This window comes from Candidatus Binataceae bacterium, assembly GCA_036495685.1.
GTDB lineage: Bacteria > Desulfobacterota > Binatia > Binatales > Binataceae > JAFAHS01.
The window spans coordinates 1-57671 of record DASXMJ010000163.1 but is presented as its reverse complement, the minus strand read 5'-3'; the positions used below and the strand labels follow the sequence as shown (position 1 = coordinate 57671).

Sequence of the window (57671 nt, the reverse complement as noted above, 5' to 3'; positions counted from 1 at the left end):
GCTTCCAACCAGAGTGAGCCCGAGTTTGCGCCGGAGCCCTTCTCCGCCTTCTTTCAACGGTCAACCTACCAGTCGATGCGTAATCTGCTGACGCAGGCGATTCGGGTAGTGAACCGTCGGCGCGCGTTCATCCCAAAGGAGCTGGCGCGGCAAACTCAGATAGTCATCAATCGAGAGGCCGAAATCGTATCGCGCTTCGACGCCTTCCTGCGCTGCCGAACTTCGGTGGTCCGCATGCGATGCCACGGCGATCTGCATCTCGGCCAGGTTCTGTACACCGGCAAGGACTTCGTAATCATCGATTTCGAAGGCGAGCCGGCACGCGAGTTGAGCGAACGGCGTCGCAAACGTTCCGCGCTGCAGGACGTGGCGGGGGTGTTGCGCTCGTTCGACTACGCGGCCATGAGCGCGACGATTCAGCAACTCAACGCGGGGTCATTGGGCGAGATGAACCTGCAGACCGCGGAGCCCTGGGCAAAGTTTTGGCAGGCGTGGGCTTCGTGGGCCTTCCTACGCGGCTATCTGGAAACGACAGCGAAAGCACCCTTTGTTCCCCAAAATCCCGCTGAGCTCAAAACCATGCTGGAAGCATTCACCATGGAAAAAGCCATTTACGAGCTTAACTACGAGCTGAACAATCGCCCCGAGTGGCTGGTGATCCCTCTGAGCGGAATCGCCTCGATACTCGGTCCGGCACCGGGAGAAGCGCACGCGTAAAGTGACGGGATGGAGCGGCGGCGAGGGTAGCTCCCCTGGAAGGACTGCTTCATGAATGAGAGGACGGACCGACCGACATCGACACCATCGCGCGGCCAGGCAGACCGGAAGGGTGGGGGCCGCGTCTCGTCTATTCCGCGCGATGACTTAAGACGCCTCCTCGAGCTTCGGCATCGCGATCCCCATTCGATCCTGGGAGCCCATCTGACCGATGGGGGCGCGATCATCCGCGCTTATCGCCCCGAGGCCGTGCAAATTTCGCTGCTGCTGGATGATCAGCCACCGCGCGCAATGATTGCGCGGCCGGAACCCGGGTTGTTTGAAGTAGCGGTCCCGGAAACAGGTCCCGAGATTTTTCGTCATCGCTTGGAGGTAGAATATCCTGGCCAGCATCGGGTCACCGTGAGGCAACCATATTCCTTTCCGCCAACCCTCGGTGACATGGACATATATTTATGGGCGGAACAGAAACACGAACAGATCTGGAAGAAGATGGGCAGTCATGTCTGCGAAGTCGCGGGCGTCGCCGGGACCTCGTTTGCGGTATGGGCGCCCACCGCCGCCGGGATCAGCGTAGTCGGTGACTTCAACAACTGGGACGGAAGGCTCCACATGATGCGGATGCTGGGCAGCTCCGGGGTTTGGGAGCTGTTCATTCCAGACTTGGGCGCGGGCACCTTTTACAAATACGAGATACGCACCCCGGAGGGCGGCTTCCTGCTCAAGAGCGATCCATTCGCCTCGGCCACCGAATGTCCGCCCGCGACCGCGTCGCGGATCTATCAATCAACCTACTCGTTTAATGACGGTGCCTGGATGTCCGCACGCGCAAGTCGCGACACGCTGCGCAGTCCGATGGCGATATATGAACTCCATCTTGGCTCATGGCGCCGAGTGCCAGAGGAGGGCAATCGTCCGCTCTCCTACCGGGAACTGGCGAATCAGCTATGTGACTACCTTACCAACCTAGGATTCACGCACGTCGAATTTTTGCCGGTGATGGAGCATCCGTTCGCCGGCTCCTGGGGGTACGAGACGACCGGTTATTACGCACCGACGGCACGCTATGGATCGCCTGATGACTTTCGCTACCTGATCGATCGGCTCCATCAGAGCGGCATCGGGGTGATTCTGGATTGGGTGCCGGCGCATTTTCCTAACGACGAATTCTCACTCGGCCGCTTTGACGGCACCGCGCTATACGAACACGCCGACCCGCGCCAGGGTTACCATCCGCAATGGAATACCTACATCTTCAATTTCGGGCGCGATGAGGTTCGCAGCTTTCTGCTCGGCAGTGCGCACTATTGGCTGGAGGAGTTTCACGCCGATGGGCTTCGCGTCGATGCGGTCTCATCGATGCTCTACCTCGATTACGGACGACGTCGCGGTGAGTGGATTCCCAACGTCCACGGCGGCAACGAGAACCTCCAGGCAGTCGCGTTTCTGCGCGAACTGAACCAACAGGTTTATGCACGGCATCCGGGCGTCGCGATGATCGCCGAAGAATCAACCGCCTGGATGGGGGTCAGTCGCCCTCTGTACGTGGGTGGCCTCGGCTTTGGTTTCAAGTGGGACATGGGCTGGATGCACGACACGCTCGATTATTTCAGCAAGGATCCGGTGTATCGGCGCTACTCTCATCGCGATCTGACGTTCGGGTTCGTCTACGCGTGGTTCGAAAATTTCGTCCTGCCCCTCTCTCACGACGAAGTCGTGTACGGTAAGCGCTCGCTGCTGGACAAAATGCCTGGCGACCGATGGCAGAAGTTCGCAAACTTGCGCGCCTTGTTCGGCTACATGTGGGCTCGCTCCGGCAAGAAAATTCTCTTCATGGGGGGTGAATTCGGCCAATGGCGCGAATGGAACCATGACCAGAGCCTCGACTGGAATCTGCTGGCCGAAGCGGACCATCGTGGACTGCAGGCGCTGGTGCGCGATCTCAATCGCATTTATCGCGGCGAGCGGGCTCTATGGGAAGCCGACCATGACCCAGCGGGCTTTTGCTGGATCGACGCGAACAATGCCGATGAGAATGCGATCGCCTTCATGCGTACCGCGCCCTCTTCGGGGAGCAGATTGGTTTGCGTCTGCAATTTTTCACCGGTGGTGCGGAGAGGCTACCGGGTTGGGGTTCCGGTTGCCGGTTTGTACCGCGAAGTGCTGAACACCGACTCGACTGTCTATGGCGGCAGCAACCAGGGCAACGCCGGCGGCGCCTATGCCGCCCACACGCCCTGGCACGCCCTGCCCTGCTCGATGTCGATCACTCTTCCGCCACTGGCGACCCTGTGGTTCGAAGTACCCGAGCAGCGCTGAGCGACGGCAGTTTGGTTCAGGCCGGACCGTCACTCGTGACTGCATGGAGGATTGCCCTTCAAGTGATAGACGATCCCGGTCTTGGTGGTTCCAGTCGAAACCCAATCCCGGGCAACGTTTTGCAATGCGATTAAGAAGCTCTGGCATCGTTCGAGAGCTTTTTCATGAAGCTCGCTTCTGCGCTTGAACTTGCATTCATAAGAAAATTCGCCGACTAGCAGCTTGTGCTCGCCCCGTTCGCGCCACAATGAGGCGTTGGACTTGGCGGTGACTCCCTTGCCGAAGTCCAAAACCCCCAGATCCTGCAACACTTCCTCGACGATCGTGTGATTGACCAGGGAGAGTTTTTCCGTCGACTTCCCGATATTTCTCAGGGCCGGAAAGAAGTCGGCCAGTGCCGCCATCGACACCGACTGCATTTCGCGCTGCAATGGAAACTCGACGTTGTGCGAATACAACATGCGAAGACCGCCGAGCTTCTCTTTCAGGGGAAGAGCCTCGGCCTTGAATTTGACCCGGTAGGGGGTCGCGATGTTGGGTCGCACATCCATTTCGGCGGCAGTCTGGAAGTCCGGATGCCGGAATTTGAATACGATTTCCGGATCTTCTACCGGAAAGCCGTCTTCGTACGCGATACGGCGGCGCAGGATGAATGCATGGTTGTAGAGCGCGAAATCCCTGGTATCGAGAAACACGACCTCCCGGATTCGCGGTCTTAAACCTTTGAAGGCGCCGGTTGAAAACCCTATGCCCAGATCCTTCGCGACGCCGCGCGCCAGCTTGCCGAACTCGTGAAAAGATGGAGACGAAGTAAAGCGATCAGGCTTAAGGATCAGCTTGCACTCAAAATAGTGAACGGTGTCCAGCGGATGCCCATCGCTGTAGGCGCCAGACCCGAGCATTGGAACCCGTTTCACGTCAAGCGACTCCTATTGAGCCGTGTCTTCCTATGCGGCTTGTCACCGTGAGCATCTACTCCTGACGCTTAGCTATATATCACAGCGGGGCTCGCCAGATTTCTACCTAGTTCCCCGCCGCTGCGCAGGTGGCGGGCTCTGTGCGTCCCTGGCGATGCTTGCGCGGCCGGCAGTTGGTTGCCCCGTGCGTGGGAAAATGTAAAAAAGGATGGTTCGGGCGGGGTCGTAGTTCAGCCCGGTTAGAACGCCGGCCTGTCACGTCGGAAGTCGTGGGTTCAAATCCCATCGGCCCCGCCAAATCGTATTGCGCGGCTCGGAGATCTGCGTGGGCTCGTCCCGAGTACGCGGCAGGTGAAGAAGTGAAATTGACCGAGCAGACCGAAAGCGTGTCGCACGAGGCAGCGCTCCGTGACCGGCGGTGGCTATTGATTGACGCGGCCGACCGTTCGCTGGGACGGGTGGCAACACGCGCCGCGAGCCTGTTGCGCGGAAAACATCGGCCCGAATTTACCCCCAACCAAGACACCGGAGACTTCGTGGTCGTAATCAACGCGGCCAAGGTCAAACTGACCGGTGCCAAGGCGACCGACAAAATCTATCATCGGCATACCGAGTACCCTGGCGGTATCAAGATGATCACCGCAGGCAAGCTGCGCGAGTCGAAGCCCGAGCGGCTGGTCGAAACCGCCGTTCGAGGGATGCTACCCAAGAGCCGCCTGGGTCGGCGGCTCTTCACGAAGCTCAAGGTGTACGGCGGCGCGGAACATCCTCATAGTGCCCAGAAGCCACACCCGGTCAAGCTCTAAGCTCGGACGTTAAATCACTCACATGGCAGAGAAAAAGAACATTATCTGGACTACTGGACGCCGCAAGACCGCAGTCGCGCGAGTGCGCTTGTTCCCCGGCGCTGGTACCATCCTGATTAACCAGCGCTCGCTGGAAGACTACTTCCCCCGCGATACCTCGCGCATGTTGATTCTGGAGCCCTTCGAAATCACGGAAACCAAAGGGCAATTCGACATCGTGGTCAGCGTCGAAGGCGGCGGCAACGCCGCGCAGGCCGACGCGGTGCGCCACGGCATCTCGCGCGCCTTGGTCGCCTCTTCCGAGACGCTCCGCCCGGCGCTGCGCAAGGCCGGTATGCTCACGCGCGACCCGCGCGAGGTCGAGCGCAAGAAGTATGGCCGTCATAAGGCACGCAAGCGTCCGCAATATTCAAAGCGCTAGTCCTTAATCCCACAAAAACAACGGGCCGGAATTCAGTGAGTTCCGGCCCAAAACTGCTACTGGGCGCCCTATAGTGGGCAGACGCTGAAGTTCGCTCGGCCGAACCAGCCCTCGGTTTGGATTGACAGTCTTCACCGCGCCGAATAGAACGATGCGTTGAGCAGCGAAGGAACAACAACATGCGCTCATTTCGTGTACACCAGCCTACGCGTGAGTCGCTCGGGCTGATTTTCGCTTTCATTGTCTTGCTCGTGCTGCAGCCGGCAGCTGTGTTTGCCCAGGTAGCAAACGCGGGCACCTTGAGCGAGGTCTCGGGGACCGTGCAGCTCCACCGCGGGGTGGCGACCATACCGGTGACCCGTGTGATGCCGGTAGAAGTCGGTGACCGACTCATTACCGGTGATGATGGCCACGTCGTGGTCCTGCTCACCGACCAAAGCACGCTGGAACTGAGCGACTCCAGCAACATGGTCATTACGCAGCACGCCGGCGCTGCTAGCCAGGTAAACCTCGCCAGCGGCGTCGTGCGATCGTTCGTTAACCGGACCGTAGGCGGCGCGGCACCTAATTTCGAGGTGCACACGCCCAACGCGGTCGCGGCGGCGAGAGGCACCCTGTTCGATACCGCATACACCTCGAATGTTTCACGTCCGACCTTCGGCGACGCTCACGATTTTACGGACATCTCCGTTTATGAAGGCTCAGTGGATGTTGCCAATGCCGCAAATCCGACCGCCTTCACCAACGTCCCCGCCGGTTACGAATCCACCGTTGCAGGCACGAATAACGCTACATCGCCCGGACCACTCGGAATGACCGGGGCCGTTTCTTTCAGCGCCCCCGGCAGCCACGGCAGTCCGGGCAGCAATGGGGCCATAACGCCGGTGTCGACGGTGCCTCCACCCTCGTGCCCGGTATGCATGGGAGCGTCGATGGGTCCGAGCACCACGACTCCGCCTGCGAGCGGGAAATAGGGACGGTTGTGAGGACTGCGATGCACAAGCTGACGGTCAGACTCACCTGTTCGCTGGCGGGTTTCGTCGCCGTGATTGCCTTTGCAACAGCGGCGTCGGCACAAGGTTTCTTTGACGACATCTACCCGGGGTTCTTCACGCTTCAGGAGCCACCCACTTTGAATCTGAATTTCTTTGGCGGGGGTTTCATCAGCAACAAATACGGCGACCTGCAGGAAGGCATACAAGTCGAGCAGAGCGTTACCCCCTACATCGGAGCGGTGGGACGCATTACCGGCTACCAGCTGTGGGAGGGTGAGGGGTTCGACAATCCGCTAAACCCCGGTACCGGCCATGAGGCGCGGCTTAATTTCGTGCGCTTTCAGGGCGGGGCTGACTTTACCCTTTATCCGGGTACGCATCTTTTTATTCTCGGCGGTCGCGATGCCGGCGACAGCCATGCGAGCACCGTGGAAGGCGACTTCTCGAGCTGGCTGTTCCTGCACAGTCTGCATCCGTTCAACTTTTCATTTTCGGCCGTCCACAATTTCGAAAACGGCGTCACCTCCAGCTCGATCGATCTGCAGGCCATCGTCCGGTCGACCCGGAAATGGATCTTCATGGCAGGCGGTGGGGGCGCCATCTATGGTGGCGGCTTTATTAGCGGGGTCGAAGGCCAGGGCGGACCCGACCTGGGCGTCTACTATCGGCCTTGGAACGTCGGAATCAGTGCGCAGGCCGGCTACGGCTCGGCGAATGGATACGGCCAGATAAGCATCTATAAACAGCTCACCATCTTGGAATAAGCCCCTGCAAAGGCGCAATGGTGGCATGCCTGCAGCCATCTGCGGCGGGCATGGCGCGTCTGCCACCGGCAGGTTAGTCTTTCCAATCAGCGGCTGGAGATAGATGCCTGAAGTGCCGAAAAAGCGGCGACCAGGCCGCAGGTTCCACTGGATCACCTTTGTCCTCGGCCTCGCGGTCACTGCGGGGTTTCTGTTGTTCTTTGCCGCATACCCCCGGCTGCTGGTCAGTCTTGAACTCAAAGTCTCTGACGCGCGGCTTCGTGCGAGGTCTCATCGTCCGTTCTCGAACAAAGTCGTAATCGTCGCGATTGACAACAAAAGTCTCGAACAGATTGGCCGCTGGCCCTGGGATCGGTGGACCCTTGCAAATCTCGAGCAGGCCTTTATCGACTATAAAGTCAAAGTAGTCGGTTACGATGTCCTGTTTGACGAGCGCGATCCGGTGGACGTCGAACGCGATGCCTTGACCGTCAAGCTGAAGACCTTGCACGTCACCAACCAGGATATCCACGGGATCCTGGGACCGAGAAACGATCAGATGTTTGCAGATGCTATCCGGGCCCACGGCAGGACCATCCTCGCCTACAACTTCTCTGACCATATGGTAGGTGCGGCCCCACCCACCACCCAGGCGGACTACTTAACCAAGGTGATCGATCCGAAACCGATGTCATGGAATGTAAGAACGGACCCTGGGGCGGCACCTGAATTGATATCGGCGGGAGGTTACCGTCCCCCGCTTCAGATTTTGAACAGCGCGGCGAAAAAAGCCGGCTTCGTGGACGCTGATAGTGATGATGACGGTCTTTTTCGTCGGGAGATGACGGCGATCAGTTTCGACGGCCGGCAATGGGCGTCACTTTTCATCACGGCAGTGTGGGCATACCAAGATCAGCCGCCACGCGAATTGATGATCGGCGCCGCGGGAATCACGCAGGCAGTACTTGGCGACACAATTATTCCGGTGGATGAAGTAGGGCGGATGCTGGTGACCTACCAAGGTCCTGCCGGCACTATCCCCCACTACTCCGCTGCCGATGTGATCAATCATCTCGTCAACGACCACGATCTGGCCGGCAAGATTGTACTAGTGGGAGTCACCGGTACTGGACTCGGAGATCGCGCAGTCACGCCGGTCGGCAACGAATTTCCGCGAGTCGAAATCCACGCTAACGCGATCGAGACTATTCTGAGCCGCGATTTCGTTCATGACTCGAAGACCGAAACCTTGGTGATGGAACGAGTGTGGGCCGTGCTTCTAGGCATCGGGGTGTCGATTGCTACGGCTTGGCTGAGCGCGGCCTGGTCGGTCGCGGCAATGCTGGTGCTGGCGGGAAGCTACTTCGGGTTTGCGCAATTCATGCTGTTAAAGCGCGGCGTCATGCTCGGCATGGTCCTGCCATTTGTTATAACCGGCGGCGCCGTAGTCATTCTGCTTGGCTATCGCTACATCACCGAAGGCCGTGAGAAAGGCCATCTGCGCCACATCTTCGAGCACTATCTCCATCCCGATGTGATCGCGAGCGTGGTCGATAACCCCGAGGGACTCAGGTTAGGCGGCGAGCGGCGTCACGTGGCAATCCTGTTCGCTGACATCGTCGGGTTTACCTCGCTGGCTGAACGCTCCGATCCGGTCCAGCTAGTCGCGATGCTTCACGTGTACATGACCCGGATGACTAACATCATCCTGGAGAGCGGTGGCGTGGTGGACAAGCTGATGGGCGATGGAATCATGGCCTTCTGGGGTGCGCCCTACGAATTAGAAAATCCGGCCCGTCGCGCGATCGATGCGGCACTGCAAATGGTCGCGGCGCTGGAGAGCCTGCGCAAGGAGGACCCGCGCTTTCTGCATCTCGAGGTCGGTATCGGCATCGCCACCGGAGATCCGATAGCCGGCAACTTTGGCGGAGAACGCCGCTTCGACTATTCTGTTATCGGCGACAGCGTTAATTTCGCCTCGCGGCTCGAAGGTCTTACGCGAAAATTCGGGGTACGGTTCCTGGTAAGCAAAGATGCCTTCACCGAGGCGAGCGCGCCCTACATCGCACGCGACATCGGTCTGGTGAAGGTTAAAGGAAAGGCCAGCTTGGTGGCGATAATGGAAGTCGTGGGACGCCGCGATGACGGGGTCGATCCAACCTTTTACGATCAGTTCGAGCGCACCGTCGAGCTGCTGAAGGACGGGGACGCCGACCAGGCCAGAGCGCAACTGGAAGAAATGCTCGCAGCTCGCCCCACCGACGAGGTGGTCAGCCTCTACCTGGCGAAACTCAATGAATCGCACGACGAGCCCCCGCGCGAGATGGTTTTCGAATTCGAAACCAAGTGAACTGGTTAAGGTTTCAGATTCGTGATAGTTGGGTTAAACCGATCCCGCCGACAGCACGAGGAAGCTTTGATGGCACATGACAGGATCCGCGTCGCAGTAGTAGGCGCTTCCGGGTACTCGGGGATCGAAGCCGTTCGCATCCTGGCTGCACATCCGTTCGTCGAAATCTCCGCTCTCACCTCCGAGCATTATGCGGGACGCGAGGTGGCAGACGTCTATCACCACATGGACGGCACCGATCTGCCGCCGTTCGAGGAACTACGTCCGGGCTTCCTGGCGGGGCGCGCCGACGCGGTCATATCCTGCCTGCCGGAAAAAGTGGGCTTTCAGATGATTGCGGATCTGGTCCAGTCCGGCGTCAAGGTGGTTGACGTTTCGGCCGACTTCCGCCTGAAAGACCCGGCAGTCCATCGCGCTACTTATGGGTTCGATCATGCCGGTCCCGCCCTAGTCAAAGAGGCGGTCTACGGATTGACCGAATTCCACCGCGGCGAACTACGCGAAGCACGCCTGGTCGCTAACCCGGGATGCTACCCGACCGGTGCGCTGCTTGGGTTAATACCGCTCATTCGCCGCGATCTGATCGAACCCGGGTCGATCGTCATCGATGCAAAATCGGGAACCACCGGCGCCCGTCGGGCGGCTTCGGTTGAATACCTGTTCGCGGAAGTTAATGAGAATTTCCGCGCGTACAAGGTGGGAACCCATCGCCATACTCCAGAAATCGAGCAGGAAATCGGCTCCGTCCTGGGCCGCGAGGTCGCCGTGGTGTTCGTGCCGCATCTGCTTCCGGTAACCCGCGGAATCCTGACTACGATGTTCATGCGGCCTCGTGCCGGCACGACCCAGGAGGATGTGCGGACGGCATTCGAAGCGAGCTTTGCGAAGGCGCGCTTCGTCAGGCTGCTCAAGCCCGGAGAACTGCCCGAGCTGCGCAACGTGCGCGCTACCAATTTCTGCGAGATAGCCTTCGTGCTCGACCGGCGAACCCAGACCCTCATCATCAACACCGCGATCGACAACCTCGGCAAGGGTGCAGCTGGCCAAGCGATTCAGAATCTCAACGTGATGTTCGGGTTCGACGAGGCCGCCGGCCTGCTGAACGCGGCCCCGGTACCCTAACCTTAACCTCGAATTGCGTCGCGGATGCGATTCGAGCCCCTTTTGCCGAAAGCGTTGGTTGTCGGTCTGGGCCCGCCGGATCTACACCGCTCTGATCGGTTGCTGGCAGCACCATCCTATCCGTAGGCGAGCGTCGTTCTTCGATCGCTCATTTCAATCGCTAAGGTTTGGTCGCCGTACGGATCCAAACTTGGCGAAGACGAGACCAGGAAAGGAAGCTTCGGAAACCCGGCTTGAGCGCTCGGTCTGTGGAACCGTGTGTCCGAAATGCTACGACTTCAACCGATGCGGTTTGGAAAGTTCAGGGTAGGTCGAACAGGACCACTTCGGAATCGGACTGAGCCTTGAGATCGAGGCGAGTCTCGTTCTCGATGGCGGCGCCATCGCCCGCGCCTAGCGAGACTCCGTTCGCTTGCACATTCCCGCGCGCTATCTGCAAATAGGCGCGGCGCAGCGGCGCAAGGCTGTGGACGGTCCCCTCGCCCGCTTCGAGCATGCCATCGTACATCCGCGCGTCCTGGTGAATCACTATGGAGCCCTCGGCTCCGTCGGCTGAGACAACCAGCCTTAACTGCCCGCGCCGTGTGCTCTCGGGAAAATTGCGCTGCTCGTAGCCCGGGTCGATCCCCGCCGCGGCCGGCAGCAGCCAGATCTGAAGGAAGTGGACCGGTGTGTGCTTCGAGGCATTAAACTCGCTGTGGCGGATTCCACGACCCGCGCTCATCCGCTGCGCGTCGCCGGGTCGAATGACCGATCCATTACCGATGCTGTCGCGATGCTCGAGCCCGCCTTCGAGCACCCAGGTGACGATTTCCATGTCGCTGTGAGGATGGGTTGGAAAGCCACCGCCTCCCACCACGCGATCCTCGTTGATCACGCGCAGAACGGAGAAACCCATCGCCGACGGGTCATAGTAGTCACCGAACGAAAATGTATGCCGGCTGTCAAGCCAGTCGATTTTGGTACGCCCGCGCCGATCGCTTTTTCTGACCGTGATCATAAGCTCGCTCCTCCGCGCAAGGTTTTCATCAGCCCTCGCCCTTCAGGCGCTTGGCGATCTCGGCGACGCGACGACCCTGCGCGCGCACGATTCGAAGCTCGTTGTCCGTCGGGGTCCGCGAGCCGTCTGCGCCCGCCAGCGTGCCCGCGCCGTAGGGCGAACCACCGGTAATCTCCTTCATGTTCGCGATCTCCGGCTCCGTGTATGGCACACCCACAATGATCATACCGTGATGCAGGAGGGTCCAATGGACGCTAACAATCGTGGTCTCTTGTCCGCCGTGCTGAGTCCCTGTGCTGGTGAAAACACTGCCGACTTTGCCGGCCAACGCACCCTTTGCCCATAGACCGCCGGTTTGATCGAGAAAGTTGCGCATCTGCGCGCACATGTTCCCGAAGCGGGTCGGAGTTCCGATGATAATTGCATCCGCACTCGCCAGATGGTCGACGCTGGCGACCGGTATGTGCGCGAACGCCGTCCGGGCTTTCGCCGCTCCGGTCCGCTGTAAAGCCGCCTCAGGCACCAGCTCCGGAACCTGGTAAAGCTCGGCCGTCGCTCCCGCGACTTGCCCGACCGCCTCGGCGGCCGCTTCGGCCATCCGATGGATATGCCCATACATGCTATAAAAGATGACCTGTACGGTAGTCGCCATGGCTTTCGCTCTGCTCTGCGCTGGAGAGGGCGATCGATCGACGGACGCGAACCCGGATTACGCAGAGTTCGCCCTTCAAGCAACGCGGCGCATCAGCTCCAGGATATCGTAGCCGGTGATGGCCTTGCTCTTCTGCGACCAGTCTCTGAGTTCCGCATCCGACACCAGACCCGCCTGGGCACCCTTGGCCAAGTCCATCAGTGCGATCTTGATGGTTGCCTCGTCGATCATCTCGCCGGTCTTGGGATCCGCCATCGAACCGCCGCCCTTCTCATGATAAAGGGCCACCACGCGGCGCGCTTCTTCGATTTGCTCTGCGCTTGGCGTGAAGCAGGCGTTGGCGATCTCGGCCTGCTGCGGATGGATGACCCAGGTGCCGTCCATGCCCAGGTTGGCCGAGGCGACATTTTTGGCGCGCAGTTGCCGCTTGAGCTGCTCGATGCGTTCGGGCGTGTCGGTGTTCCTCCAGATACGGATGAAAACGTTGTCCACCGCGTGCAATCCAGCGGCCTTCGCGGCTACCACTACCGCCTGCTTGGAATAGTTGAAGTTGATGTGTTGATCCTCGACGATTTCGCGGATGCCGAGATTGGCGGCAAAGTCAGCGATTCCGAATACCAGCCCGCACATGCGGTCGGAAGCCGTTGCGATGGCGTAGGCGTGTACCAGCGCGTGCGGGGTTTCGATCAGAGACTCGATCTGCACGCGATATTTCCACCCGCCGCGCTTTTCCAAATCGTCCAGCAGTTGGGAGACCTGCTTGATTTCCTCGGGGCCGCGCGTCTTGGGCAGCATGATCCCGTGAAAGCGGTTGGGCGCTCCCAGCATGATCGCCTCCATGTCGCCCTTGAAGAAGGGTGAGTGGATGTTGTTGGGACGCACGGTGACGATCTTCTTGCCAAAATCGAGCGTGGTGAGCGCCTCGACCATGGTCTTGCGGCTCTTTTCGCCCTTAAACTCGTACGGGCACGCATCTTCGAAGTCCGCCATCACATGGTCGACCGGAGCCTTCACCGGGTCGGCCGCGTTCTGATGAAGCTTCAAGCTGTGACCGGGATAGGTCATCTCGGTGCGGGGGATGACGAAACGAGTACCGTTGTCGAGAACGTACATTTGCTTTTCCTGCCTTTGGAGAAGATAGCCGCCGGCTCGCGCGTCAGGCCTTCCTCAGAAAGTGCGATTTTCGCTTGATAAGAACGGTCCGCTCGATTTCCACGACCTGGGTACCGTCAGGCTTCTTGCCGACGAGCTTGAACTTAACGAGACCCGCGTCGGGTCGATTGGAATCATGCTTTTCCAATACGGTCGACTCCGCATAGATGGTGTCGCCGTGAAAGACCGGATTGGTATGCTTCCCGTTGTCCATTTCCACTTCCGCGATCGCATTCTCGCTGGTGTCTTCGGAGGCGAGCCCGACCGTGAAGGCGAGTACCACTCCGCCATATACCACCCGTCGCCCTTCGTAATAGGTCTTGGGATCCCGTTCGACGAAGTTCTGGTTGAAATGCAGCTCGGCGGTGTTCATCACCAGCGAAGTGAAAATATGATTGTCCGCTTCGGTGATGGTCCGTCCGCGCTGATGGACCAGCGTGTCGCCGACCGTGAAGTCCTCGAAATAACTGCCGTCGCTGGTAATGCTCATGTCAGCCCTGCTGCTCCATGATTCGGCGGCCAATCACCTCATACTGAATCTCGCTGGTACCTTCGAAAATCGACAGCACCCGCGCATCTCGCCAGAATCGCTGCGCCTCGAACTCCATCGAATAGCCGTAACCGCCGTGAATCTGCATCGCCTCACGAGTCACGCGTTCGGCCATCTCGGCGCCGAACGCTTTGGCCAGGCCGGCCTCGTAGTCGCTGCGTTTGCCGGTATCTTTTTGTGACGCCGCGTAGTAACAAAGCTGGCGCCCCGCCTCAATTTCGACCGCCATGTGCGCGAGCTTGTGGCGAATGACCTGGAAGTCGCCGATCGGTTGGCCAAACTGTGTGCGCTGCTTGGCGTATTTGACCGCGCACTCAAAGGCGGCCTGCGCGACTCCCACCGCGCGGGCCGCGGTCTGCACGCGCGCGGCCTCGTACGAGGACATGAGCTGGTAAAATCCCCTGCCCTCCTGCCCGCCGATCAGGTTTTCCGCGGGCGCGTAGGCCTCGTCAAATTGCAGCGCGTAGCTGCGCATCCCGTGGTAGCCGATGGTCGGAATCGGCGACCCGGTCAGCTGCGGGGGCATAAAATCATCGCCGGGCTCCTTCTCGAACAGGATCAGCGAAAGCCCGCGGTGACGTTTGGAAACATCAGGATCGGTCCGCGTCATCACGGTCAGCATCTGTGCGCGATTCGCGAACGTGCACCACATCTTGGAACCCTGGATCAGGTATCCGTCGCCCTTTCTCACCGCCCGGGTTTTGAAAGACGCGGTGTCGGAGCCGGAATCCGGCTCGGTGAACGCCGCAGCCGTCAGGATGTCGCCCCGCGCGATCTTCGACATATACCGTTTCTTCTGCTCGGCTGTGCCGTTCGCGCTGATGAGCGTCCCGGTGATGATATTGCGGGTCATGACCGAGCCGACCGAAAGCCATCCGCGCGACAGTTCCTCGGTCACAATGGCCATGGCAATGTAGTCGAGGCCCAAACCTCCTTCTTCGGCAGGAAAAATGACGCCGAAGTAGCCAAGCTCTGCCATCTTCTTGAGGATCTGTTCGGGAATCTCCTTGTTTTCACGATCGAGGTCGTTGGCGATCGGCTTTACTTCGGCCTCGACGAAGTCGCGAACCGAGCGACGAATTTCCTCGTGTTCTGGTGTAACCAGCGCCATTTTCAGATCACCCTGCCCTGACGTTGCGCTTGCGAATAAGCACCGGGCGCTCGTACTCGAGTACCTTTTCGCCGCGTTGGTTGTAGCCGCTGGTGCGGAACCTCACTACCCCGCGGTCGGGACGCGAGGTGTCGCGCTTTTCGAGCACCAGCGACTCGCTCGTGAGCGTGTCGCCCGGATACACGGTTGCCAGGTACTTGAGCTTTTCGTAGCCGAGGTGGGCGATCGCGCGCTCGCTGAGGTCTTCCACCGAAAGCCCGAACACCACGTTCATCACCAGCAGGTGATTGACAATCACGCCCTGGTAGCCGATCGAGCGCGCGTACTCGCGATTGAAATACGCGGGGTTGAAATTCATGGTGACCGACGAGAAGAACGCGTTGTCGCCTTCAGTAATCGTACGCCCCCAGTGGTGTTGGAACAGGTGCCCAACCTCGAAATCCTCGAAGTAGTGGCCCCGCTCGATTTTGCGTACCGCCATGCCGATTTTCCGCCTCAGATATGGTTAGTGCGATTCTAGCCAACCGCGTTGTCGCACCGCGAACGATAATTTGGCCCCGGTTTTGGGAAACCTGATTGAATCGCTCGCCTTACCGATTGCCCCGACCGCCGGCCCGCCAAAGCCGATGCCCTTTTATGGAATCCGCGTAGGTGGGTCAACCTTTCATTAGGGCAGTTTGCAGGAAATGAAGTACCGGATAAGCCAGCGTGAAGGAAATCGGGCGATTGCCAGCCCTGCAAAGCAGCCTGTTGTCACACGCTGACCAAACAGGTAGCTAGTGTCTCCGCAGCCGGCGGCAAAAACGTCCAGCCGCGTCAATTTTTAACATCGCGGACCTTCAAGGTGTGCAATGCTGTGGCTAGCCAATAAACGGCTCCCGGAGTGTGGAACCAACCGAGGCCTGCCACGGCGGTAACTGAACTATATGAGCTACAAGGAAATTTACGACATCGGCGAACTTCCCCCCATCGGGCACGTGCCCAAGCGCATGTACGGTCAGCTGATTCGCGCGGATCGCTTCGGGCATCCGACCCAGGCTTTCCAAACCGAGAAGGTTGATGTGCCGAAGATCAAGCCGGACGAGGTCCTGGTTTACGTGATGGCCGCGGGGATCAACTACAACAACGTGTGGGCGGCGCTCGGCTCTCCAATCGACGTTATCGCGGCCCGCAAAAAGGCCAAGTACGACCACTCCGACTTTCATATTGGTGGCAGCGACGCGTCGGGCATCGTCTATGCGACCGGCAGCGAGGTTCACAACGTCAAGGTCGGCGACCGGGTGGTGATTCATTGCGGCGTCTGGGACAAGGACTGCCCCTCGGTACGCAATGGCGACGATCCGATGTACGACCCCTCTTTCAAAATCTGGGGCTACGAAACGAACTGGGGTAGCTTTGCGCAATTCACCAAAGTGCAGGCGCATCAGTGTATGCCCAAGGCGAAGCATCTCAGCTGGGAGCAAGCCGCCGCCCCCACGCTGGTAGGTTCGACCGCCTATCGCATGTTGATGGGATGGCCGCCCCACACCGTTCGCCAGGGCGATGTGGTCCTTATCTGGGGTGCCTCAGGGGGGCTCGGCTCGATGGCCATCCAAATTGTCAGGGCCGAGGGTGGAATTCCGGTGGGTGTGGTCGGCGACGACCGCAAGATCGAGTTCTGCAAGAAACTTGGCGCCAAAGGCTGCATCAATCGCAAGCACTTCAAACACTGGGGCATGCTGCCGCATTGGAAAGACGACGCGTCCTTCGGCAAATGGACGAGCGAGGCGCGCAACTTCGGCAAGGCGCTCTGGGACGTAGTGGGAGAGCGCAAGAGCCCCCGACTGGTGTTCGAATTCCCGGGCGAAGATACCATCCCGACCTCAGTCTTCGTATGCGACACGGGTGGGATGGTAGTAATCTGCGCGGGCCATACCGGTTACAACGCGACGATTGACCTGCGCTACCTGTGGATGCGGCAAAAGCGGCTGCAGGGATCACATTTCGCCAACGACGAACAATCCTACGCCTTCAACCAGCTCGTCATCGACGGCAAGATCGATCCGTGTCTGGGCAAGACCTTCAAGTTCGAAGAGATAGGACTCTGCCATCAGCTGATGCTTGAAAATCGCGCGCCCGAAGGAAATATGGCCGCGCTGATAGGGGCGACCAAGGCAGGACTGAAAGACCTGTAACGCTGCAGTAACAATTTCGGATCAATCTCTTAAACCAGAGTTCCGTTTACCGAGGGTCCGCCCCGTCGCTAGATTGCGCCTCGGACCCGATGCCTGGTCTCGCCACGGAGCCTAAGACTCGACCGGAGCTGAATCTTGAGCGAGTTGCGAGCACTACAACGCCTATTCGTTTTGGCAATCCTGCTGTCGGCAGCGGGATGCGTGACGTACTCTTCCGAAGAGCGACAGATTCCAGGATTGCCCGAGATAACCCGCCCCTCTCAGGAGAAACGCCTTCCCGAATGGATCGGGAAGGACCGCAAGGAGCTGGTCGCAAAGATGGGCAAACCTACTTTGGCGATACCGATGGAATCCGGCGCCGAGGAGCTTTACTTCTCCTACCAGGGCCACAAGTATTATTTCGAAACCGATTTCAAGCGCGACGTTAAAACCGCCGTACAGCTTAACTGAATTAGGTTAGTTTTTTCCGGCTTCTTCAGGCGTTAGGCCCGCGCCTCAACTGGACTAGAATCCAGGATTGAGATGAGTTCGTCCGCCTCCATTGTGAGTGAACTTAAGCGCTCAATCGAAGGGGAGGTGCGCTTCGACAAGGGCACCCTGACGGTTTATTCCACCGACGCCTCCAACTATCGGCAAATTCCGATTGGCGTAATCGCACCACGGCACGATGGCGACGTGGCGACCGCGCTTCGCATCGCCCGCGAAAACGCACTGCCGATTCTCGCACGCGGAGGCGGAACCAGCCTCGCCGGCCAGGCAACCAACGCGGCGCTGGTGCTCGATTTTTCAAAATTCATGAATCGCATCGTCACCCTCGACGTCCAGCGTCGTACCGCGCTGGTCGAGCCGGGGGTAGTGCAAAGTCATCTCAACGACGCGCTGGCCTCGTCGGACCTGTTCTTCGCGCCCGATCCGGCGACCAAGGATCGCTGCACCATCGGCGGGATGGTGGGCAACAATTCGTGCGGTTCGCATTCCGCCGCCTACGGCAAGACGGTCGACAACGTGGAGGCCATCGAGGCGATGCTGTACGACGGGACCCGCTTGACTCTGACCGGCCCGATGACCGAGGCGAAGCTTCAAGCACAGATGGCCAAGCCCGGCCGAGAGGCCGAGTTGCTCCGCGCGCTCAAGGGTCTTCGCGAACGAACCGCAGAATCGGTTCGCGCCCATTTTCCGAACATCCCCAGGCGTGTCTCCGGCTACAATCTCGATGAACTCCTGCCCGAGCGCGGATTCAATCTGGCGCGTGCCCTGGTCGGCAGCGAGGGTACCTGCGCGGTCACTCTTCGCGCCACACTGCGCCTGGTTGCGCGTCCCAGGTCCGTCACGCTGGTCGTGCTCGGGTTCGACGACGTGTACGCGGCCGCGGACCAGACCTCCTGGCTCCTGCGCCATCGACCCGAAGCACTGGAAGGGTTCGACCAAAACCTCCCCGACTTCGCACGTATCAAAGGAATGCCGGGGGTGCGATTCCTGCCCGAGGGCCGCGCGTTTCTAATTGTCGAGCTTGGGGCAGATTCCGCGGCCGAAGCCTACGAGCGGGCCGCACGGCTCGCCGACGACGCCGGGAAAATTCGGGAATGCTCGGGCACAAAAATCCTGTCCGATGGAGCCGCCCAGACCGCGGTCTGGCGGCTGCGCGAATCGGGTCTTGGGGCAGGGGCTTATATTCCCGGCCGACCGCGAACCTGGCCCGGGGCAGAGGATGCCGCCGTCCCGCCGGAGCGGCTGGGCGCGTATCTGCGGCGGTTCAACCAGCTACTAACCAGCCATTCGCTCACGGCGGCCACCTACTATGGACACTTCGGCGAAGGCTGTGTTCACGCGCGAATCAGTTTTGACCTCGGCTCCCGCGAGGGGGTGGGAGTGTTTCGTCGCACGATGGAACAAATCGCGGAGCTGGTCGTGGAGTTTGGCGGCTCGCTGTCGGGGGAGCATGGCGACGGGATTGCGCGTTCCGAGCTGCTCCGGGTGATGTATCCGAACGACCTGATCGATGCCTTCCGCGAATTCAAACGCGCTTTTGATCCCGACTTCCGGATGAATCCCGGCGTGATCGTGGATCCTCACCCCCTCGACTCTCATCTCAAGCTCGCCGCCAACTATTCACCGCTCCGGGTGCCGACCCATTTTGACTTTTCGTCGGAAGGCGGGCTGGCCGGCGCAGCGCTCAAATGCGTGGGGCTCGGCAAGTGTCGGAAAACCGATACCGGCACGATGTGCCCGTCCTACATGGCAACTCGCGATGAGAAACACTCAACCCGCGGGCGCGCCCGGCTGCTGTTCGAAGCGCTGACCGGCGACCTCCTGGAAGGCGGGTTCGTGGATCTGGCGGTCAAGGAAGCGCTGGACCTTTGCCTCTCTTGCAAGGGATGCCTGAGCGAATGCCCGGCGGCGGTCGACATGGCGGCATATCGCGCCGAATTTTTCGCGCAGTACTGGGCGCGAAATAGACGCCCCCTCAAGGCGCAGTTTTTTGGGCGCCTGCACGATTTCGCACGGGTCGCATCATTTGCGCCCGGCCTGGCGAATTTCCTCGCTCACGCCCCGCTGGTTCGGTCGGTGGCGAAGAGCGCGCTGGGAGTTCATGGCGCCCGCGAGTTGCCGCGTTTTGCTCATCAGGATTTCGGCGCATGGTTCAAGGGCCGACAGCGAATCTCAAGCTCCGCGGACCGTCAGGTGCTGTTGTTTCCCGATACCTTCAACCGTTTTTTCGAACCCGCAGTTGCGGCGGCCGCGGTCGAAGTGCTCGAACGAGCCGGTTGTGAAGTATCGATTCCCGCGCGCGACGTGTGCTGCGGCCGTCCGCTCTATGATCAGGGAATGCTCGATCGCGCCAAACGGGTTCTCGCGGGCGCGCTTGAGCTGCTCGCCCCCCTGGCACAGCGAGGGGTCGCAATCGTGGGACTTGAGCCGAGCTGCATCCTGACCTTCCGCGACGAACTGCCCAAGTTGTTCCCACACGACGCGCGGGCTGAAGCTCTGGCCGGTCGTGCGATGCTGCTCGAGGAATACCTCACGCTTGAGGCGCCTGATTTCGCTCCCGGGGCAATCCACGGACGGGCAGTCCTGCATGGCCATTGCCATCAAAAAGCCATCGCCGGTCTGGATAGCGAAGTGAAACTGCTGTCGCGGGTCGAGGGATTGCAGGTCGAGGTGCTCGACTCAGGATGTTGTGGAATGGCGGGTGCCTTCGGTTATGACCGGGAGAACTACCAGCTGTCAGCAAAGATCGGTGAGCGGGTTCTGATCCCAAAATTGCGAGCAAGCGGGCCCGACACGATAATCATTGCCGACGGGTTTTCCTGTCGCTTGCAAATTCGCCACTTCTGCCCCGATCGGAACCCGCTTCATATTGCGCAAGTGCTCGCGGGGCTTTCCGGACCGAGGAACGCGGGACCACCTGAGCCGTGACCGCAACAGAAGCCCTCGGAGTAAGCTACATCTGAATCGCCCCAGGCGACACGCGTCGCCATCGCGCCGGTAGGAAACCGCTCCGCAACTACGCTACATTTCAGCGACTAAGGAACTCCATCATGATGAAGCTTGGCGTTACCATTCCGTTCGACCCGTTTTTCTCCCACCAACACTTCCCGGAACTCGTGCGCACCGCCGACCGCTGCGGCTACACGGAGGGCTGGTCTTACGAGTCGTATACTACGGACGCCTTCTCGCCGATCAGCGCTGCGGCGATGCTGTCCTCAAAGATGCGCTTCGGCACGGCGATCGTTCCGGTTTTTAGCCGTCCGCCCGCCCTGATCGCCATGTCCGCCATTACCGCCCAGCTCATTACCGGCGGCCGTTTCGTGCTCGGCCTCGGCATCTCGACTCCCAATATCATGCAGGGATGGATGGGCGTCCCGTTTCGCAAACCCGTCACGCTGATGCGTGAAACCGTCGAGACACTGCGCGCGATTTTTCGCCGCGAAAAAGTCACGCTCCATGGCAAAATGGTCAATATCGACGGCTTCCGCCTCGACGTGCCCTTCGACACTCCGCCGCCGATCTACGTCGGGGCGCAAGGATCGCAGATGCTGCGCGTCGCGGGAGAAATCGGCGACGGAGTCATCGTCAATTTTGTCACTCCGGAAACCTTGTCGGCGACGCTTGACGAAACGCGCGAAGGTCGACGCGCAGCCGGCAAGGATCCCGCCACGCTGGATGTAGCTTGCCGGATCATCTGCGCGGTCGATGAAGATGAGGAAACGGTACGCGCAATGTTCCGCCGCTCGCTCACCGCATACGTTACCGTCCCGCAATACAACAAGTTCTTCCGCGAGATCGGCTACGAAAAAGAAGCCGGTATCGCATTCGAGGCGTGGAACGCCGGCGAGCGGAAAAAAGCTCTCGAGTCGATTCCCGATGGGATGGTCGAGAAGATCTTCGTCTTCGGCAGCCCCGCGCAGTGCGCCCGGCGACTCAAGGACTTCGAACGAGCGGGCGTCACCACCAGTGCTCTGCAGTTCTCATCCTTTGCGAAAACCCCGGAGGAACGCCGCGGCCGGCTCCTGAAAGCGATCGAGAACCTCGCCCACGCCTGGCGTGCGGCCTAGAGCCAGCCGCCCGAGCTGCAAGCGAAAATCAAAAAACTGCGCGGGGCGAGAAAGTACAGCACCACCCCACCAGCGCATATGCCGCGACCCCTTCAAGGCAAGCTTGCCCCGCTGGTCGCAAGATACAACCCCAGCACCAGCGCGGTACCGACTATCGCGACCACCTGTTCGATGCGACGTTCAGCGGCGCCGCAGCCGCGCGACGTGCTCGGAGATTCGTGCGCCGCAGTTGGGACACACCCTGCCCCGCTTGACGGCGAGATCGGCTTCGCACTCCAGGCATTCGATTTTGGTACTGAGGAGTATGCCTCATCGACGCTAGGGCGACTTACAAAGCGCCGCAAGCACTGGGGCGAGGTGAGACTCAATGGGGCTTCCACGTCGGCGCCGCCCCGAAAAGGTGATCGCTAATGCCCAGTTGATAGGCGAGAAAGAGCCCAAAGCCGAAGCTTAGCAGCCCGGAGCTAGCGACAAGACTTTGATGCATCCGTACCATCCGTTCAGTTGTCAGGATGAAAGGGGTGGCAATGGCAGTGGTGATCAGACCCATGCCCAGAATCGTGCCGATGCAAAAAATGACCAGGTAAACCGTTGCCCAAAGCGGCTCTGGAATGGCGCTCAGCACGAGCAAAGCGATCGCAGCGCTACCTGCGAGTCCGTGGACAAGACCAACGATAAACGCGCGGAACAATGGATGGCGCAGTGCGAATCGCTTCGCGACCGCGTCCTCCACAACATGCACCTTAGCATGGTCATGCGAACCGAGGTGAACATAATGGTGACGGTGCGAAGACCCGCCATCAAAATGCACATGTGAGTATCGAATGCCTTCGTTTGCAACTGAGGTGGCTCTGCATATTCGTCCAAGAATTCTCCGACTCAAGCCCGCGACGGCGCCAACGCCGAGGAGGATCAATACGACGGCGACCGCAAACTCCATCGCGAGCCCGAGCCGAGGCGGAATTGCGATTTTGAAAACAATGATGAGCGAGCCCACCGCTAGGACGGTTAGCGTGTGGCCCACGCCCCAAATGACTCCGATGCGGCTCGTCGTGGAAAGGCGATGTTGGCGACTTACTATAGTGGTTACGGCAATGACGTGATCGGGGTCGGTGGCGTGCCGCATACCCATCACCAGTCCCAACAGAGCGATTCCGACTGGCGCTGTGGTAGTCAGATTCAAGGAAAGCCTCGAGTGGTGACTTTAGTGCTCATTCAACTTCCGATATGAAAGATTCCCGCTGTGATCAGCGATTGAAGAGTAAGCATGACGCCGACCGTGGTGATAACCGCGGAAGAAGCTAACGGTAACCAGTGCTGGGTCAACGAGCTTTGACTGCCGAGCCGGCTCATTAACCGACCTGCATAAACCATCGCAAGTCCGAAGCTTATCAACACGGCGGCTAAACCCACGCTAAACGCTACAATCAAAAAGATTCCGAACGCCACGCGATGAAACGCAAGCGCGCCAAGGAGTACCACCAATGCTGCGGGACAGGGCACGATCCCACCCGTCACACCTAGCCCGATAAGGCCTGCGAACGATAGCGGCTTCGGGTCTTCGGCGGATTGACGTCCCCGCTCGGCCGCATCCCCTTCGTGGTCGAGGTGAGCATCTGGATGGACCCGAGAGCCAGCGTAGGAATGATCGTCCGCACGATGAACATGCCCACCCCACCAGGTATGCCGGTGGGTCAGCGTCGCACTCGAGCCGTGGTCTTCGTGGTGATGGCTGTGCGCATCGCCCGGGAGGTGGCGGTACGAATGCGCGTCATGCACGCGGTGGAAATGTGGCTGTGAAGCCGTGGTTCGATAGTGGTGCACGAAGAGAGTGAGACCGAGCACGGCCACCAATAGACCAGACGCCATTCCGAGCCAGGGATAGAGTTGCTCTGGCATGATCCATTGCGAAGCATAAAGGGTGACTATGCCCAGGGCATAGACCGAGATCGTATGAGAGGCGGTCACGATACCGCCGAGTAGTACCGCGTGGCGCGCCTTCCCATGTGAACCGACCAGGTAGGCGGCGACGAGGGTTTTGCCGTGCCCGGGCTCGAGCGCGTGAAAACCGCCTAGTAACGCGGCGATGATCGCCGCAACTACCAGGAACGCCAGGTCGGTCCGGTTCGACGCAATCAAATCCGTGAATGCGCTGCGTGGAGTGTCTTGACGATTGGCCGCGAGTCCTATGCCAACCCGCACCGGGACTTTGCTGGTGTCGAGCCATCCGAAGCCGTGTGTAGTGCGGCTATTTTGTTTGGCGGCACTGCTCATTGGGACGGCCTTGAACGTTATGTCAGCTTGCAAAAGTTGTGGTGGACTGTGGAGCAGGTCGGTTGGATAGTTCGTAAGTTCGAGACTGCGATCTGACTGCGGCGCCGAACTCGTAACGAGTGCGACCCCGGATTGCACGATCGCGACGACCTCTTTCCATCCCGCTCGGCCCAGGTAATTATTATCCTCGTAGTGCAGCGATCTGGATGAAGCGCCAAACTGCGGCATTGTACCCTGGTAGACGAAGCCGAGTTTCATCGTCCGCAGCCCGCCGGCCCCGGGTGGGAAGATCACCTGCCGCGCGACGGTGTGCAGGTCCAGACGCTGGGCAGCGACGAGCAGCGTCAGTCCCTGCTTGAGCGTCTCACCTTGACGTTCGAGATAGCCGCCCAGCGCGGGATCATCGGGGCGGGCGACGATTCCGCTTTGCTGGATCTCCTGAAAGGTCGGGATTTCGGCCATGTCGATTATGTAGTCCAGTTCAATATCGTTCGGGCTAATAAGTATCCTGCAGTAGTGGTTTATGCTGAAATTACCCATCGGATGGGCTAAGGCCGCTGTCGATGTCATAAGCAGCGCTAGGCTGAGCACCGCGGCGTATTGCAGGAATAGTTTGAAGGTCAAAGTCAGGACCTTTGAAGTCAAATTGCTGAGTTCGACTACCTGCGCTCTACCGTTTGATTCAGAATTACCTGCAGACACTAGCCGTCTAAGACCTCGCGCAAGGACAAAAGTGAAAATCATGATCGGTGAACAGGAGTCGACCATAGCTATTGATGTCTATTAGCTGCCTCGCGAGGGCGATCGCGCCGCAGAAGCTCAGTTGGTTGCGGACCGATCGAATCAAGTATCTGACCAGCCTGGTCTGCATAAAAAACGTGGAAATGAGGGTTCAAAGCAAGCGCTCGCTGCAGGTACTGGCGCGCTCTTCGATCGTCTCCGCGCGCGTGCGCAATCATCCCGGCATGAAAGAATAGCAACGGATCCCGCGTTCCAAGGCGCAGCGCGTTGACATCTGCCGCGGCAGCCTCCTGATCCCGGCCATTCTTGTAAAGTGCAAAAGCGAGCGTGTCCCAAGTATAGACATCCTCGCGTGCCGCCAGCTCGTTGTGGGCGAGCGTGACCGCCTTGTCCAGTTTTAGGTCGTGATCGGCGTAAAAAAGTGCAAGTTCCCGATTGAAGACTGATTGGCTCAGGGTACTGAGCCGCGCGATATATTCGACCAGATCATACGCTTTCTTCGCGTCTTCGGTACGCCCGGTCTTCGCGTAAACGTCGCCTAGTTCGGCGACGTAGACCGGCATCGGTATGACACTGATTGCTTGCTGGTAAAGTCGAATCGATTCGTCGAAATGTCCCTGCGAGGCTCGCAGCTCAGCGAGTCCCGCGAGAGACCGATGGTAGGCAGGGTAGTCTTTTAGCGATCCGGTGTACGACTTTTCCGCCTTCGCGACTTGCCCGACGCGGAAGTACTCGTTGCCGAGCATGTATTCCGTCCACGCGATGTTCTCGGCACGCATGCCAGCCGAACGTGCCGCAGCGATAGCGTTCTCCATGCGGCGAATCGATTGGAGCGCGCGTCCTTCGGCAAAATCCAGCGCGGCAAGGCGGCTCTCGCGCAGGTAGGTGAGAGCGGGACCCATATATGGTCTGGAAATCGAGGGCATCAAGTTAGCAAAAGCGACGCGGGCTCCGTCGTAATCGCCCAGATTCATCATGCAGTCACCGATGGTCGCGTATTCAGAAACGTCACCGGTCTTAAAGCTGAGCGCCTGGCGCGCCCATCTAATCGCGTCTGAAAATCGGTGCTCCGCGAAATAGACATCGGCAAGGTGGGCAGTGGCGGAAGCAGCCTCTGGATGGGTTGATTCGAGGAGCAGGGATTTCTCAAGCGCTTGTTCGGCAAGTTGATAGTACGTGATCTCACCGGTTTCACGCGCTTTCTGCATATAGGCCGTTCCGAACCGGTCGTAATCGAAGTAACTGGTGGGATCGAGCGACACCCGCCACTGAAAGAACTTGACCACGCCGTCGGTAGGAGTTGCGCGGAGGCTCGGTGGCAGAGTCGAGTACCGCTTGAGGCCGGTCGGCTGTGGGACGGGTGCAGGATTCGAGCTGAGAGCCAAGGCAGATTTTGAGGGCAGCGTGCCACTCTTCGGTTGAAGAACATGCTCGTGGCTCTTAAGTGCAAGAACAAACGACCGGGAGAAGGAGGATCAGCCACCCAAAGGTCCTGCGCATGGAACTGCCCTAATCAGAGGCGTTCAGCGTTTCATCATGGGTTCGCTTCCTGTGGGGGAAAGTCGACCGTGCCGGGGTTACCCGGAAGCGGATGCTGGGAGGCAAGGAAGGGGAAGCTCGTGCTCAGCGGCAGGTCGTTAGCACTCTCACCCAACGATAGCGCGAGAATGCCCACGTCGGGCCTGATGAAGTCTGTACCGTCAAGTACCGCGAGCACACGGCGGTCAGGGCAGGGGAGCGAACTGCAATCGAGCGAGCTGGGCCGAACCGATCCATCACTGGAGGCCCCCGGAAGGCCGGAACCCTTTGGGAAGGTCACATCGGCGAGTTGGCGCGACAGTTGAAGAAGGATATCCGTCACCGCATCGCCTGGCCGACGGCCATCCTGCAACCCGACCATGTTGCTCGGACCAATAATCCCGATGCCCTTGGGTGGAATATCGTTGGGGGGCGTAACCGACAGGTCGAGCCTGATGACATCGGGCAGCACTGCCTTGCGAATCAAATTTGGATCAGTGTTCTGAAAATTGTTGCCCAACAGCAGTGGAGCACCTTCGATCTCACCGACCCCGTTTGGCGTCGCCACGACGGTACCGTCCAGCTTGAGCGAGTGAAGCACGGTTGCACGGCGGGCGGTGGTGTTACCGCTCGGGTCCGTGGAAGTCAGCGCATTCGGAATCAACGACGAGAACATCGCCACGTCTTCATCAGGCGTCGCAAAATTGAAGGCGTCTCTCATCGAGCTCGGAACGAAAACGGTAGCGATCAATTGCTGGCCCATGCGCTCGAATTGAAGGAAATTGGCCGAATCGTGCGTGCCACCCGGGTTGTGAGTCTGGGCAACTGGGCGACTGACCGTCGCCCAAATGTTCACCTCCGAAGTAGCTCCCTTTATCATCGACGCGGGCAATTCGACCTGGATAGAGGAGACGTTGAATCCGCCGAACCCGTCCACGCCGCTGTTTCCACCCACTGGAGTTGCCAAGAGACCGCGCCCTCGCAGATGGCCAAGAAGCGGAGCATTCGGATAGTCACGAAAGACGTCCTGGGCCCCCGTCAGAATCCTGAATAACTGTCCGATGTCGGCTACGAATGGATCGTCCCGCGTACCGGCGAATACGGTCATTCCTCCATTTCCGGAGAGGACCGTATTAACCGCTCCCAAAACACTAGGATGCCCCTGCGGAAGAACTGCGCGGGTGCCCGTAACCTGCGGTTTCATCGGACCAAAGACTTTCACCATCTGGCCGGCGCTGGTGGTCGTGAAAGTCACCTCGATGACGAGGTCTTCAACTGCGTCGCCGGTGTTATCGATCTTGAACTGGTAAAGCAGTTCATTACTGAACGCGTAACCGGGGAGCTCGGCCGGCACGGAAAACGGGTTTACGTTCATGACCAGAACGACATCGTCGGAGTTGTTGGGATCGAGAAAGGCAAACACGTCTGTGACATCGCCCTGGGGAATCCCATCAACGGTTGGAGCGTCCCGATGATCGGCCGCGCGCGCTGAGGCTGACCAAAAGAGCAGGGAACCAAGTGCCAACCCTACTGTCAAAAGGCTCAGACGCACCCGGATTCTGGGTTGCGAAGAACAATCTTCGGCTAAAGCGCCTAGTCGTTTCATGGTCGTCCCCCTTTAAGTAGGAATGTATTTTACATTCCGGATTCTGGACGTTGTCTTCCACTCAGACAAAAGGTGTGCGCAGTCCGGACTGAAGCCATTTTTCTACAACCGCTGTCAAGGTGTCGCGGCCGAACGGTGACGACTCTTCTGTGCCGGCAGCATACCATTGCGAAACACGAAAAGATCTCGAAAGCGCCCTGACCTCAGAACGTCTGTCCCCCAGATGTCGTGTGATTTTCACAACCGGGTAGCCTCGCATAGTGAGAAGAATGGAGTTCTCATCAGGATCCTGGCGGACAATCTGGTAGAACTTGATGAACCAACTGATATACGAGAACCCTACGGGGGTCGGATTTGCGAAACGCTCCGTCTCCGTCCGGCTCCGCAGTATTGCCTCTTTGCATCGATGTGTCCGGACAATCCCTGGCGGCAGCTTTCCCTTGACGACCTTGCGAGTAAGAGCGCCCCGACCTTCGCTGTACTCCGTACCCGTCAGGACGACTCACATCGTACTAACATGCAGTGAACCTCGTTCAGTAGTGATTTTGCGTCCTTCAGATCGATGGTATCGAAATCCTCGTTGAACCAGCCGTAGATTTCGCCGAGTAGCGCGCACGCCTCTAAGCGCCGTCTATGCTTCGTGAGCAGCCGGCTCCTGAAGCGATCGAGAACCTCGCCAGGCCTGGCGTGCGGCCTAGAGCAAGCCGCCAGAGTTGCAAGCGAAATCAAAAAAAAGTGCGCTGGGCGAGAAAGTACAGTACCGCCCCCACCAGCGCATATGCCGCGACCCCTTCAAGCAAGCTTGCCCCGCTGGTCGCAAGATACAACCCCAGCACCAGCGCGGTACCGACTATCGCGACCACCTGTTCGATGCGACGCTCGCGGCGCCGCACACGCGCGACGTGCTCGGAGATTCGTGCGCCGCAGTTGGGACACACCCCGCCCCGCTTGACGGCGAGATCGGCTTCGCACTCCGGGCATTCGATTTTGGTCCTGAGCGGCACGCCTCATCGACGCTAGGCCTACTCACAAAGCGCCGCAAGCACCGGAGTCAGGGGAGCAAGAAAAAGCGAGGGGATCGACCCTAATTCGAGGTGCGGAAGCACTGGCACTGGCCAGGCCTTGTGCCACTCACATGCGGTTTACGCGCGCGCCCTGCGTCGTTTGGAGGATGCATGGGTCGAGCGGACCCGATGCTCGTGCTCGCGATGATGGACGGCGGCAGGCTGAGCGAACACTTTGGCGGGATTGGGCGCCGGCGTCGGAGCGGCCGGCTCGGGCAGCGCGGGATTGGCGGCAGCCACCTCCGCTTCGGCGCGCCGGCGCGCAATCAATTCGATTTTCCGTTCCTTCCACCTGTTCAATCCGACCCGCATGTACTCTGCGTTGATGTCCAGCATGTCGCAGACGTTGTCGAACGAGAACACCCAGCGCTTGTCCTCGTGGGTGATCCACTCATCCGCCTCGCGGAAGAGGCGCTGTCCCTTGTTGGTCGCTGCATCGATGCATTTCATGAAGCACTCGACCGCATCTTCCAGCACACTCAGGATCAGGCGCTTCTCGCCCTCGAGCAGATGCTTCTTACGCATCGCCTCGAAATACTGGATGGGCAAAAGGGTGTCCGGCTCGAATAAGTTCGGCAACCTTTCGTCCAGGGTTTCCTTCTCCTGCATCTTGGTCCCCTGCTCTACCCCCACTCTCGAGCTGCGATTGGCTTCCACCGCATCCCCACCTCCTCTCAAAGATATCGACGCCGTTCCTTCGGCATCTATTCACTCGTCCTCGTCGTTCTGTTCCTCATAAAGTTCGTTCCAAGCCATCTGGATGGCCTCAAGCTTGCTCTCGGTCGAGGAACCCGGCTGGTCATCGAACTCGTCAAGGTCGATCACCCACTGGCGCAGATCGGTAAAGCGAACATCCAGCGGATTGATTCCAGGGTGGTTTTCAGCGAGCACCTCCGCGATCTCTTCGGCTTGATCCCACTTGAGTCCCATACTGAGACGCCTCCGTTACGACACCTCTTCGACCGATTTCTTTTCCAGCGCCTGCTTGATGGCAAAATCCATGATGCGTCCCGCGAACGGGGTGCTCAGCTCATTCAACTCTTCCACCAGTCTGGAAATGAGCTCGCGGTCCGATGTCTTGCGTGCCACCTCCAACCGCTCCGCCTCCTCCTCGAGCCGCGCCCGTTCGTCCGGTCCGATGAGTCCCGGAAACTCGCCCAGCTGCTTGCGCAGCGCCCCCAGGATCTGCTCGGCGTCGTTGCGAGCGACGATCAGAAGCCGCTGCTCCAGATCCTCCTCGCCCAGATCGATCGCCTCTTCGAGCATCCGTTCGATCTCGTCGTCAGTCAGGCCATAACTTGGCTTGACATCGATCGAGTGCTCGCGGCCGGTGCGCTCGTCACGTGCGCTGACATTTAGTATCCCGTTTGCGTCGATGAGGAAAGTGACCGCAATCCGGGGCAGTCCAGCCGGCTGTGCTTCGATAGGTCCCAGTTTGAATCGTGCGAGACTCCGGCAGTCTTTGGCAAGCTCCCGCTCGCCCTGGAGAACGTGGATATCCACATGGCTCTGATTATCCACAGCGGTGGTGAAATTCTCGGTGACGCTGGTTGGGATGGTGGTATTGCGATGGATAAGCCGTTCCATGACTCCGCCCATCGTCTCGATGCCAAGCGACAGGGGAACCACGTCGAGGAGTAGCATATCGCCCTGCGTGCCCATCAACACACCCGCCTGGACCGCGGCGCCGAGGGCCACGACCTCGTCAGGATTCAGCGAGCAGAGCGGTTCGCGACCAAACAACTCGGCGACTCTCCTGCGCACCAGCGGCATGCGCGTGGCCCCGCCGACCAGGACCACCGTCGCGATTTCGTCTGCGGCAAGCTTCGCATCGGCAAGCGCCAGCTCGCAGCGCTTGAGCGACCGCGCGACCAGGGGCTCGGCCATTTTCTCGAGCGCTGGGCGGGTGAGCGGCTTGGTAATCAGGTGGCCCGGCAACTCGAGTCGGACCTCCACTTCGCCGGCTTCGCTGAGACGCTTCTTGGCGTCCTCGGCAACGCGTCGGGCGCTGTTCCATACGTGACGGTCGCGCCTGATTTCCGCCGGAGTTTCCGCCAGCAGCCAATCCACCAACGCACTGTCCATATCGTCGCCGCCCAGGTGAGTATCGCCGTTGGTTGCAAGGACTTCGAAAATGCCACCCTTGATGCTTAGAATCGAGATGTCAAAGGTGCCACCCCCGAGGTCGTAGACCGCCACGTTTCCCTCGGCCAATTGGTTGAGCCCATAGGCCAGCGAGGCCGCGGTAGGTTCGTTCACCAGCCGAGCCACTTCGAGACCCGCCAGCCGCCCTGCATCCTTGGTTGCCTGCCGCTGGCCATCGTTGAAATAAGCGGGAACCGTGATAACCACCCGCTCCACCTTCTCGCCGAGCGCGCGTTCGGCGCGCCGCTTCAACGCGTTCAGTATCTCGGCTGAAATTTGCGGCGGAGTGAACGCCCGCTTACCAATTCGAAAACGTACGACCGGCCCCGACAGGTCGGCAAATGCATAGCGAGCCCGTTCCTCGGGAGCGACTTCCTCTCCACCCACTCCCATGTATCGCTTTACCGAGCGTATAACCGCGCCGTATTCGCCGCCGGGAAAGCCGACCGCACTTACCCGCCCGTCCTGCTCGCGGCTGAGGTGGGGTTCCATCTCCGCCGCGTCGCGGCCGACGTGCACTGCGCCGTCGGGCGCGAGCGCGACTACTGATTCCAGCAGCGTCTGGCCGGTCTGGGGATCGGCGATGACCCGTGGAGCACCATTCTCCATCGTCGCGATGAGGCTGTTGGTCGTGCCGAGGTCAATACCGAAGATGCGGGTCATCAGGCTGCCTTGAGATTTTCAAGTCCCCGGTCTACGTCACGAATCAGAGTGCGCAGGTAAGCGATCTTTGAAAGCACTGCCTTGAGCTCGGCGCTGAGTTGTCGGGGGTCGCCGCCGGCATCCCAGCGCTCGAAGTTTCGCGCCAGATCGCACTGCAACGAATTGATCGCACTTTCCAGTTCGATCCGGCGCGCGCGGCTGCGCTCGCGCAGCCGTGGAAGATCGGAACCTGCCTCGCGCAGTTCGCTGAGCTCGTCCTGGACCTCGAATACGAGTTCTGCGAGATCGGGGGGTACGGTTTTGTTGTTGTCGGCGAGCTTTTCACCCTTAAGCTCAAGCCAGTACAGCCCGCGCGCGATCGGATCGCGCAGCGTGCGGTAGCTGCGCGTCAGCAGCGCGGTGCTGCGTAGGCTGGCGTCGCGGAGCCGAGCGGAGCCCTGCGCGAAACGGTCGGGATGAATCTGTCGGCTCAGCTCGTGATAGACGCGCTCAAGCGCAGAGGTGTCGAGGATCAGCTTGCGCGGAAACGAGAACGCGGCGAACCCGTCGACCTCTGCGCCCAGCGGGGCGCCGCAGTTCTCACAGATCAGTCGCGGTCCTTGCTGCCGTCCGCATGACGGACATTGGATCATGTTTGCGCCGTGTTTCCTGCATCCCCTCGTTCATACAACGAACGATTCCCCACATCCGCAGCTGCGTTTGGCGTTGGGATTCACCACCCTAAACCCCGACGACATCAGCTCTTCGGCGTAGTCTAGTTCGGAGCCATTCAGGTAAAGAAAACTCTTCTTATCCACGATCAGGCGCGCGCCGTCGCGCTCGAAAATCTTGTCGCGCTCCTTGGCGGCATCGACTTCCATGCGGTATTGCAGCCCGGAGCATCCGCCCCCGACGACTTTGACCCGCAGTCCCGCCTGGTCGCCTTTCTCGGAGACGAGCTGCTTGATCTTGTGTACCGCGTTGTCGGACAGAGAAATCATCGGGCCCGTGCGTCGTTACTTCTCCTGCGCTTTCGCCTGCTCGGACTGCGGGGCGAGGCCCTTGTGCGTCTTCCAGTCGGTAATGGCGGCCTTGATCGCATCCTCGGCGAGCACCGAGCAATGGATCTTTACCGGGGGCAGGTTAAGTTCCTTCACGATGACCGTATTTTTAATCGCTATCGCATCGTCGATGTGCTTGCCCTTGACCAGCTCGGTCACGTAACTCGAACTCGCGATCGCGCTGCCGCAACCGAAGGTCTTGAAGCGTGCATCTTCGATGACCCCGGCGTCGTTGATCCTGAGCTGCAGCTTCATCACGTCGCCGCATTCGGGCGCGCCGACTACACCGGTTCCGACGTTCGCATCGTCCTTGGCAAAACTTCCGACGTTGCGGGGATGGTTGTAATGGTCGAGAACCTTATCTGAATAGGACATGGTCGCCTCCGATCAATTGTCTGGTCACGCTTTCCACTGGACCGATTTCAAGTCGATTCCTTCCCTGGCCATCTCGTACAACGGCGACATTTCGCGCAGCCGCCTCACTTCCTTGGTCACACGCTCCGCCACGTAGTCGACTTCCGCACCGGTGTTGAACCGGCCCAGCCCAAATCGGATCGAGCTGTGCGCCAGCTCTTCATTGGTTCCGAGCGCGCGAATTACGTAGGAGGGTTCCAAGGTTGCCGAGGTACACGCAGAGCCCGAACTGACTGCCACGTCGTTGATACCCATCAGCAGTGACTCGCCTTCGACATAGGCAAAGCTCACGTTCAGATTGCCGGGCAGGCGCTCGGTCGGATGACCGTTCACATAGATCTCGTCGAGCCGCTCGAACAATTGTGCCTGCAACCGACTACGCAGATCGATCAGGTAACGGGCTTCACCCGCCAACTCGTTCTTCGCGATCTCACAGGCCAAGCCGAAGCCGACGATTCCCGTAACGTTGAGAGTGCCCGACCGCATTCCGCGCTCGTGACCGCCGCCGTCGATGATCGGGGTCAGCCGCACGCGCGGTCCCTTCGAGCGTACGTAAAGCGCGCCGACGCCCTTGGGACCGTAGATTTTGTGACCACTCATCGCGAGCAGATCGATGCCGTCCTTTTCCACGTCCACCGGAATCTTGCCGACCGCCTGGACCGCATCGCAGTGGAAGATGATTTCCCTCTCCTTGGCGATCTTGCCGATCTCGCGGATTGGATGAATCGTGCCGATCTCGTTGTTTGCGTACATGATCGAGATCAGCACGGTCTTGTCAGTGATGGCCTTGCGCACCGCGTCCGGATCGACCATCCCGTACTTGTCGACCGGCAGGTACGTCACGTTCGCCTTGCCCCCCCGTTCGAGGGCGCGGCACGAATCGAGCACGGCCTTATGCTCGGTGACACAGGTGATGACGTGGTTGCCCTTGTCCTTGTAGAATTCGATGACACCCTTGATTGCAAGGTTGTCGGACTCGGTCGCGCCGCTGGTAAAGATGATTTCTCTGGACTTGGCGTTGATGATGCCCGCGATTTGATCGCGCGCTTTGCCGACCGCCTCTTCGGCTTCCCAGCCGAAACTATGATTGCGGCTTGCGGAGTTGCCAAATTTGGTCGTGAAATAAGGCAACATCGCGTCGAGCACACGCGGGTCGCACGGCGTCGTCGCGTGATTGTCCATGTAAACCGGCGTCTTAAGCATCTTTATCTTCCGCTCGCTGGACAGGCATCCATCCACTTCCAGGCGAACCCGAAAATTAGTGGACTCCTACAGTCCAGTATAGACATCCCCGTCCAGCTGTCAACGAGACGGAATACTGGACCCATGAAGTCCACTAAAGGGATTCTCCTTGATTGTCAAGGCTAATTCGGGTCACTTACCGGTTGGTCAGGAATGGCTACGAGCGCCTCGGTTTGAGTTCAAGGCGGCGCTCTTCACGCCAATCGGCGAAGCCGAGCCGATGCCACGCCGTCGCCCCAAGCCAGTTGCGATGCAGCACGCTCAGCGTGACAACCGCTACGTTCTGCGCTCGAAACCATTGGTAGGCATCCTCGAGCATCAGTTTCATTAGTCCTTTTCCTCGCCACACCTCCTCGAGAAAAGCCTGGCTGATATAGCCGCTGAGCAGAGGGACACCGCCCTCGCGCCGACGATAGAGCCGGACCCACAGATGGCCAACCAACCGTCCGTTACCACTGTCCGCGACCCACACCGCGTGGTGGTCGCGGCTTAGTACCGTGCGCAGCCAGTTGGGAGCATCGCGAATCTCATCCCAATCGTAACGGGCGCGTTCGTCGAGCGCTTCTTCATAGGCCGCGAGCGCCGCAACCAGCCGCGCCACCTCCGGTATATCGCTTACCTGGGCCGGTCGAATCTCGATGTCGGGCACCATGCCCTGATCTCATCACAAAGCGGGCGCGCGGCAAATCCTGTGATCAAACAATCGCGCGCAATTCATCGACCACCTTGCGCCGCATCGCGAGCCTGGCGGGCACCAGGCCGCTCGAGATTCCGATTATGGTCGACAGCACGATCGCGGCAACCGGCACACGTGCCGGCATGGTGATCGTCCCGAGGCTGCCAAACAAATCTCCACTGAGCGGCAGCAGGTGCAGAATGACCCATGCCACTCCCGCGCCGATCGCGCCCCCGATCGCGCCGGTGAGAGCGCCTTCGGCGCTGAGCAGCATTACTACCCGGGGCGCGGTGAAGCCGATCGATCGCATCACCGCAAATTCAACCCGCCGCTCACGTACCGACATCGCGGCGGTGTTCGCCGCGACCAGGCTGATACTGAACAAAACGATAATTGAGAGAACCTCCGCCAGTCGAATTATCGTGCGGAGCGACTGGATAAATCCAGCCTGGAAACTCTCCTCCGATTCGGTGGCGGTGGGATCGCTGGAATTGGCAAACTGGCTGTCGACCGCCTGGATGACCTGGGGTATGGATTCCAGCCGGTCCACCCGAATCCAGATAAAATCCGCTCTCCCGGTCTGCCCGATGGCCTGCTGCAGATAGTCGCGGCGAAAGATCAGCATCGTGGGCAGCGTGCCCTTGCCCAGCGTTCCCACGATTTTGAACTGCAGGTTCCGGCCATAAACCGAATCGTGCAGCATGATCTGCTGGCCCAGGTGGAACCCGAAGCGTTGCATGGTGGAGAGACCGACCAGCGCTGCCATACGCTCGTGCTGAAATGCATCGATGCTTTCCCGTGACACGCGCCAATCCGGCCACACCGTCTCGGTCTGGTTAGGTTCGGTCGCGAGGTTGGGAAACTGATCCGAGGGGAGATGATAAATGCCGCCGAACCAGTTCCACAGGTCCACGCCAACCACGTGCGGAATCGCCGCGATTCGCCTGCCGTATAACTCCGGCAGCGAGTAGCCGAGGCCGGCTTTTCCATGACACACCAGGCGTGGGTTGGTCGCGCTCGCGGCAAGCATCCGATCGACGAAACTCGGCAAGGTGAATAAGGCCGCGAAAATGAACATCGAAACTGCGATCGACAGGATAGTGAGCAGGGTGCGCCGCCGATTGCGGGTGAGATTGCGATAGACCATGCGAAAGAACTTCATCGCGCAGTGTCCCTATTCGGAGGCAACGGCGCGCTCTTGCGGAGAAACCTCGCCAGCATTCCCCACTCCTTACCTGGGGCGCGGATGAATTCCTTGGGCTGCTCGCTCATCGGCCCTTCGCCCCTTTCGTTTGTCCTCGCCCATGCTCATGCCAGCAGCACATCCGCGGAGCCTCCAACCACCGTGACAACGTCAACTCCTCGACCGGTCGTGAGATGAAGAGTGAAAGTAAATGCGCCAGAACATTTGTCTCCGGCCTAGCACGAACGACGACTACAACGACTCCACCAACGCTGGCAGCGCCCTCACGTCGTCGAGCACCGCGATCGCACCGCTGAACTGAGAACCCTTGGTGAAGCGATTCGGCACCACCACGCATCGCAGCCCGGCGGCGAGCGCCGATTGGAGCCCACGCGCGGAGTCTTCGACCGCGATGCTACGGTCGGTGGCCACCGACAGACGATCAAGGGCGGTCAGATAAGGTTCCGGATGCGGTTTCGATTGACGGTAGTCCTCGCGCGCGAGAATCAAGTCGAAATACTCCCGCACTCCGCTTCCACGATGCGCGAGATCAAAGTGCTTGCGGAGCGAAGTCGTCACGATCGCCATACGAGCCTTCCCTTTGAGACGCACCAGAGTCTCGATGACACCGTCCATCGCGACGCAACCGGCGCATAACATCGCGGCATAGGCGAGGTCGCGTTCGCCGCGAAGTCTCAGGATTTGGTCGGCACTCCATCCTGAGGCTTCAAGCAGGTCAAATGCGCTGCGTCCACTAGTTAGCGCAAACTCGATGTACTGTTCGCGGGTTAGATCTACGCCCGCTCCCGCCAACGTGTCGCGAGTGGCCAGGAAGAACATCTCCTCGGTGTCGACGAGAACACCATCGTTGTCCCACAGGATTGCTTCAATCATGGCCCTTGCTGGGCGGAGAGGCTCGCGCCTTCTGTCTTTTTTTAATCAAGATAGCAGCGGGCACGGAAGACCATGGGCTCGGGGAGTGTGAAACCGCGGGAGAGCAGATCTCCAGTACATGACGTGGTCGATTTTTCCGGTTCGCTCTGCCTGGCGGGCAAAGCCGCCACCCCGACCGTTCCCGCGCCAGGCTTCCCGCGTGTTCCTCCGGCACGCCCCGCGCCACAGCGCGAGCGAACGGGCAGAGCCGGTCAGCCACAACCGCGGACGCCTTCTTTCCCGCCTCTTTGCGGCAGCTTTGGAAGTCGTGTTCTCAACCCTCGGGGCGGTGGGTCAGAAGGGCCCGCGATTGGAGGCATTGAAGCTGATCTCCAACATGCGGTGTTCGCTGCGAATTGTTTTGAGCGCGCTCTCCCGCGTCATTTCGAACTCGCGTTCGAGCCAGGGCGCGAGTCGGCTCATGATAGCCTCGCTATCGGTCGTGGGGTCGACGAGTCCGGCCGCAAGCCGGCACCGAAACGCCACTCGCTCGATTCCATCGCGCCGCTCCAGCACCAGCGTCAACAAGATTACTTCTGCATCGCGTTGGTCGGGCGCTCCAGTCTTGAGCAAATAATCGCCGCGGCCGGTCTTGATGGATACTGCCACGGCGGATGATGCGGTTGTGCTATGCGGCGCGTGCGGAGGGGGAACCGCCGCGCTTGCCGCGGCCCTCCCAGAACAGCACGACCGGGCCTGCGATATAGACCGACGAATAGGTGCCCGTAATGAATCCTACCAGCAGGGTGAAGGCGGACGGCCGCAGGATGGGCCCCCCGAACACGAGCAGCGCGATGAGCACCATGATCGCGGTACCCGAAGTCAGGATGGTTCGCGACAGAGTCTCATTGATTGCGCGGTTCATGATCGTCGCGATTGGCTCGCGCCGCCGCTTGGCCGCATCTTCACGAATTCGATCTGACACGATAATCGTGTCGTGCACGGAATAGCCGATGACCGTGAGCAGCGCTGCCAGCGTAGTCAGGTCGAACTGGAGCTGCGCGATAACCAGCGCCCCCGTCACCACCAACACATCGTGAATCAGCGCGATTACTGCTCCGGTGCCGAAACTCCAACTCACGTGGCGAAACTGGATCGCGATGAATATTCCCATGAAGATGGTAGCTACGATGACGGCCAGAAATCCCTTGCGCCGCAGGTCACTACCCACCTTGGCCCCTACGCTCTCCACTCTGACCACTTTCGCGCCGTTGGCCCCGAAGCTCTTGGCCAGTTCTGCTTCCAGCGTAGGCCCCAGGCCCGCGATGTTTTTGACCTTCTCGAAGCGCAACAGATAGGAATGGCCGGCGGAGCCGAAGTCCTGGACGGTTATTTCACCTAGATCGAGCGGCGCCAGCGACCGCCGAATCGTCTCCGCATTGGTGGCGTTGGTGAACTGCACCTGCACCACGCTGCCGCCGATGAAATCGACACCGTAGTTCAGTCCCTTGAAGATGAGAAGAAGGATCGCCGCGAGGTTGATCGCGGTCGACAGAATCACGAAGAAATGGCGCTTCCCGACGAAATCTAGATTGATGTCGGGAGGAATCAGTTGCAGAGACATCGGCCCTGTTTAGCTTCTCGCCCCCGCCGGCACAACCCTGGTTCCGTTCAGCTCGCCGCGGCGCGCTTGCGGCGCGGGCTGCGGCTCGAGGCCGCCGGTTTAGGCGCCGCCGCGGGAGGGGTCGGGACGGACTTCGCCTTACTGCACGCGCCGCACTGGTTGTTCTGATTGTCGGGATCCTCGGTCAGCCCATCGTCGAGCGAATGGCACACCTTTAGACAATTGCTACAGATGAAGTAAATGCCCTCGATGGTTTTGTTGATACGCTCGCGATTGAGAATACGGCCGCGGAGTTTTTCGATGCGGATACCGAGCAACTCGGCGTACTGGCGCTTTATCTTGCGTCGTCCGGCCTCGTCCTTGGGAAGATCCGCATCTTCATCGGCTTCCTCTGCCATATCCCCGAAACTAGCGTACCGGTCGCGCTTGGAAGTCTTGCTTTTCCGCGTTCTACCCATCACATCACTCCCGGAATGCTCAACGCGTTCGGCCGACGTAGCCACACGCCTTTTCGCACACCAGGTAGAAACCCTTGCGCCCGAAACCAGCGAACTTGGTTACCTTGCTCTCCGCCCCGCAGCTGGGACACATGTGCTTGTTCTGCAGTTCGCCGCCTTTTTCCGCGGTCTTTGCCTTCTTCTCTGCCATTGTCAACCCTGTTCCGTGCCGAATTTGTGCCGATAAAACGGATCTGCCGGGCATTCGCCTCGGCATGAGGGAATCTAACCACTTTTCAGCGGCATGCAAAATCGCCCAGCCGTCGTTCGATACTCGGACCGGGCGCGGCCAAAAGCCTAGGCGCCACACTCATCCGCAGTCAATAGGGTTGAGCCGCGTTGCACACACCACCGCATGCGTCTATCGGTAGATGACCTGTGGATTCTCGTTTGAAACCCAATGACGCTGTGATCTTCATCGATCGCAAGGGCCGGCGTTACCTGAAGGTCCTTAAACCGGGTCAGAAACTGCTGATCCGCGGCGAGCTAATGGCGGATACGCTGATCGGAATCGAGGAAGGATCGCGCATCAAGTTTTCCAGCGGTGAAATCTTCCTGGTCCTGAGACCGACTTACGCCGACCTGGTGCCGCACCTGCCGCGCACCGCACAGGTCATTTATCCGAAGGACACGGGTCCGCTGATCATTTGGGGCGACGTATTCCCGGGCGCAACGGTCATCGAGGGAGGCGTCGGCGCGGGCGCGCTCACGATCGCGCTACTCCGCGCGATCGGCCCGCACGGGCGACTGGTCTCCTACGAGATTCGCGACGATTTCGCGGATCTTGCGCAACGCAACGTCGCTACATTCTTCGGCGCAGCGCCCACCTGGACCCTCAAACGCCGCGACCTGTACGAGGGTTTCGATGAGAGCGCGGCGGATCGAATGTTCCTGGATTTGCCGGAACCGGGCCGTGCCCTGGAAGTGGCGGCGCGCGCACTCCGCCCGGGCGGAGTGCTGGTTGGCTATGTCCCCACCGCACTGCAGTTGAAAGACACGGTCGACGCGCTTCAGGCACATACCGAGTTCGGACAAATCGAGAGCTTCGAGACGCTGCTGCGCCATTGGCAGGTCAAGGGACTCAGTGTGCGACCGCTGAACCGGATGGTCGCACACTCGGCATTCATCATTATCGCCCGCCGCCTCGCGCCTTCGCCGCTGGGGGCGGAAGCCGAGTCAACCTCGCAATGGTCCGCACCTGCCGACGAGTCCGATGACGAAGATCCGAAGCAGTAGTCAAACCAACGATTTTCCTTCCGTCGGCGGCGGAAGACTCAGCCCTCCAAAAGGTGGGCGCTGGCGCCCCCTGCACCTAAGATAGCAGCGCTACCTGCACCCATGACCGGTGTGCCCGATTTTCTCGCTTCAGTTCGCCTTCCGAGTGAGAACGCGGCTGCAGCGGCCATCGAGTTTGGCGCAGCCAGTCAAAGCGCAGGCCAGGCACACCGTCCGTACGGGTTCAGTGAAAAAGCCGGCCGAAGAATCCGGCGACCGCTCCGATCACGCTCTCGGACGATGGGCTGGGTGAGGCGCTAGGTTCGGGCTCCGCAACGGCCGGCGACGCCGCCCCTGTGGCCGGCCCCGGAGCTGGAGGAGCCGAGGCGATGAGGCCGGCGTGCAGCGGACAAATACCGGTCGGTGCGGTGCCGATCAGAAACGGCAGAGCCATCGCACGCGGACAGTATGGCGTGGCAAGCCCTCCGCTTTGCGGATCGATAGTCGCATATACGATTCCCGACGGTTCGGGGAAATCCGGAGAATCCGTCGCTACGGCATCGTTCATGAACGAAACCCACGCCGGCAGGGCGGCCTGCGCGCCCGGCATACCAAGACTCTGCGGCGCGTCGAATCCCACCCATACCCCGCACACCAGCTCGGGCGTGTACCCGATGAAGTACCCATCGCGGTAATCCTGCGTCGTTCCAGTCTTGCCGGCGGCAGGAAAATCTAGCCCCATGCGGGTCGCCGCCGCGCCGGTGCCATATCGCAGCACCTGCTTGAGCGCACCTGTTATGAGGAAGGCAACCGAGGGATTGATAACGCGCTTTTCCTCGTCATCGTGGTGGTAAATGAGATGCCCGGATTTGTCGACCACCGATTCGACCGCATACGGCGGATCCTGCAAGCCACCGCTCGCGAACACCTGGTAGGCGCCGGTTAGCTCGAGCAACGTGGTCTCGTCCGCGCCGATCGAGATTGGCAGCACGGCCGGCAAATTTCCGCCTATTCCAAGCTCGTGCGCGGTCTGGACAATCTTCGCCGCCCCCAGCTGGCTGCCAACCCAGGCGGTCGGCACGTTGAGCGATTCGAACAAGGCTTCAACCACCGTGACCTGACCCTGGTACGTGCGCTCGTAGTTCACTGGCGTCCACCCGCCGAAGGACATCGGATGATCGGGAAGGGTGGAGGCCAGTGTCATCGGAGAGCTTAACGGCGATCGTTCCGGATCGAGCGCAGCCAGGTAGACAATCGGCTTGAAAGCGGAGCCCGGCTGTCGCTCGGCCATGGCGGCGCGATTGAATTGACTGGATGAATAGTCGCGCCCGCCGACCATTGCACGAATCGCCCCGGTCTCCGCATCGAGCACCACCACCGCGCTTTCAAGCTGGTCCCTGGCGCGCGCGCGGCGCAGATGTGGATGACGCTTTTCAAGTTGTTCGAGATTCTCGGTTACCGCACCGGCGGCGTCGGCCTGCATCTTAGGATCGAGAGTCGTGTACACCTTTAAGCCTTCGAGGCGTCCATGCAGCCCGGGAATCTTCTCGACGAAGCTGGCGACGTAGTCGGTGAAGTAGGGCGCGCGGCGAAGCCCAGGCGGCTGCGTCACGTCGATGGGCGACGCGATCGCGGCGCGATATGCGACCTCGTCGATCACACCGTCGCGCTTCATCACCGCAAGCACCGTGTCGCGCCTTGCGCGGCACGCCTGGGGATGACGCCGAGGATCATACAGGGTGGGCGCCTGGATCATCCCGATAAGGGTCGCCGCCTCGGCGGGCGTCACCTGGCGCAGGTCCTTGTTGAAAATATAGCGAGAGGCCTGCGGCATGCCTTCGATCGGTGTACCGCTATACGCACCCATCGGCACGTCGCTGATGTAACGTTCGAGAATTTCGTTCTTGCTGAGGCGAATCTCCAGCACTATCGCGACCGTCAGCTCACGAAATTTGCGGCCGAAGCTTCGATCGAATCGATCCAGGAAGGTGCGGGCCAATTGCTGGGTGATGGTGCTGGCGCCCTGGGACAGTCGGTGGGACCGCAAGTCAACCAGCGCGGCTTCGATGACGCGAATCGGATCGAGCCCAGGGTGGTAATAGAACCAGCGGTCTTCGGTCGCGATCAGACCTCGTACGAGGTAGGGCTTGAGATCGCCCAGGGCGACATCGACCCGTTCGGCCGGAGCGCCCGCCAGCAAGCGCCCAACCACTTCCGGTTCGAGCATCGCGCTGCGCCTGGGGACTCCGAAAGAATCGGCGATCGCAGTAACTCGGTCCCCATCGAACCTGAGTTTTATGACCGAGGGCGCGTAGTCGTTCTGCCCGACCTTGAAGCCGCGGACATAGATCGTCATCGCGTCGCGCCCTCGCGAATATTCGCCAGGCGCATCCGCGACTGCGACCTGCAAATAGCTCAGGTGGTCCAGCCGGTCTAGCAGGCCAACGGTCTCCGTCTCATCGACACACCTGATGACGGTGGGAGCGGAGTAGATAGCCGAGCTGAGAGCTGCCCGCCGCTGCTCGATGAGTTCGGAAATCTCGCCGTAAAGCTGGGCGAGGTAGAAACCCGCGGCAAAGCACAGGAGCAGGAAGGCCGTGCCCGCAATCGTAGCTAGCCGCCATCCACCGATTCGCGATCCGCGTTTCGGCCGGCCGCCCCTTCCCCGCCCCTTGTCACCACTGGCCATCTCCCAATCTGGTGCTTCAAATCATAACGGAAAAGAGAGCCGCTCGCCGAGAATATTTTCGCTTCCAGACATGTGTAGGAATCGGGCATTTCGGCTGTCCGCTGAAAGATTATTTCTTGTAGCCGAAGCGGCGCAGCATCGCGTGACGCTCCTGTTGCTCTGGTTCGCCCTCGACTCCGGCAGGCGAGCTGCCGTCGATAACCCCGATAACTCCCCGCGCTCCGACCTCCTCGGCGACCACCACGCGCAGAGGATTGGCGCTGGCGCAGAAGACCGTGCACACCTCGCTCACCGCCTTGATTTGATTCAGCACGTTCACGGGGAAGGCGTTGCCGAGCATGATCACGAAGACGTGACCCGCTGCGATCGCAGAGACCGCCTCGATTGCGGCTTGCTCAAGCTTCCGGTCGCTGCCGAGATGGCGAATCAAGCACGGACCCGATGCCTCCGCGAAGGCCAGGCCGAACTGGATGCCCGGGACCGCCTGCACTAACGTCTCGTACAAATCTTCAACCGTCTTGATGAAGTGCGCCTGCCCGACGATCACATTCACCTCGTCAGCCGGCTTGATGATCGCGACCGTCTTGATTTCCATATGACGCGGCCTTTCCTGATGATCCGCCACCGATGATATGAAAGTGGATGAAGCTCTCAAAGGGCCGTGACCACTCGTTCAAATGCCCACCAGCCCTAAAGCGGGACCACCATCAGACAAGCTGCCCGCCTTTTTCTATCGTCTTCCCCCGCATGCACAGCGTTGTTATCTGGAGAGCGACTCGATCACTCGGTATCAATTTGTTCCCGATGCTGCCGCGGGCAAATCGGTCGCCGGCTTGACGCGCGCTCTAGCAAAAGGCAATCCGAGCGACACCGAACATGCGGTACGAGCAGTTGCATGCGAGATCTGCCGCCTAGCGGGTGTACCGGACGTGGCTGTCGATGTACGCGAGGTGCGCCCTAAGAATACACGGGGGGAACTTCACGGACTCTTCTATCCGTCGGATCCGCGCAAGCGGACGCTACCCCGGATCGTGCTCTGGATGCGCACCGCGGAGCGGCGCGAGGTGGTAAAACCGCGGACTTTTGTGCGCACGCTGATGCACGAGCTGGTTCATTACTTCGATTACAGCGTGCTCAAGCTGGATGACTCCTTTCACACTCGCGGATTCTTCGCGCGCGAATCGTTTCTGGTACGCTCAACGATCGCTCCGCAGGAACCACCAGAGACCGAGGGGCCGGCGCTGCTGCGGGCATGGCTTGACAGGCATAGTCGCGATACCGATAGGTAATAGCCGCAACTGGCCGCGCCTCTGGTGGAGCGTTTGATGCCTTAGTGGAGCGTTTGATGCCTTAGGTGATGCGGCAAGTAGGTGGGGGAAGATGGCATCGGCGATGGGATTTTTTGACAGGTTTCTACCTTCTTCAGACAAGACCGCTTTGGCCCAGCTGGCCGAGCTGGCGGGCCGCAAGGAAGCTTTGATAGATGGGCTCGCGCGTCACGCGGCTATGTGTCCCTATGGAACGATCAGGACCGGCCTCGAACGCATCGCGGCTCAACAGAGCGAAGGCTTTAAGGTCCTGCGAAGCCTGCTGGCCGAGCGCCAGATGTGGCCGCGCCCGCCCGAGTCCAAACCACACGAGGGATCCAACAACTGGGAACGCCTCAACCATGACCTTGCGATGTTGGGCACGGTCGTCAGTGGAATTCAGAGAGCTTCCAGGGTGTGGGAAGGAATTGACTCGGCGACAGCCGAGAAGCTCCTGGCGATCGCGATCGCCGATGGTGAAGCGCAAAATCAGTTGCGCGCGCTCGCGCTCAAGTGCGATCCGCAGGCGCTCGACTAAAACCGCGGAAATTGCGAATTCAGGGGCAGGGAGGCCCGGCCGGAACCCAATGCTGCCAGTGCCTGGGCCGGTCCGGCCGTCGCGGCGACCTCTTCAACCTTTCTGCCTCGTATCGAGATGCCATGCGCGAATTCTCACTCTGTCGCCTGCGGCAACCTTGCGCGGAAAACCGCACCTCGTGTGCGCTCCGAGGTCGGCTACCGCTCAAGAGGTTGAACGACACATCCTCTTTAGTCTCTCGGGCTCAGTCGCCCCGAAGCCCCTCCACTCGAGGTCGAAGCTGAAAGACTTTCGCAAATGGGGGTGTCACGGTCCTACAGGTACTTGTGCAAACCGCGGCGGGAGAGTTCTTCGCTGACGCGGCGCAGGTCCTGCGACCTGGAGCGATGCGCCACCAGGACGGCATCGTCGGTGTCGATTGCCACGATGTCATGGGCGCCAAACAGCACCATCAAGCGTTTCCCGGCGTGAGCGACCACGCGATCCGAGTCGAGCGCGATAATGTTGCCGCGCAGAATCTTTCCTCCCTGGCCGCCGATCGCATGACGCAATCCTTCCCAAGAGCCCACGTCGTGCCACGCGAATCGCGCTCGCACGCCGAGAACCTGTTTGCTCTTTTCAACCACCTCGCGATCGAAAGAATCGAAGGCGAGCCGCAGGTAACCGCGCGCCACGCCCTTTGCGGGCATACTGACCAGCCGCCGCACGGAGCGGCGCAGGGACGGCACAATTCGGCGCAATTCGGCGTCCAGCGTATTGGTCGAAAACACAAACATTCCCGCATTCCACAGATATTTCCCCGAGCGAACCATCCGGCGGGCGATCGCAAGGGCAGGCTTCTCGACGAACCTCTCCACCACAAACCCGCGGCCTCGCGCATGGCCGACCTTCAGATAGCCGAATCCCGGTTCCGGATGGCTCGGGGGAACGCCGATAACAACGATCGATTGGTTACCCGCCGCCAGCCCGGCGGCCGCGGAGAGAGTGGCTCGAAATTGCGCGGCCGGCTCGATCAGATGGTCGGCGGGGAGCACCGCGATGACCCCCTGCCCGGCGCGGCGCTCGATGACCGCGGCACCGTATGCGATTGCGACTGCGGTTCCGCGCGCGGCCGGTTCGATAATCAGATTGGTTGGAGGAATCAGCCCTCTGAGCGCGCGGCGGAATGCGGCTGCATGCGAAGCCGCGGCCAGCACAAAGATGCGGGATGGCGAAGCCAGCGTTTGCAGGCGCAGCACCGTACGCGCGAGCAGCGTTCGTTTTCCGTCGACCGAGAACAGAGGCTTGGGATGCGACGCGCGGCTAGCGGGCCAGAATCGGGTCCCGCTACCGCCCGCGATTATCAGCGCGGAAAGCCCGGCGATCCGCCGCTGCGACGTCATGATCGGCTAGATCGCGCCCAGCTCTTTGAGCTTCGTCTCGAACAGTGATCGGATCTCCTCAAGCCGCTTCACGCTGTTGGCTTCGAATCGCATCACCAGCGCGGGCTGGGTGTTCGAGGCCCGCACCAGACCCCATCCATCGTCGAATCTGACCCGCACGCCGTCGATATCGATGACCCGGTAATTTTTGCGAAAGAATTCGGCCGCCCGGCGGACGACTTCAAATTTGCGATCGTCGGGACAGTCGAGCCGTATTTCGGGCGTGAAAGTGCTGCGCGGCAGGTCCGCGAGCAACGCGCCCAAGCCAAGCTGCTCGTTGCTCACGATTTCGAGCAGACGGAAGGATGCGTAGATGGCGTCGTCGAAACCGAGATAGCGATCCGCAAAGAACATGTGCCCGCTCATCTCGCCGGCAAGCGCCGCGTGCTCTTCCCTGAGCTTGCTCTTTATCAACGAATGCCCGGTTTTCCACATGATCGGACGGCCGCCTCGCTTGGCGATATCGTCATACATGCGCTGTGAGCATTTCACGTCGCCGATAATCGCGGCGCCGGTACGCTCCTTCAGAATCGAGCGGGAGAAAATAACCATGAGCTCATCGCCCCACACGATCCTGCCGTTCTCGTCGATTGCGCCGATCCGGTCCGCGTCTCCGTCGTACGCAATTCCAAGTTCCGCGCCGTGCTCGGTAACCGCCCCTTGCAGGTGCCGCATGTTGGCCTCGACGGTCGGGTCGGGATGGTGATTGGGGAAGCGGCCGTCCATCTCGATGAATAGTTCGATGACCTCCACTCCGAGTTGTTTCATCAGTGGCACCGCGATCACGCCCCCGCACCCGTTTCCTCCGTCGACCGCAACCTTCATGCCCTTCCGCAGCTTAAACTGGGAAAGAATGAACTCCCCGTATTCGGGCACGATGGGTTTCTCGGTGAGCTTGCCCGGCGTTCCACCAGCCTGAAAATCTCGCTTTTCGACGATCCTCCGGACGTTTTGAATCTCCTCTCCAAAGATCGTGGTCGGACCCACACCGAGCTTGAAACCGTTATACTCGGCGGCATTGTGGCTGCCGGTTATCATGACGCCGCCATCCATCTGCCAGTGCAAAACCGAAAAATAGAGCAGCGGAGTCGGAACGACCCCGATATCGATAACATTGATACCCGATTCCAGGAGACCCTCGAGCAATCGCGCCCGCAATGCAGGCGACGACAGTCGGCAATCGCGTCCTAGGGTTATGTTTCTTTTTCCCGCCCGGTGAAGGACCGTCGCGTAGGCGCGCCCGAGGTCGGACACGAACGCATCATCGAAATCATCCTCAACCACACCTCGAATGTCGTATTCGCGAAAGACCTGCGGATTCATCTCGATACCATCAGCCCCCCACGTGCCAAGTGCAGTCGGGGTGTTCGCCTTGCGCTCCCGACAGAGAAAGGAACTTATGGTAAGCAGTCTGTGCGAGTAGCGGGCGGTTCGCAAGCGCAAGGACCCCGCGGCTAGCTTGATGACCACCGATAATTCCCACCCGGTCGCAATCGTTACCGGAGCCGGCCGCGGAATCGGACGAGCCTGCGCGATTGCCCTGGCGGGTGCCGGTTTCTCGGTGTGCCTGGCTGCGCGCACCCGTGTGCAACTCGAGCAAACTCGCAGTGCGACCGGACTGTCGCCCGAGCGGTCACTGATCGTGCTGCTCGACCTCGCGCAGGCAGAGGCGCCGGCCGCCCTGTTCGAGGCGGCGCTCGATCTTCACGGACGTATCGATGTGCTGGTCAACAACGCCGGATGGGCTCCTGCCCGCACGCCCCTGCCGAAGCTGCGCGAAGACGACCTCGATCAAATCCTGGCCATCAACCTGCGCGCGCCGATCGCGCTCGCGCGCCTGGCGGCCATCCAAATGGCCGAGCGCGGAACCGGCACCATTGTGAACATCGCTTCCAACGCCGGCCGCCTAACGGCGCCGGGGGAAGCGGTGTACGCGGCAGCCAAGGCGGGCCTGTTGGCCTTCACCAAAGCTGCCTTCGCCGATCTCCGTCATCACGGAATCAAAGTGGCAGCTATCGTACCCGGTCTGGTCGACACCGGATTGATTCCAGACAACAAACGGTTGAATCGCGGTGCGATGTTGCGCGCCGAGGACGTTGCGGCTGCGGTAATGCAGATCGTCAACGCCCCGGCACATGCGTGCCCGGTAGAGATATCTCTGGAGCCGCAAGCCGACCCGATGAAACGATGAAGCACTTCTGATCATGCGGAAGTCGTTCACCGCCAAATTGGTTGTCGCGTTCCTGGCCGGATTGGCCACAGCCGTGGTGCTCGCTCCGTTCGTCGCCGTCGCAGTTGCCCGGCTCGGCTTCCATTTTCCATTCCCGCGCATTTTCGATCGGGTCGTAATGATCGCGCTCGCTCTCGTACTGATCCTTTGGGCACAAGAGCTCAAACTGGTTTCCCTGCTGCGCACCGGCTTTGCGGGGCCGGTCGCTAATTTTGCCTTCACGGCGCGAGGTCTCCTGGTGGCTTTGGGAGTCATGGTTGTGCTTTTTTTGGTCGCGAGCGTGATGGAAGGGTTGCCGTCCGCGGGCCACGCGGCCCGGTTGCTTCCGAAGTATGCTTTGTCGGCGGTGGTCATCGCAGTCATCGAAGAAGCCTTCTTTCGCGCGTTTCTGCTCGGGGGAATGCAGGGCGATTTCGGGTCGACCGGCGCGCTGATCGTAAGTTCAACGATCTACGCGCTTGCGCACCTGCTGCGCGCCCCCGCTCGCTTTTATGCGCCCTCCCTGGATTTGACCGCTGGAGTGCGAACTCTGGGCCTCAGTTTTTCCCAGCTGAGTGCCCCGCTCTCGGCGCTGCCGACCTTGATTGGGTTGTTCCTGCTCGGAGTCGTGCTGGCCGAGGCTTTTCTTCTGACCGGTACGGTGTGGTTTTCGGTCGGACTTCACGCCGGGTTCGTGGTTGGGGCGAAGCTCTGGCCCAAGATGATGGTCACCCGCCACGGGCTTCCGGGATGGCTCGCCGGCTGGGGAAGACAACCACTGATCAGCGGCGCGGCAGCGTGGGTAGCAGCGCTAGCCGTGCTGCTCTTGCTGCGAGCGCTGGCTGGTACGCGACGCGAGCGCGCGGCCTAAGTAACGTTTTCGAACTTCCCAATGATAGACCGGTGGGAGGTCGCGGGGTCGAGTTCGATAGCGGCGGTGGGTCCAGAGAAACTGCTCGGGATGGGCTCGCACGGCATCCTCGACCGCCTTGACGAACCGTCGCGAGTTCTCCAGCACGTCGGCGTCAGTGTCACCGGTGCGCTGAACTGAAATGGCCTCACGAATTGCGATGCGATGGTGGCGACGATCAGGTTGGCGTACCAGAAAAACCGGAACCACCGACGCCGCCGAAATCATCGCCAGGCGTGTGACCGCGCCTGCGGTCGCTGCCGGCTCTCCGAAGAAGGGGACAAACACCGCCTCGCTCCGTTTGGCGTTCTGGTCGTAGGGAATTCCTACCAGGTCTCCCTCCTTCAAGCCGCGCAGTACCGCGCGCGCCGCCGAGTGTTTGCGGATGATATCCACCCCCGCGCGTTCGCGCACGAACGTCATCAGCGCATCGCCGGCGAGAAAGCGCTGCGTATGATGGACCAGGCTTATCTGGTAGCCGTGCAGCGCGTGCGCGGCGAGCAACAGTTCGAAGTTTCCAAAATGCGCGGTCAGTACCAACGCGCCGGTTCCCGGCGTGCTTCTGAGCGCGCGAGCGAAGTGCGCGAGCCCCTGGTAGGCGACCCGTCGTTTGAGCCGCCGATAGAAGAAGCCCCCGAGTCGGACGTACTCGGCGCCCGACCGGCCGAGGTTGACGTAGGACTCGCGCAGGATGCGGCGCCGCTCACGCTCGCCCTTTTCGGGGAAGGCGATCTCCAGGTTTTTCAGGCCGATGCGCACGTGCCGGCGATCCAGCCGATAGGTCAAGTCCCCGAAGACCACGCCGAGGGGGTACAAAATAAAGTCCGGGATCAGGCTCAGAGCGTCGAGGATTGCGCGAAAAATCCAGAACAGCAGCTTGCTCTTGGTATCCAGTTCAAGCGGCTGCGAGCGGCGCTCCGCGCGCTTGCGCGGAAACTCCGGAATACCCGTATCGCTGACCGCGTCGTCGAGGGGGGACTTACCTCCCCGCGCAAATGAGTCTTGAAAGTCGATCGCGTCGGACAATTCGTTTCGCCTACAGCCGCCTGCGCTCGCGCTTGGGGCCTTTCGGAATCACCACCAGGCCCGAGTCGGTGACGAAAAAGCGCTGCCGGTCGCGTTCGAGGTCGTAACCAATCTCCTCGCCATCGGGCACGTACACATATTTGTCGATGATTGCGCGGCGGATTCGGGCATGGCGTCCTATTTCCGCATAGTCCATCACCACCGAATCTTCAACGTGACTGTACGAATGTATGAACACCTCGCGGCCCAGCACCGAGTTGCGCACCGTGCCGCCCGACACGATGCAGCCCTCCGAAATTACCGAGTGCAAGGCCTGTCCGCGGCGCCCGTTTTCATCGAAGACGAATTTCGCGGGCGGCTGATTGTAGTAAGCGGTCCGTAGCGGCCAGTGTGGATTGTACAGGTCCAGATGCGGCTGCGCGTCGCGCAGGTCCATGTTCGCCTCAAAATAGGCGTCCAGCGTTCCGACATCGCGCCAGTAACTCAGATTGACCTCGGAATCGCCACGAATCCGGTTGGTCATGAAATTGTAGGCATAGACCGGCACGCGGTCGATCAGTGACGGAATCAAGTCGTGGCCAAAGTCGTGCCGACTGCCGCCGCTCGTCGAGTCATCGATAAGTGCCTGACGCAAAACTTCGGGGTGGAACAGGTAGTTGCCCATGGATGCGAGGCATTTTCCCGGCGCCCCGGGAAGGGGTGACGGCGCGCGTTGTGGCTTCTCCTGAAACCCGACCACGCGCAGTCCCGAATCCACTTCCAGTACTCCGAACTGGCCTGCCTCTTCGACCGGCACGGGGAGGGTCGCGACCGAAACCGCAGCTTTGCGGTCGAGGTGGAATCTGATCATCTGCTGGATATCCATCCGGTAGATGTGGTCCGCGCCGAACACCGCCACCAGGTCCGGCTCAAAGTCACTCATCAGGTTGAGATTCTGAAAGATTGCGTCGGCAGTCCCCTGATACCAGGTCTCCCCCAGACGCATCTGGGCAGGCACCGGAATGACGAAGTGGTCCGGCAGCATGCCGCCGAACTGCCATCCGTCCTTGAGATGTTCGATCAGCGACTGGGAACGCCATTGGACAAGAATGTAGATCGCATAGATACCGGAGTTGACCAGGCTCGAGAGTACAAAATCGATGATTCGATACTTGCCGCCGAACGGGACCGCGGGCTTGGCGCGGTCCCGGGTCAAAGGGTGTAACCGCGTGCCCTGCCCCCCTGCCATGACCAATGCGAGCGTTCTCATCTTACGTCACTGGGCCGCCAGCTGTCCGCCACCAGGCTGACGGGAAGCATCAACAGCGGAGGACCGGCTCTTTCTAGCAAAAGCGCAAACCTGGAGACCACCAGTGAGAAATTAAGGTTCCCGTCTCTTCGGAGTGTCAATTTCTCGTATTTCGGTGCCTCAAAAGACGCAATTCGCCGGCTCGTCTGGTCAGCATTTCGGGTTCAATCCTGGTGACAGAGGCAAAGATAGGTTGATTTTAGGGCATTTTTGCTGCATCGCGCCGGTTGGCGTCGGGGAGGCACGGTGATTGCGTGAAACATTTTTCCGAGTTTAGCGTCTAAGCTGGCTAGAGAGTCCATAACAACAAGAAACTAAAACCTCCGCGATGATGAAGGGAGGGAGGAAACATGCAAACCGCTGTAAAACATGAATCTCGCGCAGCAACCGGGCACGGAATAGTGTACCGGACCACGTGTCAGAATCCGGGATGTGGAGTGACCTTCGATCTGCGAATAACCGCCGAAAATGCTCGGCTTTTGAGCGGAACCATCGCCTGTCCCCGATGCCGCCGGCACGGTGGGTTTCTGAAGCCTCAAGGGCGAATTGGGGAGAAGCTCTTTGCCGCCAAGCTCCTGTTTCGCGTGACCGGGGTAGGCCCCAGCACCCGGGACGATGAGGACCTTTTTGGCGATTCGCGCTATTAAGGATCGATCGGGGATCGAGTAAACTCCAGACCACGTCATCAGATCCGCTTTCCTATCAGCCCGCGACGAGCCACTCGTTTCCCTCGAGCGGCTCGTCGTTTTTTATCCGCTGCGCGTCCGATACGCGGTGCTGGCCGGGGACTTCACCGCTTCGCGATCATCAACCGGGGGCGCTGGGATCGGCGGAGACACCCTGCAAGCCCTGAATGCTCGGGCGTTCCAGCATCCGCCTGATCCATCCGTCGACGTTCGCGCGATTGGCGGAGGCGTCGATACCGACCTCGCTGAGAATCAGCAAGCGTGGCGCGAAGGCGACGTCGGCGACCGAAAATTCACCCGCCAGAAACTGCTGTCCCTTGAGCTCGTTGTTAAGGTAATCGAGCACTCGTTCGACGCCCTGATGGAGCCGCTGCAGGCGATTCTGATCGCGCTCCGCTTCCTGCTTGGACACTTCGACGATTAGCTGCCCGACCTGGGGCGTAAAGGACGTGTCGGCGAAGTCTTCGAACATGCGCGCGCGAGAACGCAGCGCACTGGATCCCACCACCGGCAAGACCGGTGGTTCGGGGTATTCGTCCTCAAGGTACTCGTTGATCATCGTCGAGTCGTAGACGGCCGTGTCATCGTCGACCAACACCGGAACGCGACCGAACGGGTTGAGTCTCAGGAACTCCGGGCGGCGCTGGTCGCTTTGGGTGAGATCGACCGATACCAGGTCATAGTTGAGACTCTTCTCGGCCAGTACTATGCGCACCTTCTGACCGTAGGGGCAGGACAGGAAGTCGTAGAGTTTGATCATATCCGGCAATTCCTTATTCGGCCGCGACCTCGACCTTCAAGCTTGCTTCGACTTCTGCTTCGAGCCTGATCGCAACCTGGAAGTCTCCAAGTCGCTTGAGCGGCTCCGGCAGATGGATCTTTCGGCGTTCGATGTCGAATCCTTTTTCGCGCAACGCGCGTTCGATATCGATGTTGGTGACTGAGCCGAACAATTTCCCTTCTTCACCCGCGCGTGCCTTGATTACCAGCGCGAGTGCTTCGACCTTTTCCTTGAGAGTGAGCGCGTGGCTTTTCTGGCGTTCGCGCTTGAGCATCGAGACACGCTTGTTGTGCTCGAACTCGCGGATGTTCTTCTCGTTGGCTTCCACCGCCAGGTGGCGCGGCAGCAGATAATTGCGCGCAAAGCCGGCACGAACCTTGACCACGTCCCCGGTTCGACCCAGGTTGGGCACGTCTTCGCTGAGAATCACTTGCACGTTCATGAGCCTGACCCTTAAAGAAAGTCGCCGTAGTTACCAGCCTCCTGGCTGGGCGGCTTGAGCCGTCGAAAATCGATCCACATATCGAACACGCCGGCGAGGCACACCACCACCGGAACGACAAAGTATCCGACCGCGGCAAACGGGTAGCCGACCGCCGCAACGAAAGGGTATCCGAGTACCACGAAGTAGATGATCGCGCGTACCACCGCGGGAACCGCTAGCGCCTGAAAGTAGAAAGCCATGATCGCGAGTCCCTGGCAGAGGTAAACCACCGCAAAGCACAGGAATGCGTTCACCGCGATATCGCGGACGGCGGCGATGGGAGCCAACATCCCGAATCCACTTGCGATCAGTCCCCAAATCAGCCATTCGGGCGCCGACCATCGCAGCAGGTCACCGAACAGCGGGTAGGACAAACGCTGTTTGCCCGTCCACCGCCAGAACACTCGCAGATTGAACATCACCGAGAGCGCTGCCGAAATCGCGACCAGCGCCGGAAGAATCCGAATCATCGAATCCAGCGCTGCCGCCTGTGCTTGCGGGGGCATCGGATTGGGTATTCCCAGGGAGCGATACCCTTCCTGACCCTGCACCATCATTTCGGAGAGCAGGCTCTGCACCGCCTTCACGAGTGGTACCGGGCCACCGGCTGCGATCACGGCGACAACCGCGGCCGCAGTACACATCGCACCGACAGCCGCTACCAAGACCATTTCGAACGGGCGTTGGAGCCCGATCATCGAGGTCATCACAATCGTCGCGACGCCGAAGGTAGCGAGGTACCTTCCGCCCACCATCAATCCAAGGCTGGCTCCGGCAAAAGTGGCGCTTAGCGCCGAAACCAGAAGCGCGGCTAGGAGCACACTGCACAGCGCGCGCAGATTTGCACCGGCGCGGTCCACCGCGAAAATCAGGATCGGTACCGGGGCCAGCAGCATCGCGATCTCACCAAACAATGGAATTGCTCCGGCTGCGAGGAAGAACCCACCAGACAGAGCAGCGGCGCGAACGCTCCCAATGACAACCTTACGTCCCATCTCGCGTTGCGTTCAGACCCCGAGGGTCGAAAATGGAAGCAGCGCGATTACCCGGGCACGCTTGATCGCCACCGCCAACTGGCGCTGATGTTTGGCGCAATTGCCGGAGGTTCGGCTCGGCACGATCTTTCCCCCTTCGGTGATGAAGCTGGATAGGGTCCGCACGTCTTTGTAATCGACCTTGAGGGTTTTGTCGGCACAAAAGCGACAGACTTTTCGTCGTCCGCCCGAGCGACGGCGCATTCCCGGCCGTCCTTCACCGCCGCGATCGCCTTCGCCGCGCGGCCCTCTTCCGCGCGCCGCGTCGTCACCCCGTGGACGATCGCCGAATTGTTCAGTCCTGTCATCTTCAGCCATGGTGTTTCCTTGAGTTCAGAAACTCGGGCGCAAAGTGCCCGTGCTCAAGTCGTTTTCTTTCTTCGGATGGTGACTTGGCGCGAGGTAAAGCTCATTGCGGGCGGTTGCCGCCCTCCGGCTCGAGTTCGCCCTCGTGTTCGGCGCCCAGCTCTTCGGGGGCATCAGGCGCCTCCGACGCTCGTTCGCGCTGGGCTGCAAGCGCAGCGGCGCGGGCCTCCGCCGCCGCCCGCGCTTCGGCCATCCGGCGGTTGCGCGCCTCGATCTCCTCGCGCACCTTGGCCGGCTCAGCGTTGGTATCGAGTAACACCGACAGGAAGCGCAGCACCGAGTCCGAGAGTTTCAAATTTCTCTCGACCTCGTTCATCACCGCCCCCTCCGAAACATAGTCGAGGCGAACGTAGTAGCCGCGCCGTTCGCCTCTAATCCGGTAGGCCAGCTCGCGCGAACCCCATTCGTCGGTTTCGATCAACTCGCCACCGCCCTGGGTGACGAAACCTTCGAAACGCCGGATCGCCTCTTTGATCTGTGATTCGCCCTGGTCGGGCCGAAGGATAAAAATAGTTTCGTAGCGCCTCAACTGCGCCAATCCTCCTTGTGGATTAAGCCCCACTATGGAGCAAGGAGCCGAACGCCCAAGATAACATCAGTCTGGAGCATCAAACAAGCAGCCTTCAAGCGGATCCGATAGTTCGTTTTCGCTTCTCTTGCCCCCTCCAGGCAGGGTCCGGCTTGCGATCGGAACCACTACTAGTCTAGTGAACCTAGACACTAGACGTAGAGGCACCCCGTCCATCTCATCCGCTTCCGGTTTACAACGACGACGGGGGGCCGTCGTCGCGCGGGAGAACACACGATGAAGACTTTGGGACTCGCGGTAGCGGCCGGCGTTGGTGATCGGCCAAGGTCACGTGGAACTTCAGCCGAAGCTCTGCCCGCAAGACTGGGAGATGCGCGAGACCTATATCGTCGAAGCAAACGTCAAGCCCAAGTCCTGGTCGCAAAAGCTCGGCGCCGACGAGGTCATCATTCCGAAACGCATTTTGTACATCGATTCGGAGGGCTGGTTCATAACCGCTTCGGACCATACGACAGAGAGGGCAAGCTCTGGAAGACCATCGCGACATTCAACGCATATGGCGATCGTCCGGTGCCAGACGCGAGGGTCGCGATCTACCCATTCAAGCGGATGTTTCAGACCGCGCTCGTGGATGAAGATGTGCAAGACGGCTTCTCCACGGTGGTGTACATGCCTGGCCACGAAACGGAAGAACGCCAGTGCTGGTATATCAATATGAGTATCGTTACGAAGTAGTTTCTCGATCCCTCACCAGCTGGGCCTCCAGGCCCACTGAGGCTCACTTCTGTCCCTTGAGATTAGCGTCCGAGTTGCTAAGAGAAGTGCAGTGCTACGTCGATGAGGAGGAAAGTTCGTGGCGAAATCGAAATCTAAAAAATCGGCGGTTAAGAAAGCCCCCAGGGCCAAACCGCGCTTGAAATCGGCCGCGCGCGCGGTCGCTTCGAAAAAGTCCGCGAAGAACCCGGCGGTGCGGCGTCCCCCTGCGCCGGCCGCACCCAAGCTCCCGCGCTACGACGAGTTGCCTATTCGAGCGGGCGCACCCCAGGGAGCAGCGTGGGGCGTCTTTGGCGATAGCGACGAAGTCGGCACCATAAACCTGCTCTCCCCGGAGCGCGTCCGCGCCGCCGCCGGCTCGATTCGCAGCGGCAAGGTGTTCGCGCTCAACCTGCCGATCAATATTCCGGACCCGCCGCTCTTCACGCGCGGCAAGCACACCCACACGGTGAAAATCTTCCCCAATGCGGAATTCGTCCTCGATGATTACCTGGACAACTTTTATCCGCAGGCATCCTCGCAGTGGGACGCTCTGTGCCACGTCAAGCACCCGATGCTCGGCGCCTACAACGGCATTCCAGATCGCGAAATAACCGGCCGGGGTGGCACGCGATTGGGAATCGACAACCTGGCACGTCGCGGTATCGCGGGACGGGGTGTGCTCGCCGATATCGCGCGCCACTACGATCGCATCGGCAAGAGCCTCAGCTACACGCAGGCGGAATCGATTCCGCTCGAGGACCTCGAGGCGACCCTGTCCGCGCAGAAGGTCAAGTTGCAGGCTGCTGATATTCTGCTGATTCGAATCGGATGGACCAGCTTCTACCTTTCCGCGAGTGAGGAGACCAAGGCCGAGCTCGCGCGCGAGACGGTGGTGCCGGGCATCGAAGGCACCAGCCGCATGGCGCGCTGGATTTGGGACCATCACCTGGCGGCGGTTGCGTCGGATTCCCCAGCGCTGGAAGCGCTGCCCAAGGGCGAAGGCGATGACTTCCTGCATTTCCACATGCTGTCGTTCTTCGGAATGCCAATCGGCGAGATGTGGAACCTCGAAGGGCTCGCCGAGGATTGCGCTGCGGACGGACGCTACGATTTCTTTCTGACCTCCGCGCCCCTGAACGTGCCGGGTGGGGTCGGCTCGCCGCCCAACGCGTTGGCGATAAAGTAGAGGCGATGGTCGGAGTCGTCGGCGGTGCGAACCGGGAATCGGGAAGAACGCCTAGACCCCTCTCTGCGCTGGGAAACTGAACCGTCCGCCAAGACTCGCGC

57 protein-coding genes and 1 tRNA gene (1 of these 58 running past the window's edge) are annotated in these 57671 nt (G+C 60.2%); 21 read left to right on the top strand and 37 right to left on the bottom strand.

What is annotated here, in order from left to right; all coding sequences use genetic code 11:
- Together treS and glgB are read left to right on the top strand one after the other, a co-directional pair.
- Positions 1 to 717 carry the 3' end of a maltose alpha-D-glucosyltransferase gene (treS, locus tag VGI36_15335; protein HEY2486521.1) on the top strand. Its footprint begins 2643 nt before the window's first position, so only the last 717 of its 3360 coding nucleotides appear in the window; its start codon lies off the left edge, out of view; it ends in the stop codon at positions 715 to 717.
- Between the two features lie 51 nt (positions 718 to 768).
- A complete protein-coding gene (gene glgB / locus VGI36_15330; protein HEY2486520.1) occupies positions 769 to 3036 on the top strand; it encodes a 1,4-alpha-glucan branching protein GlgB in 2268 nt (755 codons plus the stop codon).
- A gap of 29 nt (positions 3037 to 3065) precedes the next feature.
- On the opposite strand, the gene VGI36_15325 is transcribed toward glgB, so the two are convergent.
- On the bottom strand, positions 3066 to 3953 hold the full coding sequence (locus tag VGI36_15325) for a hypothetical protein (protein HEY2486519.1): 888 nt from the start codon (positions 3951 to 3953) through the stop codon (positions 3066 to 3068).
- A 219-nt stretch (positions 3954 to 4172) separates the two neighbouring features.
- Between VGI36_15325 and VGI36_15320 the strand changes: the two genes are divergently transcribed.
- The 7 genes from VGI36_15320 (at position 4173) to argC (ending at position 10390) form a co-directional block, all read left to right on the top strand.
- A tRNA-Asp gene (locus VGI36_15320) sits at positions 4173 to 4250 on the top strand.
- Positions 4251 to 4318: 68 nt separating this feature from the next.
- Positions 4319 to 4759 carry a 50S ribosomal protein L13 gene (rplM, locus tag VGI36_15315; GenBank protein HEY2486518.1) on the top strand — a complete coding sequence of 147 codons (441 nt, stop codon included), beginning with the start codon at positions 4319 to 4321 and terminating at the stop codon, positions 4757 to 4759.
- A 22-nt stretch (positions 4760 to 4781) separates the two neighbouring features.
- On the top strand, positions 4782 to 5180 hold the full coding sequence (gene rpsI / locus VGI36_15310; protein ID HEY2486517.1) for a 30S ribosomal protein S9: 399 nt from the start codon (positions 4782 to 4784) through the stop codon (positions 5178 to 5180).
- 179 nt (positions 5181 to 5359) lie between these two features.
- The gene (locus VGI36_15305; GenBank protein ID HEY2486516.1) at positions 5360 to 6154 is read left to right on the top strand and encodes a FecR family protein; all 795 of its coding nucleotides are present in this window, start codon (positions 5360 to 5362) and stop codon (positions 6152 to 6154) included.
- Between the two features lie 20 nt (positions 6155 to 6174).
- On the top strand, positions 6175 to 6939 hold the full coding sequence (locus VGI36_15300; GenBank protein ID HEY2486515.1) for a hypothetical protein: 765 nt from the start codon (positions 6175 to 6177) through the stop codon (positions 6937 to 6939).
- Between the two features lie 103 nt (positions 6940 to 7042).
- The gene (locus tag VGI36_15295) at positions 7043 to 9268 is read left to right on the top strand and encodes an adenylate/guanylate cyclase domain-containing protein (protein ID HEY2486514.1); all 2226 of its coding nucleotides are present in this window, start codon (positions 7043 to 7045) and stop codon (positions 9266 to 9268) included.
- Positions 9269 to 9337: 69 nt separating this feature from the next.
- Positions 9338 to 10390 (top strand): N-acetyl-gamma-glutamyl-phosphate reductase, encoded by a 1053-nt coding sequence (gene argC, locus VGI36_15290; protein ID HEY2486513.1) that lies wholly within the window; start codon positions 9338 to 9340, stop codon positions 10388 to 10390.
- A gap of 301 nt (positions 10391 to 10691) precedes the next feature.
- On the opposite strand, the gene VGI36_15285 is transcribed toward argC, so the two are convergent.
- From VGI36_15285 to VGI36_15260, 6 genes are all read right to left on the bottom strand, one after another.
- Entirely contained in the window at positions 10692 to 11390 is a 699-nt protein-coding gene (locus VGI36_15285) for a pirin family protein (GenBank protein ID HEY2486512.1), read from the bottom strand.
- A 28-nt stretch (positions 11391 to 11418) separates the two neighbouring features.
- The gene (gene wrbA / locus VGI36_15280; protein HEY2486511.1) at positions 11419 to 12042 is read right to left on the bottom strand and encodes an NAD(P)H:quinone oxidoreductase; all 624 of its coding nucleotides are present in this window, start codon (positions 12040 to 12042) and stop codon (positions 11419 to 11421) included.
- Positions 12043 to 12117: 75 nt separating this feature from the next.
- Complete coding sequence (locus VGI36_15275) at positions 12118 to 13155, bottom strand: CoA ester lyase (protein ID HEY2486510.1); 1038 nt, start codon at positions 13153 to 13155, stop codon at positions 12118 to 12120.
- 43 nt (positions 13156 to 13198) lie between these two features.
- Positions 13199 to 13684: a MaoC family dehydratase gene (locus tag VGI36_15270; GenBank protein ID HEY2486509.1), complete on the bottom strand. Its 486-nt coding sequence runs from the start codon at positions 13682 to 13684 to the stop codon at positions 13199 to 13201.
- 1 nt (position 13685) lies between these two features.
- Complete coding sequence (locus VGI36_15265) at positions 13686 to 14855, bottom strand: acyl-CoA dehydrogenase family protein (protein HEY2486508.1); 1170 nt, start codon at positions 14853 to 14855, stop codon at positions 13686 to 13688.
- A gap of 7 nt (positions 14856 to 14862) precedes the next feature.
- Positions 14863 to 15336 carry a MaoC family dehydratase gene (locus VGI36_15260; protein HEY2486507.1) on the bottom strand — a complete coding sequence of 158 codons (474 nt, stop codon included), beginning with the start codon at positions 15334 to 15336 and terminating at the stop codon, positions 14863 to 14865.
- A 445-nt stretch (positions 15337 to 15781) separates the two neighbouring features.
- On the opposite strand from VGI36_15260, the gene ccrA reads away from it, so the two are divergent.
- From ccrA to VGI36_15240, 4 genes are all read left to right on the top strand, one after another.
- Positions 15782 to 17029 (top strand): crotonyl-CoA carboxylase/reductase, encoded by a 1248-nt coding sequence (gene ccrA / locus VGI36_15255; protein ID HEY2486506.1) that lies wholly within the window; start codon positions 15782 to 15784, stop codon positions 17027 to 17029.
- Between the two features lie 135 nt (positions 17030 to 17164).
- Complete coding sequence (locus VGI36_15250; GenBank protein HEY2486505.1) at positions 17165 to 17479, top strand: hypothetical protein; 315 nt, start codon at positions 17165 to 17167, stop codon at positions 17477 to 17479.
- Positions 17480 to 17551: 72 nt separating this feature from the next.
- Positions 17552 to 20446 carry an FAD-linked oxidase C-terminal domain-containing protein gene (locus VGI36_15245; GenBank protein ID HEY2486504.1) on the top strand — a complete coding sequence of 965 codons (2895 nt, stop codon included), beginning with the start codon at positions 17552 to 17554 and terminating at the stop codon, positions 20444 to 20446.
- A gap of 122 nt (positions 20447 to 20568) precedes the next feature.
- Positions 20569 to 21585: an LLM class flavin-dependent oxidoreductase gene (locus VGI36_15240; protein HEY2486503.1), complete on the top strand. Its 1017-nt coding sequence runs from the start codon at positions 20569 to 20571 to the stop codon at positions 21583 to 21585.
- Between the two features lie 364 nt (positions 21586 to 21949).
- On the opposite strand, the gene VGI36_15235 is transcribed toward VGI36_15240, so the two are convergent.
- The 19 genes from VGI36_15235 to VGI36_15145 form a co-directional block, all read right to left on the bottom strand.
- Positions 21950 to 22582, bottom strand: a complete 633-nt coding sequence (locus tag VGI36_15235; protein HEY2486502.1) for a hypothetical protein — start codon at positions 22580 to 22582, stop codon at positions 21950 to 21952.
- Positions 22583 to 22800: 218 nt separating this feature from the next.
- Complete coding sequence (locus VGI36_15230) at positions 22801 to 24483, bottom strand: hypothetical protein (GenBank protein HEY2486501.1); 1683 nt, start codon at positions 24481 to 24483, stop codon at positions 22801 to 22803.
- A 146-nt stretch (positions 24484 to 24629) separates the two neighbouring features.
- Positions 24630 to 25985: a tetratricopeptide repeat protein gene (locus tag VGI36_15225; GenBank protein ID HEY2486500.1), complete on the bottom strand. Its 1356-nt coding sequence runs from the start codon at positions 25983 to 25985 to the stop codon at positions 24630 to 24632.
- A 149-nt stretch (positions 25986 to 26134) separates the two neighbouring features.
- Complete coding sequence (locus tag VGI36_15220; GenBank protein ID HEY2486499.1) at positions 26135 to 27724, bottom strand: DUF4331 family protein; 1590 nt, start codon at positions 27722 to 27724, stop codon at positions 26135 to 26137.
- Positions 27725 to 28449: 725 nt separating this feature from the next.
- Positions 28450 to 28728, bottom strand: a complete 279-nt coding sequence (locus tag VGI36_15215; protein ID HEY2486498.1) for a hypothetical protein — start codon at positions 28726 to 28728, stop codon at positions 28450 to 28452.
- Between the two features lie 138 nt (positions 28729 to 28866).
- On the bottom strand, positions 28867 to 29445 hold the full coding sequence (locus VGI36_15210) for a hypothetical protein (protein HEY2486497.1): 579 nt from the start codon (positions 29443 to 29445) through the stop codon (positions 28867 to 28869).
- A 51-nt stretch (positions 29446 to 29496) separates the two neighbouring features.
- Entirely contained in the window at positions 29497 to 29718 is a 222-nt protein-coding gene (gene iscX / locus VGI36_15205) for a Fe-S cluster assembly protein IscX (protein ID HEY2486496.1), read from the bottom strand.
- Positions 29719 to 29733: 15 nt separating this feature from the next.
- Positions 29734 to 31596 carry a Fe-S protein assembly chaperone HscA gene (hscA, locus tag VGI36_15200; GenBank protein HEY2486495.1) on the bottom strand — a complete coding sequence of 621 codons (1863 nt, stop codon included), beginning with the start codon at positions 31594 to 31596 and terminating at the stop codon, positions 29734 to 29736.
- A complete protein-coding gene (gene hscB, locus VGI36_15195; GenBank protein ID HEY2486494.1) occupies positions 31596 to 32228 on the bottom strand; it encodes a Fe-S protein assembly co-chaperone HscB in 633 nt (210 codons plus the stop codon). Before hscB ends, hscA begins: the two co-directional genes overlap by 1 nt.
- 30 nt (positions 32229 to 32258) lie before the next feature.
- Entirely contained in the window at positions 32259 to 32576 is a 318-nt protein-coding gene (locus VGI36_15190; protein HEY2486493.1) for an iron-sulfur cluster assembly accessory protein, read from the bottom strand.
- Positions 32577 to 32591: 15 nt separating this feature from the next.
- On the bottom strand, positions 32592 to 33011 hold the full coding sequence (gene iscU, locus VGI36_15185; protein HEY2486492.1) for a Fe-S cluster assembly scaffold IscU: 420 nt from the start codon (positions 33009 to 33011) through the stop codon (positions 32592 to 32594).
- Positions 33012 to 33035: 24 nt separating this feature from the next.
- Complete coding sequence (locus VGI36_15180) at positions 33036 to 34253, bottom strand: IscS subfamily cysteine desulfurase (protein HEY2486491.1); 1218 nt, start codon at positions 34251 to 34253, stop codon at positions 33036 to 33038.
- A gap of 196 nt (positions 34254 to 34449) precedes the next feature.
- Positions 34450 to 34944 (bottom strand): GNAT family N-acetyltransferase, encoded by a 495-nt coding sequence (locus tag VGI36_15175; GenBank protein HEY2486490.1) that lies wholly within the window; start codon positions 34942 to 34944, stop codon positions 34450 to 34452.
- A gap of 43 nt (positions 34945 to 34987) precedes the next feature.
- Positions 34988 to 36130: an ABC transporter permease gene (locus VGI36_15170; GenBank protein ID HEY2486489.1), complete on the bottom strand. Its 1143-nt coding sequence runs from the start codon at positions 36128 to 36130 to the stop codon at positions 34988 to 34990.
- A 273-nt stretch (positions 36131 to 36403) separates the two neighbouring features.
- Positions 36404 to 37045 carry an HAD family phosphatase gene (locus tag VGI36_15165; GenBank protein ID HEY2486488.1) on the bottom strand — a complete coding sequence of 214 codons (642 nt, stop codon included), beginning with the start codon at positions 37043 to 37045 and terminating at the stop codon, positions 36404 to 36406.
- Positions 37046 to 37378: 333 nt separating this feature from the next.
- A complete protein-coding gene (locus VGI36_15160; GenBank protein ID HEY2486487.1) occupies positions 37379 to 37693 on the bottom strand; it encodes a hypothetical protein in 315 nt (104 codons plus the stop codon).
- Between the two features lie 19 nt (positions 37694 to 37712).
- Positions 37713 to 38648 carry a protein translocase subunit SecF gene (secF, locus tag VGI36_15155; GenBank protein HEY2486486.1) on the bottom strand — a complete coding sequence of 312 codons (936 nt, stop codon included), beginning with the start codon at positions 38646 to 38648 and terminating at the stop codon, positions 37713 to 37715.
- Positions 38649 to 38695: 47 nt separating this feature from the next.
- Positions 38696 to 39106 (bottom strand): hypothetical protein, encoded by a 411-nt coding sequence (locus tag VGI36_15150; protein ID HEY2486485.1) that lies wholly within the window; start codon positions 39104 to 39106, stop codon positions 38696 to 38698.
- Positions 39107 to 39125: 19 nt separating this feature from the next.
- Positions 39126 to 39296, bottom strand: coding sequence for a hypothetical protein (locus tag VGI36_15145; protein ID HEY2486484.1), 171 nt, complete (start codon positions 39294 to 39296; stop codon positions 39126 to 39128).
- 239 nt (positions 39297 to 39535) lie between these two features.
- Between VGI36_15145 and VGI36_15140 the strand changes: the two genes are divergently transcribed.
- On the top strand, positions 39536 to 40381 hold the full coding sequence (locus VGI36_15140) for a tRNA (adenine-N1)-methyltransferase (protein HEY2486483.1): 846 nt from the start codon (positions 39536 to 39538) through the stop codon (positions 40379 to 40381).
- Between the two features lie 223 nt (positions 40382 to 40604).
- Here the strand turns inward: VGI36_15140 and VGI36_15135 are convergent, their stop codons facing one another.
- The gene (locus tag VGI36_15135) at positions 40605 to 43049 is read right to left on the bottom strand and encodes a transglycosylase domain-containing protein (protein ID HEY2486482.1); all 2445 of its coding nucleotides are present in this window, start codon (positions 43047 to 43049) and stop codon (positions 40605 to 40607) included.
- Between the two features lie 109 nt (positions 43050 to 43158).
- Positions 43159 to 43644 carry an adenosine-specific kinase gene (locus VGI36_15130; GenBank protein ID HEY2486481.1) on the bottom strand — a complete coding sequence of 162 codons (486 nt, stop codon included), beginning with the start codon at positions 43642 to 43644 and terminating at the stop codon, positions 43159 to 43161.
- Between the two features lie 82 nt (positions 43645 to 43726).
- Here VGI36_15130 and VGI36_15125 point away from each other — a divergent pair, with 82 nt between their 5' ends.
- Positions 43727 to 44338: a hypothetical protein gene (locus tag VGI36_15125; protein ID HEY2486480.1), complete on the top strand. Its 612-nt coding sequence runs from the start codon at positions 43727 to 43729 to the stop codon at positions 44336 to 44338.
- Positions 44339 to 44429: 91 nt separating this feature from the next.
- Complete coding sequence (locus tag VGI36_15120) at positions 44430 to 44894, top strand: hypothetical protein (protein ID HEY2486479.1); 465 nt, start codon at positions 44430 to 44432, stop codon at positions 44892 to 44894.
- Between the two features lie 314 nt (positions 44895 to 45208).
- Here VGI36_15120 and VGI36_15115 read toward each other — a convergent pair whose 3' ends face one another.
- On the bottom strand, positions 45209 to 46276 hold the full coding sequence (locus VGI36_15115; GenBank protein ID HEY2486478.1) for a sugar phosphate nucleotidyltransferase: 1068 nt from the start codon (positions 46274 to 46276) through the stop codon (positions 45209 to 45211).
- A 6-nt stretch (positions 46277 to 46282) separates the two neighbouring features.
- Entirely contained in the window at positions 46283 to 47638 is a 1356-nt protein-coding gene (locus VGI36_15110) for a phosphomannomutase/phosphoglucomutase (protein ID HEY2486477.1), read from the bottom strand.
- Positions 47639 to 47777: 139 nt separating this feature from the next.
- On the opposite strand from VGI36_15110, the gene VGI36_15105 reads away from it, so the two are divergent.
- Both VGI36_15105 and VGI36_15100 read left to right on the top strand, forming a co-directional pair.
- Positions 47778 to 48506, top strand: coding sequence for an SDR family oxidoreductase (locus VGI36_15105; GenBank protein ID HEY2486476.1), 729 nt, complete (start codon positions 47778 to 47780; stop codon positions 48504 to 48506).
- A gap of 13 nt (positions 48507 to 48519) precedes the next feature.
- On the top strand, positions 48520 to 49395 hold the full coding sequence (locus VGI36_15100; protein HEY2486475.1) for a CPBP family intramembrane glutamic endopeptidase: 876 nt from the start codon (positions 48520 to 48522) through the stop codon (positions 49393 to 49395).
- On the opposite strand, the gene VGI36_15095 is transcribed toward VGI36_15100, so the two are convergent.
- Positions 49336 to 50460, bottom strand: coding sequence for a lysophospholipid acyltransferase family protein (locus VGI36_15095; protein ID HEY2486474.1), 1125 nt, complete (start codon positions 50458 to 50460; stop codon positions 49336 to 49338). The genes VGI36_15100 and VGI36_15095 overlap by 60 nt on opposite strands.
- A gap of 10 nt (positions 50461 to 50470) precedes the next feature.
- Complete coding sequence (glgC, locus tag VGI36_15090; protein HEY2486473.1) at positions 50471 to 51709, bottom strand: glucose-1-phosphate adenylyltransferase; 1239 nt, start codon at positions 51707 to 51709, stop codon at positions 50471 to 50473.
- Positions 51710 to 52098: 389 nt separating this feature from the next.
- Here glgC and VGI36_15085 point away from each other — a divergent pair, with 389 nt between their 5' ends.
- Positions 52099 to 52395, top strand: coding sequence for a hypothetical protein (locus tag VGI36_15085; protein HEY2486472.1), 297 nt, complete (start codon positions 52099 to 52101; stop codon positions 52393 to 52395).
- Between the two features lie 160 nt (positions 52396 to 52555).
- Here VGI36_15085 and VGI36_15080 read toward each other — a convergent pair whose 3' ends face one another.
- From VGI36_15080 to rpsF, 5 genes are all read right to left on the bottom strand, one after another.
- A complete protein-coding gene (locus tag VGI36_15080) occupies positions 52556 to 53194 on the bottom strand; it encodes a glutathione S-transferase family protein (GenBank protein HEY2486471.1) in 639 nt (212 codons plus the stop codon).
- 13 nt (positions 53195 to 53207) lie between these two features.
- Positions 53208 to 53657, bottom strand: coding sequence for a 50S ribosomal protein L9 (gene rplI / locus VGI36_15075; GenBank protein HEY2486470.1), 450 nt, complete (start codon positions 53655 to 53657; stop codon positions 53208 to 53210).
- Between the two features lie 11 nt (positions 53658 to 53668).
- Positions 53669 to 54694 carry a DUF2232 domain-containing protein gene (locus VGI36_15070; protein HEY2486469.1) on the bottom strand — a complete coding sequence of 342 codons (1026 nt, stop codon included), beginning with the start codon at positions 54692 to 54694 and terminating at the stop codon, positions 53669 to 53671.
- A 12-nt stretch (positions 54695 to 54706) separates the two neighbouring features.
- Positions 54707 to 54937, bottom strand: a complete 231-nt coding sequence (gene rpsR, locus VGI36_15065; protein ID HEY2486468.1) for a 30S ribosomal protein S18 — start codon at positions 54935 to 54937, stop codon at positions 54707 to 54709.
- Between the two features lie 205 nt (positions 54938 to 55142).
- The gene (gene rpsF / locus VGI36_15060) at positions 55143 to 55628 is read right to left on the bottom strand and encodes a 30S ribosomal protein S6 (protein ID HEY2486467.1); all 486 of its coding nucleotides are present in this window, start codon (positions 55626 to 55628) and stop codon (positions 55143 to 55145) included.
- 570 nt (positions 55629 to 56198) lie between these two features.
- On the opposite strand from rpsF, the gene VGI36_15055 reads away from it, so the two are divergent.
- Together VGI36_15055 and VGI36_15050 are read left to right on the top strand one after the other, a co-directional pair.
- A complete protein-coding gene (locus VGI36_15055; protein ID HEY2486466.1) occupies positions 56199 to 56363 on the top strand; it encodes a hypothetical protein in 165 nt (54 codons plus the stop codon).
- A 118-nt stretch (positions 56364 to 56481) separates the two neighbouring features.
- Positions 56482 to 57570 carry a cyclase family protein gene (locus tag VGI36_15050; protein HEY2486465.1) on the top strand — a complete coding sequence of 363 codons (1089 nt, stop codon included), beginning with the start codon at positions 56482 to 56484 and terminating at the stop codon, positions 57568 to 57570.
- Positions 57571 to 57671: the final 101 nt, after the last annotated feature.

Bases quoted from the DNA above. Each gene is read 5' to 3' on its own strand.
- glgB (HEY2486520.1), top strand. From the start codon at position 769: ATGAATGAGAGGACGGACCGACCGACATCGACACCATCGCGCGGCCAG.
- rpsI (HEY2486517.1), top strand. From the start codon at position 4,782: ATGGCAGAGAAAAAGAACATTATCTGGACTACTGGACGCCGCAAGACC.
- VGI36_15305 (HEY2486516.1), top strand. From the start codon at position 5,360: ATGCGCTCATTTCGTGTACACCAGCCTACGCGTGAGTCGCTCGGGCTG.
- VGI36_15300 (HEY2486515.1), top strand. From the start codon at position 6,175: ATGCACAAGCTGACGGTCAGACTCACCTGTTCGCTGGCGGGTTTCGTC.
- VGI36_15295 (HEY2486514.1), top strand. From the start codon at position 7,043: ATGCCTGAAGTGCCGAAAAAGCGGCGACCAGGCCGCAGGTTCCACTGG.
- argC (HEY2486513.1), top strand. From the start codon at position 9,338: ATGGCACATGACAGGATCCGCGTCGCAGTAGTAGGCGCTTCCGGGTAC.
- VGI36_15285 (HEY2486512.1), bottom strand. From the start codon at position 11,390: ATGATCACGGTCAGAAAAAGCGATCGGCGCGGGCGTACCAAAATCGAC.
- wrbA (HEY2486511.1), bottom strand. From the start codon at position 12,042: ATGGCGACTACCGTACAGGTCATCTTTTATAGCATGTATGGGCATATC.
- VGI36_15275 (HEY2486510.1), bottom strand. From the start codon at position 13,155: ATGTACGTTCTCGACAACGGTACTCGTTTCGTCATCCCCCGCACCGAG.
- VGI36_15270 (HEY2486509.1), bottom strand. From the start codon at position 13,684: ATGAGCATTACCAGCGACGGCAGTTATTTCGAGGACTTCACGGTCGGC.
- VGI36_15265 (HEY2486508.1), bottom strand. From the start codon at position 14,855: ATGGCGCTGGTTACACCAGAACACGAGGAAATTCGTCGCTCGGTTCGC.
- VGI36_15260 (HEY2486507.1), bottom strand. From the start codon at position 15,336: ATGGCGGTACGCAAAATCGAGCGGGGCCACTACTTCGAGGATTTCGAG.
- ccrA (HEY2486506.1), top strand. From the start codon at position 15,782: ATGAGCTACAAGGAAATTTACGACATCGGCGAACTTCCCCCCATCGGG.
- VGI36_15245 (HEY2486504.1), top strand. From the start codon at position 17,552: ATGAGTTCGTCCGCCTCCATTGTGAGTGAACTTAAGCGCTCAATCGAA.
- VGI36_15240 (HEY2486503.1), top strand. From the start codon at position 20,569: ATGATGAAGCTTGGCGTTACCATTCCGTTCGACCCGTTTTTCTCCCAC.
- VGI36_15220 (HEY2486499.1), bottom strand. From the start codon at position 27,724: ATGAAACGACTAGGCGCTTTAGCCGAAGATTGTTCTTCGCAACCCAGA.
- iscX (HEY2486496.1), bottom strand. From the start codon at position 29,718: ATGGGACTCAAGTGGGATCAAGCCGAAGAGATCGCGGAGGTGCTCGCT.
- hscA (HEY2486495.1), bottom strand. From the start codon at position 31,596: ATGACCCGCATCTTCGGTATTGACCTCGGCACGACCAACAGCCTCATC.
- hscB (HEY2486494.1), bottom strand. From the start codon at position 32,228: ATGATCCAATGTCCGTCATGCGGACGGCAGCAAGGACCGCGACTGATC.
- VGI36_15190 (HEY2486493.1), bottom strand. From the start codon at position 32,576: ATGATTTCTCTGTCCGACAACGCGGTACACAAGATCAAGCAGCTCGTC.
- iscU (HEY2486492.1), bottom strand. From the start codon at position 33,011: ATGTCCTATTCAGATAAGGTTCTCGACCATTACAACCATCCCCGCAAC.
- VGI36_15180 (HEY2486491.1), bottom strand. From the start codon at position 34,253: ATGCTTAAGACGCCGGTTTACATGGACAATCACGCGACGACGCCGTGC.
- VGI36_15175 (HEY2486490.1), bottom strand. From the start codon at position 34,944: ATGGTGCCCGACATCGAGATTCGACCGGCCCAGGTAAGCGATATACCG.
- VGI36_15170 (HEY2486489.1), bottom strand. From the start codon at position 36,130: ATGAAGTTCTTTCGCATGGTCTATCGCAATCTCACCCGCAATCGGCGG.
- VGI36_15165 (HEY2486488.1), bottom strand. From the start codon at position 37,045: ATGATTGAAGCAATCCTGTGGGACAACGATGGTGTTCTCGTCGACACC.
- secF (HEY2486486.1), bottom strand. From the start codon at position 38,648: ATGTCTCTGCAACTGATTCCTCCCGACATCAATCTAGATTTCGTCGGG.
- VGI36_15150 (HEY2486485.1), bottom strand. From the start codon at position 39,106: ATGGGTAGAACGCGGAAAAGCAAGACTTCCAAGCGCGACCGGTACGCT.
- VGI36_15145 (HEY2486484.1), bottom strand. From the start codon at position 39,296: ATGGCAGAGAAGAAGGCAAAGACCGCGGAAAAAGGCGGCGAACTGCAG.
- VGI36_15135 (HEY2486482.1), bottom strand. From the start codon at position 43,049: ATGGCCAGTGGTGACAAGGGGCGGGGAAGGGGCGGCCGGCCGAAACGC.
- VGI36_15130 (HEY2486481.1), bottom strand. From the start codon at position 43,644: ATGGAAATCAAGACGGTCGCGATCATCAAGCCGGCTGACGAGGTGAAT.
- VGI36_15125 (HEY2486480.1), top strand. From the start codon at position 43,727: ATGCCCACCAGCCCTAAAGCGGGACCACCATCAGACAAGCTGCCCGCC.
- VGI36_15120 (HEY2486479.1), top strand. From the start codon at position 44,430: ATGGCATCGGCGATGGGATTTTTTGACAGGTTTCTACCTTCTTCAGAC.
- VGI36_15115 (HEY2486478.1), bottom strand. From the start codon at position 46,276: ATGACGTCGCAGCGGCGGATCGCCGGGCTTTCCGCGCTGATAATCGCG.
- VGI36_15110 (HEY2486477.1), bottom strand. From the start codon at position 47,638: ATGAATCCGCAGGTCTTTCGCGAATACGACATTCGAGGTGTGGTTGAG.
- VGI36_15105 (HEY2486476.1), top strand. From the start codon at position 47,778: ATGACCACCGATAATTCCCACCCGGTCGCAATCGTTACCGGAGCCGGC.
- VGI36_15100 (HEY2486475.1), top strand. From the start codon at position 48,520: ATGCGGAAGTCGTTCACCGCCAAATTGGTTGTCGCGTTCCTGGCCGGA.
- glgC (HEY2486473.1), bottom strand. From the start codon at position 51,709: ATGAGAACGCTCGCATTGGTCATGGCAGGGGGGCAGGGCACGCGGTTA.
- VGI36_15085 (HEY2486472.1), top strand. From the start codon at position 52,099: ATGCAAACCGCTGTAAAACATGAATCTCGCGCAGCAACCGGGCACGGA.
- VGI36_15080 (HEY2486471.1), bottom strand. From the start codon at position 53,194: ATGATCAAACTCTACGACTTCCTGTCCTGCCCCTACGGTCAGAAGGTG.
- rplI (HEY2486470.1), bottom strand. From the start codon at position 53,657: ATGAACGTGCAAGTGATTCTCAGCGAAGACGTGCCCAACCTGGGTCGA.
- VGI36_15070 (HEY2486469.1), bottom strand. From the start codon at position 54,694: ATGGGACGTAAGGTTGTCATTGGGAGCGTTCGCGCCGCTGCTCTGTCT.
- rpsR (HEY2486468.1), bottom strand. From the start codon at position 54,937: ATGCGCCGTCGCTCGGGCGGACGACGAAAAGTCTGTCGCTTTTGTGCC.